A 44,473-nucleotide genomic window follows, 5' to 3' on the forward strand; every position below is an offset into this window, starting at 1 on the left:
AAAAAAAGTTGAATTATTGCAGTGGACTAGTATTAGGTGGCGGTGGGGCACATGGAGCTTACCAAATCGGTGTGTGGAAAGCATTGAAGGAAAAGAAACTTACGTTTGAGATTATTACCGGTACCTCGGTGGGGGCGCTGAATGGTGTATTGATTTTACAAAATGATCTGGACCAAGCCATTTCATTATGGAAAAAATTGACCACGAGCCAAGTGATGGAATTCCCAAAAAGAACAGAAGAAAACGATCTTAGAAAAAGATTTATCCAAGAAACGAGACAGATGGCTAGGTCAGCAATTGTAGAGGGTGGTACCTCGATCGCACCGTTAGAAAATTTATTACGGCGAATGCTTGAACCACAGAAAATATTAACCACACCGAAGCCTAAATTATTTACAGTAGCGACAAGATTGCCTGATTTTACGGAAGTTGTTACACCGATTCAGCAATTATCTGCGGAAGAAATCGCAGATTGGATACTTGCTTCCGCTGCCTTTTATCCTGCCATGGCTTATCGGAAAATCAGTGGATCAAAGTATATCGATGGCGGGTATCGAAATAATTTACCGATAGATGTTGCCATTCAGCATGGGGCGACGGAGTGCTTTGTGGTTGATATCAATGGCCCTGGTATAACTAAAAAAATCACACCACCACCTGGTTTCGTCCAATGGGAATGTGGCTCATTATGGTCCTTAGGTGGCTTTTTGATCTTTGATAGTCAGAGGAATCAGATGAATATCCAGTTAGGTTACTTAGAAACAAAGAAAGTTTTAGGTGATTTCCAAGGAAAATGGTATACATTCTTTACCGCCAAAGAGGCAGAAGGTAGTTGGCGTAAATTTTTGAACTATTTGATGAAAGACGTGCAAGTCGATTTATCCTTTTGGTCGGACCAAAAATTTTGGCGCGATTTGCGTAAGTTATACAAAGACAGGGTGGTCATTGAGACATGCGGACTGGCAATGCTCGAACTACTAGCAAAAAAAAGAGTTGTTTTACCGAATAAAGTGTATCATTTTAATGAAATGGTGGGGCGGATATGTAAAGAAAACATACTGACAAAGGATAGTCTCCGATCCATCGGACAATTAAATGCGGAAGAGTGGCAAAAATTTCAGGTATATCAAAAAAAAACAAAAGGTTGAACAAGCAAAGCAAGCCACACTTTTTCGACTGATAAGAAATAAAGAAACCGCTAAGCTGCAATCTTCACTTGACGCACAACCAATTGACACATTATTGATCTTGTATTTATATTATCTTAAGGAGGAACAACAATGGCACAAGAATTTTCCTATGAAATCATAGAAGAGATCGCTGTTTTATCAGAAAACAACAAAGGATGGCGCAAAGAACTGAATCTGGTTAGTTGGAACGGACGTCCACCAAAATTTGATCTACGCGATTGGGCACCAGACCATGAAAAGATGGGTAAGGGACTAACACTGACAAACGAAGAATTTGAAGCGCTCCAAAAAGCTATCGAAAATATGTAATGGAAGGGACCCTGTCGAATGAAAAGTATGACTGGTTTTGGCAAAGCCGTCCGTGAAACGGAGAAATACCAAATTGAAATAGAAATCAAAAGTGTAAATCAACGTTTTTTAGACATTCAGATACGTAGCCCAAAAGTATTGAATTTTATTGAAAATGAGCTTCGACAATTGATCAAACAATATCTAAGTCGCGGCCGAGTAGAGGTTTTTATCAACCTTGCCTATGTAGGGAAAAACCAAAAGCAGCTTTTTATTGACTGGGACTTGATTGATGAACTTGTTTCAAAACTTAAAGGCGGATTTGAGCAACGGTATGGCGATCAGGCCCATCTGGAAATCGGTCGGCTGCTCGAAAAATTGGCAATGAACGAGGATTTTGTAATGGTGGAAGAAAAAACAGAAGATGACCTGAATGAACTTTCTGGGTTGGTTATTGCTACGGCAAAAGAGGCGCTTGCTGAGATCGAAAAAAGTCGTCAATCGGAAGGACTGGCACTTACTAGTGTATTGCAACAAAATAGTGAAGAGTTCAAACAGACACTTGCAAATCTGACTCGCTTTTTCTCATTGTATGAACAGGAATACCAAGAAAAATATCAAAAGAAATTGGAAGAGTTTCTCGGAACAGTTGTTGATGAGCAAAGATTATTGACAGAATTAGCCATCTTATTGGAACGAGGCGATATCCATGAAGAACTCGATCGCTTAGTGATCCACATCCAAAAGCTCGATAGTTTAGTTGTGGCAACATATCCGGTTGGAAGAGAGTTAGACTTTTTGATCCAAGAAATGAATCGTGAAGTCAATACCATCGGTTCGAAATCAAATGTGATCGAAATCAAGACGCAAGTGGTCCAATTAAAGACAACACTAGAAAAAATACGTGAGCAGATCCAAAACATCGAATAGTAAAGGGGAATACAAAAATGAAATATTACGACATTACATTCCACGAATTAAGTGGGAAAACGATCATCAAGAGAAATATCCCATCCGAAAAGGAAGGTTTTGCTGCTTGGGAAGATGCTTGCAGCAAAGTAACCGAAAATGAATTACAACTTTTAGTGAATGACGGTACTTATGTGACGATGAATCGGAAATTTATCGTTCGGATCGATGCGGAAGAAGTCTCAGATCCAACGGAAAAAGCACTGTCCAGAAAAGATGAGATCATGGGCGTAGTGAATACACTATCGAATATGGGATTCTAGAAATACGAGATCATTTAATAATTGAATAATTGAATTGAGAGGTGGGGACAAAAGTGATTCTTATTTTTGTCCCACTCTCGTTTTTTCTTCTTTCTATGGAAAAATAGAGAAAAGAAGGCACGAATGATAATTGAAAAATAGAAAATAAGGTTAAAAGAACCTGAAAGATCCAGTGAATCATGAAGTAGTCCATTAGCGGTTTCTCATGCAAACGGTGCTTTTTTTTGCTATAATGAAAGATACCCTTGAAAGTTGTAGAAAAAAAGTGCAAAATAAACGTTAGTATAAAAAGACTAGTTGAAAGGACGTCGTCATGGCAGAGCGTGGATTATTAATCGTATTGTCTGGACCATCTGGTGTAGGAAAAGGCACAGTGCGAAAAGCAATTTTTGAGAGTGAGGATAATGATTTCCAGTATTCGATTTCAATGACTACACGTAAGATGCGTGCAGGAGAAGTTGAAGGAGTCGATTATTACTTTAGAACCAGAGAAGAATTTGAAGCAATGATCGAAGCAGGCGAAATGTTAGAGTATGCGGAATATGTGGGAAATTATTATGGAACACCACTGTCTTATGTGAATCAAACATTGGATGAGGGAAAAGATGTATTCTTAGAAATCGAAGTCCAAGGTGCCCAACAGGTCAAAGATAAAGTACCTGACGGTGTCTTTATTTTCTTAACACCGCCCGATTTAGCAGAATTGAAATCGCGAATCGTAGGTCGTGGAACAGATGCGGATGAAGTGATCGAAGAACGAATGAAAGTCGCAAGAGCAGAAATCGAAATGATGGCTCTTTATGACTACGCTGTGGTAAATGATGAAGTGCCCCTCGCAGTAGAACGAATCAAAGATATTATTGCAAGCGAACACTTTCGCGTCGAACGTGTTATCGGTAAATATAGAAAAATGTTAAAGGAGATGTAGTCTTATGATGTTAAAACCTTCAATCGACTCATTATTAGATCGTGTCAATTCAAAATATTCTCTAGTTATTTTGGCAAGCAAACGTGCACACGAATTAGATGCTCAAGTACAACCAACAATGGATTCTTTTGAATCTGTAAAAAGTGTGGGTCAAGCACTAGAAGAAATCGAAGCAGGAAATGTGATCAATGATCCACATCCTGAATTAAAACGTGAACGTTTAAGAATGGAAGACGAAGAACGCAAAGCACAAAAAGATCGTGAACAACAAGAATTAGAATCACGTATCCGTGAAGAACAAAATCTATAAAAGCTATTTTTTTAGAAACAAAGAATAACTAGCGAAAGCAGTTCGAACAACCAATTGCATAAGCCGAAATTTCCGAAATTTGATTCTCAAATTTTTGTGGAATTTCGGCTTATTTTTCTCATACCCTGAGTCAAAATCTAGCAAAAAAGGTGGAAATCCAGCATTTATTCGCTTTTCGTTTATACTACTGCCGTTAATTTTTTTTTAGGATTTGCTAGAAAGTAAGACAAACACAGAAATCTCTAGTAAAATAAGCAAGAGCCATTTTGTCTATTTTAGACAAAATCAAAAAAGGAGGAAGGAACCTATGACAATAACTGCTGAAGTTATCGTTGATGTACCAACGATGCAAACCGATCAACCATTCACTTATCAGGTTCCTTCTGAACTTGAAGAAGCTATCCAAATCGGTATGCGCGTGGAAGTGCCCTTTGGTAATGGGAACCGTCATGTCCAAGGTTTTGTGATGACGGTAAAAAAAATGGATAGGAACAACACGCAGGAATTAAAAAAAATCATCCAGATCCTAGACTTAGCGCCGGTTGTGAATGAAGAATTACTCTTACTCGCGGATTACATGAAGACAATTACGTATGCATTCAAGATCACTTGTTTGCAAACGATGCTTCCAAGTGTCATGAAAGCGGAGTATGAAAAGCAAATTTATCCGCTGGTCGCACAAAAAGACGTCTTGGATCTTTTTAATGGGCGAGAAGAGATTTCTTGGAAAGAAGCAACTGAACAAGGTATCTTGTCGCAATTGATCCGCTGGCGTCAAGAAAAACTGGTGGATATCAACTATGAAGTCCACACAAAAAACAAAGTGAAAACGATCCGAATGGTCCACTCTGATTTAACGAATGAACAAATTGACAGCGAATGGGGAAAATTGAGACAAAATGCGAAGAAACAAAAAGAATTGTTGCTTTGCTTGGCGGAACAAACACAACCAGAAACGGTTTCTTATTTCAAAGAAAGAGGGATCAGCACAGCTGTTTTGAACCAAGGAAACGAAAAGGGCTGGTTGCACTTTGAAGAAGTGGAGAGCTACCGTGATCCTTACAAACATCGTACCTTTGATCAGACAACTGCTTTAAAACTGAATGAGGAACAACAATATGCGGTGGATCGGATCATTGACGCAGGCAAAAGCACGAGTAGCCCAACTTTTCTGTTAGAAGGCATTACTGGGAGTGGTAAAACAGAAGTGTACTTGCAAGCAATTGCTGAAGTCTTGTCACAAAAGAAAACCGCAATCATGCTTGTGCCTGAGATCGCGTTGACCCCACAGATGGTCGAACGCTTCAAGGGACGGTTTGGTGAATCTGTTGCTGTTTTGCATAGCGGGCTTTCTCAAGGAGAGAAGTATGATGAATGGCGTAAGATTGAACGAAATGAAGCACAAGTCGTAGTAGGTGCCCGTTCGGCTATATTTGCTCCGTTAGAAAATATTGGATTGATCATTATCGATGAAGAACATGAATCCAGTTATAAGCAAGACGAGACTCCACGTTACCATGCGAGAGATCTAGCGATCTGGAGAGGAAATTACCATCATTGCCCAGTTGTGCTAGGAAGTGCAACGCCTTCTCTAGAATCACGTGCTCGTGCACAAAAAGGCGTATATGAATTGTTGCGGTTGAATCAACGCGCAAAATCATCTGCGCAATTACCATCGATCGAAATCGTCGATATGCGAAAAGAGATGCAAAAAAATCATGTTTCGACATTCTCTAGTCAATTACAAGAAAAAATACAAGATCGATTGGCTAAAAAAGAACAAACAGTGTTATTACTGAACCGTCGCGGTTACTCCTCCTTTGTGATGTGCCGAGATTGTGGGTTTGTCTTACCTTGTCCCAATTGTGATATTTCATTGACTTTGCATATGGACACTCATTCGATGCGTTGCCATTATTGTGGCCATGAAGAACCGATTCCGCACCGTTGTCCAAATTGTGGCGGCAATAAGATCCGTTACTATGGAACAGGAACGCAGAAAGTAGAAGAAGAACTACAAGAACTTTACCCTCACGCCCGTATTTTGCGAATGGATGTAGATACAACAAGGAAAAAAGGGGCACACGAACGAATTCTGCAAAAGTTCGGACAGAAGGAAGCAGACATTTTGTTGGGAACGCAGATGATTGCGAAAGGATTAGACTTTCCAGATGTGACGTTAGTTGGTGTACTCAATGCTGACACTTCACTCAATCTTCCAGATTTCCGTTCAAGTGAACACACTTTTCAGTTGTTGACACAGGTTTCTGGTCGAGCAGGCCGAGCAGAAAAAGCGGGTGAAGTGATTATCCAAACATTCAATCCGCAACATTATGCCATCGAGTTAGTAAAAGAACAAAATTATGAACGATTTTATCAGCAAGAAATGAATGTGCGGCACCGCAGCGGGTATCCACCTTACTACTTCACGGTGAAGATCACGACGAGCCACCAGGAAGAGCAAGTGGCAGCAAAAAAAATATTTGAGATCTTCAACCAGTTGAAACAGACATTAGGACCGAAAAGTTTATTACTAGGCCCAGTACCAAGCATGGTTTCCCGTGTGAAAAACCGCTATTACTATCAATTGATCATTAAGTACAAACACGAACCTAATTTGGAAAATGTGTTAAACCAAATTTTGAATCAAAGCCAAAAAGAACAACGCCAAGGATTATTTGTTGCAATCGATAATGAACCACTACATTTTATTTAAGAGAGGTACAGACATGCGCTATCCTATATTGATCCACCCCAACGATAAATTGAAACGAGTAGCTCAGCCAATCGATGTCATTACAGATGAAACGGTTGCACTATTAGATAATCTTTATGAAACGATGGTCGCCAATGATGGTATCGGCATTGCCGCGCCCCAAGTAGGGAAAAACAAACGAATTGCGGTTGTTGAAGTCGATGAAGGAGATAAGTTTGAGCTGATCAACCCGGAAATCATCGAAGCAAAAGGTGAAAGTATCGATGTGGAAGGCTGTTTAAGCATTCCACATGTATATGGAACAGTCAAACGCGCTGATGAAGTGACTGTACGCTATTATGATCGTGAAGGCGAAGAAATCGAAGTGACTGCTTTTGGTTACTTAGCACGCGCTTTTCAGCATGAGATCGATCATTTAGATGGTGTACTGTTCGTAGAGAAAATGATCGAACAAATACCAGAAGCAGAACTAGAAGACTATATGGAGGAGCATCTGAATGACTAAACTAGTATTTATGGGTACCCCTGCTTTTTCAGTACCGATCCTTGAAGGATTATTAGCAGAAGGATATGAAGTGGTAGCGGTAGTGACCCAACCAGACAGACCAGTGGGGCGAAAAAAAATAATCACGCCTTCCCCGGTCAAAGAAGCAGCTGTGAAACATGGACTACCTGTTCTTCAACCAGAAAAAATCTCCGGCTCAGCGGAAATGGAAGAAATCATTGCTTTGCGACCAGATGCCATCATTACTGCTGCATTTGGCCAATTCTTACCAGAAAAATTATTACAAGCACCTATATTTGGCGCTATCAATGTCCATGCATCATTATTGCCTAAATATCGAGGTGGAGCACCTGTACATTACTCGATTATAAATGGAGAGAAAGAAACAGGTGTCACGATCATGGAAATGATCAAAAAAATGGATGCTGGCGGCATCTACGTCCAAGAAAGTTTGCCAATCACAAAACAAGATGATGTCGGCACGATGTTTGAAAAACTTAGTGCTTTAGGGAAAACATTATTGTTAAAAACGTTGCCTGACATTTTAAACGGCACAATAAAGCCACAGCCTCAAGATGAAGCGAATGTAACTTTTTCACCAAACATTACGCGTGAACAAGAAGCCATTGACTGGAATAAAACAGCGGAAGAAGTGGATAATCAAGTACGAGGCATGCGTCCTTGGCCGGTTGCATTCACGACCTATGAAAGTACACGTTGGAAGCTTTTATCTGTGGAAGTGCTTGATGAGACAACAACTGAAGCACCTGGAACGATCATCCAAAAAGACAAAAAAAATCTTTGGATCGCTTGTGGTGGAGAAACAGTTTTGGCTATCAAGGAGTTACAGCCAGCAGGTAAAGGAAAACAAGCAATTGCTGAATTCTTGAATGGTAGCGGACAGCATATAGAGATTGGACAGCAGGTGAAATAATGGCAAAGATACCTAAAAAAATGAAAAAATCAGTACGTTACATGGCGCTGATAACACTTGAAAGAGTCAATAAAGGCGGCGCTTATTCCAATTTGTTGCTGAATGAAATGATCAAACAGAGCGACTTGAACTCGAAAGATATCGGCCTTTTTACAGAGCTGGTCTATGGGACTATCAGTCGCCAACGTTTATTAGAATTTTATGTTGCACCTTTTATTGCCAAAGCAAAGAAAGTGGATGATTGGGTCAAGACGTTGCTTTATTTATCTGTCTATCAATTGGAATTTTTAGATAAAGTACCTGCCCACGCCACTTTTAATGAGGCAGTAGAAATCGCTAAGACGAAAGGCAATCCTGGTACAGGAAAATTCGTTAATGGAGTCTTACGAAGCTACCAACGACAAGGAAAACCAGATGTTGAGGCAATCAAAGACCCCATTGAGCGTTTAGCGACAACGATCAGTTTGCCACTATGGCTGACGAAACGATTGATTGAACAAGTGGGTTATGAGGAAACAGAAAAATTGGGGCATTCTTTGTACCAGCCTAGTCATGCGAGTGGCCGTGTGGATACGAGAAGATATGCAAGGGATCAAGCTATCTTGACGTTACAAGCAGAAGATATCTCTGCTACAGCAAGTATCGTCAGCCCTTACGGAGTAGTCGCTGAAAAAGGACATCTAGCCTCCAGCTCGCTGTTTCACGATGGCGTCATGACGATCCAAGATGAGAGCTCTATGTTGGTTGCTCCAGCAATGCAAATCGAGCCCGAACATCATGTTTTAGATGCCTGTGCTGCACCTGGCGGGAAAACAACACATATTGCTACCTTTTTAGATCCGACTTGTGGCGGAGAAGTGACTGCTCTTGATGTCCACGAACATAAAGTAAAATTGATTGAGGAAAATGCTGAACGCTTAGGAGTATCATCTGCGGTGTATGCACAGACAATGGATGCGAGAGAAGTTAAAGAGCAGTTTTCTTCACAAGAATTTGATCGTATCTTAGTAGATGCTCCTTGTTCAGGCCTTGGTTTACTTAGAAGGAAACCCGATATCCGCTACAAAAAAAATGCCAAAGATCTAGCCAATCTTCCGAAAATCCAATTAGAGATTTTGGAAAGTTGTGCAACTGTGTTAAAATCTTCTGGAATATTGACATATAGTACATGCACCATCTTGAAAGAAGAAAACCAAGAAGTAATTGCCGCTTTTCTAGAACGGCATCCAGATTTTGAAAAGATTGATGTTTTAATTGATCCTGTGCTACAATCATCAGTCGAAGATAAAATGTTGACCTTATATCCACATCAATTCTATACAGATGGGTTTTTCATTTGTTGTTTGCGTAAAAAGTAATGAGGTGAAAGAATGCAGATTGAATATCAATCAGATGTAGGAAGACGACGTAATACGAATCAAGACTATGCTAGTGTATTCACGAATCAAGAAGGAATCAAACTAGCGATATTAGCTGACGGAATGGGCGGCCATCGTGCGGGAGATATTGCCAGTCAGATGGCTGTGCTGAACTTAGGAAATGCTTGGGAAGAACAAGACTTAACGGACGACGAAAAAATCGCTCAGTGGTTCATCCAAGCAATCCAAGAAGAAAATGCACTTATCTATCAAAGAGGACAAGAACAACCTGAGTACAATGGAATGGGAACCACTATAGTGGCTGCAGCTTTATCTGAAGAACGATTTACGATTGCACATGTTGGCGATAGCCGTGCGTATCTCATTCGTGACGGCAAGATCATTCAGCTGACAGAAGACCACTCTTTGGTGAATGAACTCGTAAAATCTGGGGAAATCAGCGAAGAAATGGCTGTCAATCACCCTCGAAAAAATATCTTGACTCGCTCGGTTGGTATGCCGGGAACGGTAGAAGTTGATGTTTCGACATATATTTGGCAATTGAAAGATCGTCTTTTATTGTGTTCAGATGGTTTGACCAATATGTTGTCGGAAGAAATGATCGAGACGATCGTTAATCAAGAAGGAACATTGTCTGATAAAGTGACAGAACTTATCAATCAAGCAAATGAAGCAGGCGGAGCAGATAATATCACCGTTCTTCTAATCGAATTTAAGGAGGACGCAGCATGATCGAACTAGGTAAAAAACTGAACGGTAGATATCAAATCACTGGAAATATCGGTAGTGGAGGCATGGCAAATGTCTTTTTAGCTCATGATTTGATCTTGGACCGTGATGTAGCAGTAAAAGTATTACGATTCGATTTTCAAAATGACCAAACAGCTATTCGTCGCTTTCAGCGTGAAGCACTAGCTGCGACTGAGTTGGTCCATCCGAATATCGTCAGCGTCTATGATGTAGGCGAAGAGGACGATATGCAGTATTTGGTGATGGAATATGTGAAGGGAATGGATCTAAAAAGATATATCCAGACACATTATCCTGTTCCATATGAAACAATAGTCAACATCATGCAGCAGATTTTATCAGCGATTTCTTTAGCACACAGTCATCAAATCATCCATCGAGATCTAAAGCCACAAAATGTATTGATCGATAATGAAGGTGTCGTGAAGATCACCGACTTTGGGATTGCGATTGCTTTATCTGAAACATCGATCACGCAAACGAATACGATGCTTGGATCGGTTCATTATTTATCTCCTGAACAAGCGAGAGGAAGTATGGCCACTAAGCAGTCAGATATTTACGCGTTAGGGATCATTCTCTATGAATTACTGACAGGTAGCGTTCCATTTGATGGTGAGTCAGCGGTAACGATCGCGTTGAAACATTTTCAAGATGAATTGCCATCAATCAAAGCTTTAGATCCTGCAATACCGCAAGCTTTAGAAAATGTGGTGTTGAAGGCGACGGCTAAAGAACCAGCAGATCGCTATAAGACAGCAGAAGAAATGTCAGATGATCTTGCGACAGCATTATCACCGGCACGTGCAAATGAACCAAAATGGCAACCACAAGTCATGGATAACGAAACGAAAATACTCACACCATTGACAGAAGATACACCAATGCCAGAGTCATTCAAATCCATGCCGCTGCCAAAAGAAAAAACAGAGGAGCAACCTTCTTTTCCAGAAGATGAAGCTCTTCCAGATGTAAAAACAAAAAAACGAAAAAAATGGTGGATCATTCTACTTGTGATTTTAGCTTTACTAGGGATCGGTACAAGTATTTTCTTTGCTTCAGGCGGACGAGGGGAAGTTGTCATTCCTGACGTCTCTGGATTATCAGAAGTTTCCGCAAGAGAAACATTGACGAAAGCCAAATTAGTAGCAGCTACCAAGACAGAAGAGATCGCTGATGACAAGATCGAAGAAGGCGACATAGTCAAAACAGATCCTGCAGCAGGAACAACGGTCAAACAAAACCGAGAAGTAACTCTTTACGTAAGTAGCGGGAAGAAAAAAATCAAATTAGATGATTATACCGGTATGAGCTACGATGAGGCAAAAGAAAAGCTGACAAAACTTGGTTTTTCTTCTAGTTCGATTGAAAAAGAAGAAGAATTCAGCGATGAAGTCGATAGTGGAGAGATTATTTCTCAAACACCAGATAAAGGCTCAGAAGTAGATCCAGAATCAGATACGATTTCGTTTAAGGTAAGTAAAGGGCCAGAAACAGTGTCGCTACGCAGTTATGTAGGCGAGCCTTATGAATCTGCCTTCAATTCACTTCTTGCAGCTGGATTTGATGCCAACAATATTGGTACTAGTTATGAGCCTAGTGATACTGTGCCAAGTGGGGCAATTATCAGTCAAACCCCAGAATCAGGTGAAGTCGTACCAGGCCAAACATATATTAGCTTTAGGATCAGCCAAGGGCCTGATACAAAGACGTTGAATGATATTTCAGGCTATACGAAAAGCGATGCACAAAGCTATTTAGCAGGGATTGGTGCAGAGTATATCGGACATGAAACGTATGAATATTCTCCTACAGTGGAAAAGGACAAAGTGATCCGGACTGTTCCTGGTGTAGGGGCGAAAGTCGCTAAGGGAACAATTGTCAATGTGGTATATTCAAAAGGACCTGATCCTGCATCTTCAAGTTCTAAAGAAGAATCATCTGAAAGTAGTTCAAGCAGCTCAAGTACAAGTAGTTCAAGTTCATCAACGGAAAACAGTACAAGTAGTAGTGAAAGTAGCGATAGTTAGAGCCATCTGCAAAAGTTAATAATTAACAATCTAGTTTTAGAGGCTGAGACATCTCCATATCTCAGCCTCGTTTTTAGCTATAAAGAAAGTAAAAACCCACAAGGAAAAAGTTGTCATCTTCACGTTGATGATAGCGAACTTCACGAACCAGCCCTCTTAGACAGTAAAAAATTTGAAAGAAATTTGAAAATTAATTTGTTCAGATTTTTGTTGCATACTTTAAAAACGAATAAACGGTGAGAACAGAAGCAACTTCTTCTTATTTCTCGGAGTTAAACACTTCTGTCCTAGCCTTTTTCTAATTTACAGAAGTTTATCAGAGGAACCTCACATGATTTTTCTTTCCTGTGGTAAAATAAGGAAAAATGGAGGTGGCATAACATCAAAGGACAAATCAGAAAAGCAATCAGCGGATTCTACTATGTCTATGCTGACGGTGAAACCTATCAAACAAGGGGAAGAGGGAATTTTCGTAATCGGAAGATCACCCCATTAGTTGGCGACCAAGTGATATTTGAAAGTGAAAACAAAACAGATGGGTATTTACTAGAAGTAATGCCTCGTAAAAATCAATTGGTGCGCCCCCCAGTAACCAATGTTGATCTAGGCATCATTGTCACTAGTTTAGTTGAACCTAATTTTTCTTATAATTTATTGGATCGTTTTTTAGTGTTGTTGGAATATGAGTCAATTGAGCCCGTCATTTATCTGACTAAAACAGACTTGTCGCCCAATGATCCTAAAATTGCTGAAATCAAGCGAGTCTACGAAAAAATCGGGTATCCGGTGATTGTGCCAAAACACCCAAATGACACAGCTGAATTGGTGCGTTATTTCCCAGAACGACTATCTGTTTTTATGGGACAATCTGGTGCCGGAAAATCAACATTGCTAAATCAGATTTCGCCAGAATTGAATTTGGAAACTGGTGAGATCTCTGACTCATTAGGTCGAGGAAAGCATACGACAAGGCATGTAGAACTTTTGCCTTTATATGATGGTCTCGTAGCGGATACACCAGGATTCAGTTCAATCGATTTTTTGACCATTGAAGCGACGGAACTACCGAAACAATTTCCTGAGTTTGTAGAAGTAGCGCCCCATTGTCGTTTTAGAGAATGTATGCATGCCAAAGAACCAGGGTGTGAAGTCAAGAAACGTGTAGAATCAGGCGAGATTGCGCAAACACGTTATGATGATTATTTGCAGTTCTTGCAAGAAGTAGAAAATCGTAAACCAATGTATTCAAAAAAAGAAGGTAAACGAAAATAGGAGGAAGTCTTGATGAAAATAGCACCATCTATCTTAAGCGCGGACTTTGCTAATTTACAAAGGGATATCGAATTAGTTGAAAAAGGAGGAGCAGATTATATCCATGTGGATGTCATGGACGGACAATTTGTTCCTAATATCACATTTGGACCGAATATCGTCCAAGCGATTCGTCCAATCACAAAATTGCCATTAGATGTCCATTTGATGATCGTTGATCCGGAAAATTATATCCCGGCATTTGCTAAAGCAGGTGCAGACATCATCACAGTGCATGTCGAAGCAACGCACCATATCCATCGTGCCTTGCAAATGACGAAGGACCTAGGAGTCAAAGCAGGAGTGGTCATCAATCCAGGAACACCTGTATCAATGATCAAACACGTTTTATCCATTGCAGACCAAGTTTTGGTTATGACGGTGAATCCAGGTTTTGGCGGACAAAGCTTTATTGAGGAAACGGTAGAAAAGATTTCGGAATTAGCCGAGTTACGCCAACAAAACGATTGGCATTATACCATTGAGGTTGATGGCGGGATCGTACCAGAAACGGCTCAGATCTGCCGAGATGCAGGTGCGGAGATTTTTGTTGCAGGTTCATATGTGTATAATTCTGAAAATCCAGTAGGACAGATTGAGCAATTAAAAGAGGCCTTGAAATAAGATGGACATCTTGTTGGTAGCAGGAGGATCACCTAAAGAGTGGCCAGCATTAAAAGAAAAATATGACCAGTATATTGGGATTGATCGAGGCGCTCTTTATCTTATCCAACATGATTTTCCTTTGGATCTTGCAATCGGCGATTTTGATTCGTTGGATCCTCAAGAAAAAGAGCATGTAAAGAAGGCGGCTGTAGAACTGATCCAAGCTCCTGCGGAAAAGGATGATACAGATACGCAATTAGGTTTGTCGAAAACGCTGATGCTTTACCCTGAGGCAACGATCACGCTGATTGGGGCAACTGGCGGTCGGATCGATCATTTGTTAGCCAATCTTTGGTTGCCTTTAGAGCCACGTTTCAAGTCCCATGCGCAACAATTGGTCATAAGCGACCGGCAAAATCATCTGACTTTTTATTTGCCAGGTGACCACAGCATTACACAACTTCCTGAAATGAAATATCTTGCATACTGTTGTTTGACACCTGTTACGCAGTTAGCAATCAGAAAGAGTAAGTATGAGTTGGAACCGACCGATGTTTCACAGCCGACTTCCTATGCCAGTAATGAATTTATCTCAGATACGGCTGAATTCTCCTTTTTAGAGGGAGTTGTAGCAGTTATTCAAAGTAGAGATTGAGGCTAGTTCAAGTCCCTGTGATTGGAAAAATGACAGGGTAAATTAATTGCTAAAAAAAAGCTTAAGAGAGGTGTCTTACCTTTTGTTTCGCCTCGATTAGTGATAAAATTGAGCGTAAGAGTCTAATTAATTCGAGGTGTCTTTGTGAAGAAGTTCAATCCTAATAAAAATATTATAATTACCTTAGTTATTGTTATCATTGTTGTAACGATAATAAGTGTGACCGCTGCCCAACGAGCGAATGAAGGAAAACCTAATTTCTTCCAGTCCGTCGTGAATGACAGTGTATCATTCGTTGATCGTGCAATCTCAGCGCCTGTAAGATGGGTTGAAAATGGGGTTGATTCTGTCCATAACCTGTTTACTACTTATTCTGAAAATGAGCGTCTTAAAGAAAAGATCGACAGTTATGACGAAATAGCGCTAAAAAACAAAAATTACCAAAAGGAAATCGAAGCACTGAAAAAAGAACTTGAATTGAATCAGACATTGGCTAGCTACGAAAAAGTAACAGCAAATGTCATTACACGTTCACCGGATACTTGGCAAGATATGCTGATCGTGGATAAGGGATCAAAAGATGGTATTGAAGTCGATATGGCGGTCATGTCCCAAAAAGGACTGATCGGTCGTGTGATCGAAGTGAACAATGCTTCTTCAAAAATTGAGTTGTTGACTTCATCCAATGAAAGCTCTAATCATTTTCCAGTACGTGTCTCTTCTTCTAGTGGCGAGGCGTTTGGGTTGTTGAAGAATTATGATGAAAAAACACAAGCTTTAGTAGTCACTCAGCTGACTGGCGATACAAATATCAAAGAAGGTGACGTAGTACAGACTTCTGGACTAGGCGGAAACTCACCAGCAGATCTGCCGATCGGTACAGTTGTCAAAACGAAACCGGACAGTTTTGGATTGGATCGAGAAGTATACGTTAAACCTTATGCCGGTATGTATGATATATCAGTGGTGACGATCGTACAAAGGCTAGTGGAGGAATAACCGATGCTAAAAAAAGAGACAATGAAATACTACCTACCTATCGTATTGTTCCTATTGATGTTGATTGATGGGCATTTGACACGAATGTTCGTTGAGTGGTCAAAAGGGGATTATATGGCTAGTGCGCATTTTCTGATTTTAGCTTTGTTGTTTTGTAGCCAAAAATTCCCGAAACGCTATCTACTGATCACGACGATCATCATAGGAGCCATATTTGATGCGTATTATATAGGGGTGATCGGGATATATGCAGTTGCTCTCCCTTTAATGGTATTTATCATGTATGGAATGAGTTCGGCGATCCACTTCAATATCTTTACAGAATTTTTTAGTACGATCATCTTTGTTACTAGCTATGAATTGTTTACTTTAGCTGTCCAATTGATCTTCAAATTAGTTTCTGTAAATAACACCTATTTTATCACGAGATACTTAGGGCCGACTTTATTGTTGAATATGATCATTTTTGCTATCTTTGTTTTTCCTTTTAAGAAATTATTCAGTGATGAATAATTTCTTTTTTTATACTTGTTTTTTGAAATATTCTGATATTTTTTTAAGATAACACTTGTAACTTACAGTTTTGTCATGTTAATAGTTTATTTTGAAATGTTTTTGTAACATAACTATTATCTCCTTGACATACTGCTATGGTACAATTTTGTTATCGTTAAGAAAGACTTAAATATATTTAGATATTTATTAAATTAAGCCAGTCGGAGGAATGAAGAGTGAAAAAAAGTTTAATATCAGCAGTAATGCTAAGTTCAATCGCTTTAACTGCCGTAGGATCACCGATCGCTGCCGCGGCGGACGATTTTGATTCACAGATACAACAACAAGATCAAAAAATTGCGGATTTACAAAATCAACAAGCAAGTGCACAATCACAAATCGAAGCATTAGAAGGACAAGTTTCTTCTATTAACGAAAAAGCACAAGATCTATTAACTAAACAAGACAAATTACGTAAAGAATCTTCTCAATTAGAAAAAGAAATTGCAGATTTACAAGAACGTATTGAAAAACGTGAAGCAACAATCCAAAAACAAGCACGTGAAACACAAGTTAAAAATACAAGTTCAAATTACATTGATGCTGTATTGAATGCTGATTCATTAGCTGATGCTGTTGGTCGTATCCAAGCGATGACATCTATCGTCCAAGCGAACCAAGAATTAGTAGACCAACAAAAACAAGATAAACAAGCTGTAGAAGATAAAAAAGCTGAAAATGAAGCAAAACAAAAAGAATTATCAGCAAATCAAGCTACTTTAGAATCACAAAAAGGTGATCTATTAGCTAAACAAGCTGATTTAAATGTATTGAAAACTTCATTAGCTGCTGAACAAGCAACTGCAGAAGATAAAAAAGCTGACTTGAACCGTAAGAAAGCAGAAGCTGAAGCAGAGCAAGCACGTATCCGTGAACAAGCTCGTTTAGCAGAACAAGCGCGTCAACAAGCTGCACAAGAAAAAGCTGAAAAAGAAGCACGTGAACAAGCTGCTGCACAAGCTGCACAATCACAAGTTGCATCTTCTGCTTCAACAACTGAAAATTCATCAACTGTTCAATCTTCAACAACTGAAAACTCATCATCATCTGCACAATCTTCAAGCTCAAGTGCAGTAGTGACTCCTGGGTCTTCATCAACAACTGAAGAATCAACAGTTCCAGAATCTTCAACTTCAACAACTGAAAATTCATCAACTGAATCTTCTACTACTGATTCATCAGTAACAGAAAGTACAACAGTTCCTGAATCTTCAACACAAGAAACAACACCAGCTACGCCATCAACACCGACAACATCTGGAAATGGTTCAACTGGCAATGGCGGTACAACAAACAACAATAATAACTCAGGTACTGTTGTTACACCTCCTACAACACCATCAACACCTTCTGGTAGTGTAAATGGTTCTGCTATCGTAGCAGAGGCTTACAAATACATCGGTGTTCCTTATGTTTGGGGCGGTAAAGATCCAAGCGGTTTTGACTGTTCTGGTTTCACAAGCTATGTTTACAAACAAGTAACTGGTCGTGACATCGGTGGTTGGACAGTTCCTCAAGAATCTGCTGGAGCTAAAATCTCAGTTTCTCAAGCAAAAGCTGGAGACTTACTATTCTGGGGGTCACCTGGTGGAACTTACCATGTAGCGATTGCTTTAGGTGGCGGACAATATATCCATGCACCTCAACCAGGTGAAAGTGTTAAAGTTGGCTCAGTTCAATGGTTTGCACCTGATTTTGCAGTAAGTATGTAAGAATTGATAAAGAGTTAGTCTATGAAAATAGATTAACTCTTTTTTTGTTGTGGATTTTATGCATCGAAAAGAGCATGAGATAAAGGTGCTGATTTATCACATGCTCTAAGTTTAAAACAACGATAGCAATAGAAGAAATCTCTTTGGAAAAATAAGTCATACTCTTAAAGATTACATCTGTTTTTTTAAGAGTGGGTTCTTATCTCTAGGGAGTTACTATTGCTAAGCTTGTTTGGAAGGGTCTTTATTTTGTAAACTCTTCTGATAGGTCCATAAATTCTTGGATATCTTCTAGGACCATATCGATTCCTGCTTGCCAGAAATCTGGTTTTGTTAGATCGACATCTAAATGTTTTTGTGCTAGTTCTTCCGTTGTCATAGAAGCAGTATCACGTAGCAAGTTGATGTACTCTTGTTCAAAACTTGTTCCTTTTTTATTTGCATAGGCATAGATACCTAAACTAAACAAGTAACCAAAAGTATAAGGAAAGTTGTAGAAAGGTACATCATCAATGAAGAAATGTAATTTAGCTGCCCAGAAATAAGGATGATAAGTAGCTAATGCATCTTGATAGCCTTCTTTTTGTGCTTCCACCATCATTTTTGTGATTTCATCTTCTGAAACTAATCCAGCTTGACGGGCAGTATAGAAGTGATTTTCAAAAATGAAGCGAGAATGGATATTCATGAACATAGCTAGGGCATTTTGCAATTTCGTATCAAGCAGATTGATTTTTTCTTCTTTTGTTTTCGCTGCTTTTAAAGTTGCGTCAGCTACGATCAATTCAGCAAATGTACTAGCTGTTTCAGCAACGTTCATTGCATAATCGCGATTCAACGTTGGTAGATCCCACATCACGCTGCTATGGAAAGCATGGCCTAATTCATGTGCCAGTGTTGAAACTTCATTGATTGAATTACTGTAAGTCATAAAGATTCTAGATTCTTGTGTTTCAGGAAGTTCCGTACAGTATCCTCCTGGGCGCTTGCCGGGACGATCCTCTGCTTCGATCCAGCTCTTTTCAAAAGCTGATTTAGCAAAAACGGCCATCTTAGGACTGAATTTTTCAAAGTTTTCAATGATGAATGCAGCTGCTTCGTCAAAAGAAAAAGTTTTTTCCTCTAGATCACCCAAAATGATTGGAGCATCTTGGTCTTGCCATTCCATTTTTTCTTTACCGAAAAGGTTCGCTTTTCTTGTTAGATAGTCCGCAAGTGGTTGTTTGTTCTTTTCAATTGTTGTCCACATCACATCAAGTGTTTCTTTTTTCAGACGATTGTACTCCAATGGTTTTTGTAAGTAATCCGTCATATCATGAAGTTTGTAAGTCGATAAGCGGAAACCGTCTAAATGGTTCAAAGTATCTGTTAGTAAGGGTGCTTTTTCCTGCCAAGCTTCTTCCCATGCGATGAATAATTTTTCGCGGACAAGAGGATCAGGATCACCCATCATTTTGTTAAAGGCTTGTCCAGCAGATAGTTGTGTTATCTTGCCATCTTCTTCAAATGGGATCACAACTGTTCCAACGATTGTATCGTAATGGCTGCTCCAAGAATTCAATCCGTCTAATGAGAGTGTATTGATGATTGTTTCTTCAGATTCAGAAAGTAAACGTTCGCCATCTCTTCTAATTTCGTTCATTCGAAAGGCAATAGGAGCAATTTCAGCTGATTGAAGCAATTCTTGCCAGTTATTGTCAGATATTTCTGCAAATTTATTCGATAAAATAGTTTCGGCAGATTGCCAACGAGGTAAAAATGAGTATAATTTTGCTGATAAAATTTTTGCTTTAGAATCTTTGACGTTTGCAGATAGTAAAGCGGTGATGTAGCTATTACATTGAGAAAAACCATTTGTCACAGTCTCTTGCAATTTTAATAGTGCCACTAATCCATTGTTAGAATTTGCGGAAAAATGCCATTGGCTGGTTTGTGTGTAAAATTCTTGAATCTGTGCTTCTAGTTGTTCCAATCGTGCGTTTAGTGCCTCGGAATTGCTGCCTCCAGAAAAAATCGAGTCTAAATCCCAGTTTAGTGAATAAGTCATGAAAAAACTCCCTTCGTTTTATAATACAATCATTAGTATATCATTATTTTACTGTTTAAGTCTTTAGAAAAAAATTGTTGTTTGTAAAGAAAAGAGCTATGATAAATGACAGAGGTGATTTATGAATTCAATCAAAAAGCAAATAAAGAATGGCAACTTTTATCTGATGATCGCACTGTTGATCGTGCTTGTCCTATTTTATAGCTCCTCACAGACTTATGGACAACAGTCACAAGTTTCAAGAATCGATGAATGGTTGCCAAATCAACCGTTTAAAGCTGCATGGAGTGGGATAAGCTTTACTTACGGTGGAAGTATCGTTAGCATCGATCATTTAGGGTACAGTAAATTTGTTGAGTTTTTCATTCGCAAGGGGGCACACTTTGGCACTTATTTTATTTTAGGTGGTAGTTTGTTTTTAGGCGTATATCCTAAATTGAAGTTATGGGGATTGACAGCTATTTTAGCTTGGCTTTCAGCAACCGGCTATGCAGGTCTAGATGAATTCCATCAAATGATTACTGGTGGACGCTCGCCAATGTTCCAAGATGTGATACTTGATTCTATGGGAGCCTTAACTGCAATTGTGATCTGTCTTGTTATTGGCTTTTTTAGGAAAAAATAAGCAGAACTTGTGTCTTAGGCTTTGAATTTGCAGGTAGAAAGACTAGAATAAGAGTACATGACTAGTAAGAAGGAGGAGTCAACATGTCAGGACATAGTAAATGGCATAATATCCAAGGAAGAAAGAATGCCCAAGATGCGAAGCGAGGAAAAATATTTCAAAAAATTTCTCGAGAAATTTATATGGCAGCTAAAGCAGGTGGACCTGACCCGGCGATGAATCCAGCTTTACGTTTAGTTGTGGACAAGGCGAAAGCCGCAAACATGCCGAATGACAATGTCGATCGGGCCATCAAAAAAGCAACAACTACCGCTGATGAAGCGAATTATGATGAAGTGACATATGAAGGCTATGGGCCGGGTGGCGTAGCGATTTTAGTCCATGCTTTGACGGATAATCGAAACCGAACAGCGACAAATGTGCGAGTAGCTTTCACCCGTAATGGTGGTTCATTGGGAGAAACAGGCTCTGTGGGCTATTTATTCGATCGTAAGGGGTATCTTGCTATTGAACGCGCCGGACTGACGATTGATGAAGATGCTATGTTAGAGAGGGTCTTGGAAGTTGGTGGAGAGGATTTGCAGATCTCACCAGAAGTTTTTGAGATCTATACAGCTCCTGATGATTTTGCCAGTGTACGAGATCAACTAGAAGAAACATTTACGCTTGCTCAGGCGGAACTAACAATGTTCCCTAAAACTACAGTTGTTTTGACTGAAGAACAACGTCAAAAGTTAGAGAATCTAGTCGAAAAATTAGAGGATGACGATGATGTGTCTGAGGTGTTTACTTCTGTTGAAGATGAATAAAAAGCGATGAAGCATTAGCTGTAATCAGTATTTCTTTGATAGTTAAAGGTTGGGATAGAAGTGTCTAACTCCGAAGGAGTTGCTTCTGCTCCCACCGCTTATTCGTTTTTAGAGAATGAGACAAAAGTGTTTCTTACTTTTGTCTCACGCTCTTTTTGTGGTTTTGAATCATAGTCATCTGTGGCAATGTCTATCAACGGCCGGATCTAGCGGGTTGAGCGTTGTGTTTTATTTGTGGGTATTTTGTAGCAATTTTACGAGCAGTTTTGACTTGGGCTACTCCATTCTGTAATTCTTTTGTTTTCTTATCCAGTATGTTGCTTGCTCCAGAGATATCTTCTTTCATTTGGTTTATTTCTTTTTTTAAGGTTTTGGCCACTTTTTCAAGATGTGGAATTGATTTGTCAGCTGTTTTAATTTCATCTGATAAGACTTTGATCATAAGTTGGTTTGAATGTAAATTTGCTTCTTTTAAATGAAGTTCCTTTGTTAAAGTGTTATAAGGGCCTTTAAATAATTTATGTAAAAAACTTTTTTCTCTTTTTGCTATTTTTTCTTTGATCGTTTGAATATCTTCTTTTGTAGTCGCTACTTTTCCCTGAAGTTTTTCCTTGTCGGTAATTTTTTCTTTTCTAGAATCCTGAGAACTTTCTAATTGTTTACTGATTTGATGTAGCTCATTTTCTTTTGTAGTAAGGTCATCTGAAATTTTAAATACTGCGGCCTTATAGCGTTCGATATCTGTTTTTTCATTTTTTATGTAATTTTTTATAGGTTCTCCAGCGATAAGTTCCTTAAGACTTTTGAGGTGGGTTACTTCACTCATCCCTTCCTTTCGCAAGTTTACTTCGTTTTGTTTCCTAGTGTTGTTTAACTCCGCCATAAATATATCCCTCCTATACAACATAGTTAAAGAGTAACATGGTTTGAATAGAGTGAGGTTCCATAAATTTCTGGCTGAAAAATTTTTTGTACCTATAACGTATTTAATAAGTAATCCGCTATAAAAATGAAAAGAGGCCGATTATTTTTCATCCAAAAAATAAAGTCAAAAAAAGCCACGTAACACAGATTCTGTGACGTGACTTTAGGAGCTGAAATTTATTTTTTTCTATTGTCAAACTGCTAAACTAAAAGCAAGTTGTCTAGAAGATCACGACAGGGGTGCCTTTTTCTACCATACCAAATAGTTGACTCATAACATTTGGCGGTGTGTTGATACAGCCGTGAGATCCGCGGGTTTTCCATAGCTCTCCACCATAGGCAGGTTGCCAATCGGAATCGTGGATCCCCACACCAGTCCAATCTACGGGCATCCAATAACTTACTGGACTAGCATAAGGTGTGCCATCGTCATTCGTTCCTTTTAGTGTGGCATTTTCTTCTTTATTCCAAACATAGAAGACCCCGGTTGGGGTAGGCGTGATTGGCTTACCGGAAACGACATCAGTTTCAAGAGCAACTTTTCCATCTTTGTAGTACCACATATGTTGGTTCTGTAAATCAACTTCGATATATGTGTTATCAACTAACTTATGGTCAGCCGTCGTACTTCCTTGAACAAGTGGCGAGCGAGTGAAATCCTTCCCAGCTAAAATTGCTTTTTCAAGAGCTTCAGTTTCAGCATCGGTTGTGATCGTCCAACTATAGCTTCCAGCTGGTACAGTCACTTCACCACGTTTTGTACTTTTGAACTTCGTATCATTGGTGCTTGTGTTATATTTTGTTCCTAAATCTGTTACATATTGTCTGACCTGAGTTGTATCAAGACCGATTTTCCCATCTGTATAAGTCAACCAACTAGCGATGTCAGTAGTTGGGATCTGGAACGTGTCACCGTTGATCGTATAGGTTCCTTTGACAGCAGCGATTTTATTCATCGTATTTAGCTGGTCCGACAAGCTTTGGTCTTTAGCTGTTACTTTTGGCTTTGTGTGGAAATCGGCTAAATTGATTTCATTTTTTCCAGTATTCACAGCATTTTTGACTTCTTTGACAGCAGCTTCTACATCGATTGTGTCACCGTTGACTTCCGGTTTGATCGTGAACGTATCGCCTGATTTTTCGATCGTCGCGTCCTGAGTAGGTTTGCGGTCTTTATTTAAGTTCGTCAATTCAGAAGTTAACTGTTCGATCGTTGCATCTAATTTTTGGTGATTTGTATCTAATGGATCGATTTCTTGATTGTCAGCAGCGGAGACATAAGTCATTCCCCAAGACCAAGCATTTTGTTTTTCCAAAAGAGGGGTCAACTCAGAAGAAAAGTCATCTTTGTAGCCGAGTTCTGATTTTGCAACTTCTTGCCAAACTTTGCCATTCTCTTCAATAGCAAGCTTTTTATTAGAATAAGAATCCTTCAATTTGTCATTTGCTTCGTCAACAGTAAGATTACTTACGTTGATCGAATTGATCTCAGTATTAGGCAAAAAATGTTTTGTATAATATGTACTGCGATAGGTATAAAAGCTGATCAATACGAGGATCACACCGAGAGCAGACAATAAGCCAATGTGCATTGATTTTTTACGATGAGAAGATCTTGTCATGGTGACAACTCCTTATTTTTTTAATTTAGGGTGTAACGAGCTAATCATAGCATATTTTACATGAAAAGACGAAGAGAAGAGATGATTTAGTGGAAATTTAATGAAGTATTGCTGTAAAAAAATAAGGTAGAATTTTTTGAAATTCTACCTTATTTCTATTATTTATTAAAATTATTCAGCGTCTAATTTTGAGAAAGCTTCGTCCAAGATTTCTTTTAATTGTTTAGCTGAAGCAGCCATGCGGTCTTGTTCGCTGTCGTTTAGAGGGATTTCGATAACTTTTTGGATACCTTGACGGTTGATAACGGCAGGAGCACCAATGTAGATATCGTTCAATCCATATTCACCGTTCATAAATACTGACAATGGAAGAACAGCATTTTCATCATCAAGGATAGCACGAGTGATACGAGCTAATGCTACTGCGATACCGTAGAAAGTAGCACCTTTCTTCTCAATGATTGTGTAAGCAGCATCACGTACTCCGAAGAATAAGTTAACCATTGCTTCTTCATCAACGTCTGGATTGTTTTTAACCCATTCATAAATTTGTAAACCAGCAACGTTGGCATGTGACCAAACTGGGAATTCAGAATCTCCGTGTTCACCTAAGATATAAGCATGGACGTTACGTGCATCAACGTCAACTAATTCAGCAAGTGCTTGACGGAAGCGAGCTGAGTCAAGCGAAGTACCAGAACCGATAACGCGTTCTTTAGGGAAACCTGAGAATTTCCAAGTTGAGTAAGTTAAAATATCTACTGGGTTAGCAGCAACTAAGAAAATACCATTGAAACCTGATTCAACGATTTGTGTTACTACGTCACGGTTGATTTTTAAGTTTTTGTTTACTAAATCTAAACGAGTTTCGCCTGGTTTTTGAGGCGCACCAGCTGTGATAACAACTAAGTCAGCATCGTGTGCATCTGCATAAGTTGCAGAGTAGATTTTTTTAGGTGAAGTAAATGCTAATGCGTGTGATAGATCAATTGCATCTCCTTCAGTTTTTGCTGTGTTGATATCTACGATACCAACTTCTTGTGCGATATTTTGAGTAACTAATGCAAATGCATAGCTAGAACCTACGGCACCGTCTCCGACAAGAATTACTTTTTGATGATCTTTTTTTTCTGCAGCTGCAGTCATTGTATATCAATCCTTCCATTGATTTTATCTTTTCCCATGACTATGCTAACATTTCTTAAGCTTGCTGTCACGCTATTTGGCTACAAAATATAACAGATAACACAGTTGTATTATATGTAAAAGCTTACATGTGCGTTATTTCACTATTTTCTAAAAGTAACGATTTCATTAAACTTTGAAGAATTTTTTAATTGTTTTATCATTTTTTAAAAATTCTCTTTTAGTTGAAACACGGTTATATGTGTTATACTATAGTAGAAAGTAAAAAATAGAAAATTGCGTCAAGGACTGGATTGCTTTATTTGCGCTCCAGCCTTTTGTGTTGCTTTTTAGATTAGGTGGAATGAACAATGAAAATGATCGTTGGGCTTGGAAACCCTGGAACGAAATATGAACAAACAAAACATAATATTGGCTTCATGGTCGTTGATCGTATGGCGAAAGAACATCAAGCAATGTTTAAAAAAAATACATTTGAAGCAGAGGTCGCTGAATTTTTCTACAATGGCGAAAAAATCCTTTTAGTCAAACCACAAACATTTATGAATGAGTCAGGACGTGCTGTAGGGCCGTTGATGACTTATTTTGGCATCTATCCAGAAGAGTTAGTCGTTGTGTACGATGATTTGGATCTTGCACTTGGAAAAATCAGATTGCGTCAAAAAGGAAGCGCTGGTGGCCATAATGGCATAAAAAGCATCATCTCGCATTTGAATACGAATATATTTGATCGGATCAAAGTTGGGATCGGTAGACCCGAAGGAAAGAAAACCGTGGTGCAACATGTGTTGAGTCCATTTAGTAAAGAGGCACAGCCTTTGATCGAAGCAAGCATTGACCAATCCGTTAAAGCGTTAGAATTCATGCTTGAAGGACATTCGTTTATCGATACGATGAATCAATTCAATTAAGGAAGGAGAAAAAGTAATGGATATCATCCAAATGATTGGGAAAGATCCACAAGTCAAAGAATGGATAAACCAATTAGAAGAGAAGACACCAAGACAACTAGTTACAGGATTAGCGGGCTCAGCAAAAACATTGTTATTCGCACGCGTATTCAAAAAAATAAAGAAGAATCTGATTGTCTTGATGCCTAATCTTTATTATGCAAATCAGTTGGCTGAAGATCTTCAGCATGTTTTGCCAGCAGAACAGATCCATTCATTTCCAGTAGATGAAGTACTGTCTGCAGAAATGGCGTTCTCCTCTCCAGAAGCACGAGGAGAACGAGTGGCTACTCTAAATGCGCTACAACAAAAGCAACCAGGTATTTACCTTTTGCCAGTAGCGGCTCTTCATAAACGATTACCTCAACCAAAAACTTGGCAACAAGCACAACTGAACTGGCAAGTCGGTGAAGAGATTGATCTCGCAAAACTTCCACAGCATTTTGCATTGATGGGCTATGAGCGGGTAGAAATGGTGGCAAAACCTGGAGAATACAGTATCCGTGGAAGCATTATCGACATCTATCCACTAACCATTGACTATCCTGTCCGCGTTGAACTGTTCGATGTCGAAATTGATTCCATGCGCTATTTTGAACCAGATACACAGCGATCGATCGAAAAAATAAACGAGATCTGGATCGCCCCTACGAGTGAACAAGTATATGGGCAAGAGGATTTGCTTCACGGAATCAATCAGGTTGAAACATTATTGGAAAAGAAATTAGCAACTACTTCTGAAAAAACAGATCGTGCTTTTTTAGAAGATTACTTTGGCCAATTGGTTTCACAGTGGCAAGCGGGAAATCCAACGGAAGAAGCTAAATTTTATGCAGATCTGCTTTATCAAACAGAAACGACGATCCTTGATTATTTCCCAACTAACAGCTTGTTGATCGTAGACGATTATCAACGAATCATGGAAACAAATCGTGAAATGGAACGTGAAGCTGCAGAATGGCAAACGCAAAAGATCAGTGAACTCCGTGTATTTTCTGAACAGGTACTAGTCAGTGATGTGCATAAACTTGTTCAAAAAGAAAAATTTATTACTACTTTTTTTGCACTTTTCCAAAAAGGAATGGGCAATTTACGTTTTCAAGCTATCCATAATTTCCAATATCGCACGATGCAACAATTTTTCGGACAGATGCCCTTATTAAAAACCGAAATGGATCGTTGGCGAAAACAGGGGCAAACGGTTGTTATCTTTATCCCGACAAAAGAGCGGATAAAAAAAGCAGAACAGATGCTTCGGGATGAGGAGATATTAATAGTAGAAACGGAACAAGACAAATTGATCCGCGGACAAGTTCAATTAGTAGAAGGTGCCTTACAAACTGGTTTTGAGTTGCCACAAGAAAAAATCGTTGCGATCACGGAAAAAGAGATTTTCCAAAAAACAACGAAAAAACAAACTCGGCGACAAACAGTAACCAATGCAGAACGCCTAAAAAGTTACAATGAACTTAAAGCTGGAGATTATGTCGTCCATGCGAATCATGGGATCGGTAAATATATCGGTATGGAAACGTTGGAAGTGGATGGGGTCCATCAAGATTACATGACGATTCTTTATCAAAATGACGACAAGCTCTTTATACCAGTCACACAATTGAACCTTATTCAAAAATATGTTGCTTCTGAATCGAAAGCACCACGTATCAATAAGTTAGGTGGAAGTGAATGGACGAAGACAAAACGAAAAGTGTCTTCTAAAATCGAAGATATCGCAGATGATCTGATCAAACTTTATGCAGCCAGAGAATCTGAAAAAGGGTATGCTTTTGGACCGGATGATGGGTACCAGAAAGAATTCGAGAATGCTTTTCCATATTCTGAAACAGATGACCAATTAAGAAGTGCAGCTGAGATCAAGCGTGATATGGAGAAAGAAAAACCGATGGATCGATTGCTTGTAGGGGATGTGGGCTATGGGAAAACCGAAGTTGCCTTACGGGCAGCTTTCAAGGCCATCAAGGAAAGTAAGCAAGTAGCCTTTCTAGTCCCTACTACGATTTTGGCACAGCAACATTATGAGACCATGCTTGAACGTTTTGAAGGATTTCCTGTCAACATTGGTTTATTAAGTCGATTTAGAACAAGGAAACAACAGAAAGAAACGATCGAACAATTACGCACAGGTCAGATCGATATTGTCGTTGGTACGCATCGAATTCTTTCGAAAGATATAGAATTTAGTGATTTAGGCCTATTGATTGTTGACGAAGAGCAACGTTTTGGTGTAAAACATAAAGAACGATTGAAACAATTGCGTGCGCAAGTGGATGTATTGACATTGACAGCAACACCGATTCCGCGAACATTGCATATGTCGATGTTGGGTGTTCGGGACTTGTCAGTGATCGAAACCCCACCAGCGAACCGTTATCCGATCCAAACCTATGTTATGGAGAAAAATCCCGGCGCAATCAGAGAAGCGATCCATCGAGAAATGGGAAGAGGCGGACAAGTTTTCTATCTATACAATCGTGTCGAAATGATCGAACGTAAAGTAGAAGAAATACAAGCATTGGTACCAGAAGCCCGCATTGGATTTGCTCACGGGCAGATGACAGAAGCACAATTAGAAAATACGCTGTTTGATTTTATCGAAGGACAGTATGATGTGCTAGTCACGACTACGATCATCGAAACAGGTGTTGATATCCCGAATGCCAACACATTATTTGTGGAAAATGCCGATTATATGGGTTTGTCTACGCTTTATCAGTTACGAGGACGTGTCGGACGTAGCAATCGTGTCGCCTATGCTTATTTCATGTATGAACAGCAAAAAATTCTTAATGAAGTGAGCGAAAAAAGGCTACAAGCAATCAAAGATTTTACGGAATTAGGTTCAGGCTTCAAAATCGCGATGCGTGATTTATCGATCCGAGGAGCAGGAAATCTTTTAGGTGCCCAACAACATGGCTTTATCGATGCTGTTGGTTTTGATATGTATTCCCAAATGTTGAGTGAGGCAGTTTCACGAAAACAAGGGAAAAATAGTCAAGTCGAAAAAACATCAGTTGAGATCGATCTTGGTGTCGATGCCTACTTACCAGAGGAATACGTCTCAGATCAACGACAAAAAATCGAGATCTATAAACGTATCAGAGAACTTGACTCACAAGAAATGCTTGATGAGCTGGAAGATGATTTGTCGGACCGTTTTGGTGAATATCCTGAAGAGGTCGCTCATTTATTGACGATCGGTCAGATCAAAATGGATGGCGATCGTGCTTTGATCGAAACGATTCGCAAACAAGAGCAAAAACTAGTCTTTACGTTAAGCAAGGTTGGAACAAAATGTTATACGGTGGAACAACTTTTTGAAGCACTGGCAGCAACAAAATTAAAGGCCAGTCTAGGTGTTGAAAAGGAAAAAATGGTGATCCGATTAACGATTCCCAAAGCGACAGATACTGCGAGCTGGATGCAAGAGATCCAACGTTTTGTGAAAGCATTACGTGAACAAAAATATGCTGTAGCATAGGAAGGAGCAGACGCTTTGGACCATAAAGAAATGCGTAAAGTGATGCAAGGCGCATTTGTACTCACGCTCGCTTCTTTTATAGCGAAAGTATTAAGTGCCTTGTACCGCATCCCACTGCAAAACTTAGTCGGCGATGAAGGATTTTATGTTTACCAACAAGTTTATCCTATTTATGGAATTACCATGACCTTAGCACTGGCTGGTCTTCCTCAGTTTATCTCTAAATATGTTGCAGAAAGAAAAGATCCATTACAGCGTAAAGCGGCATTGCAAAAACTATATCCTTTAGTTTTTTGGACCGGTGTTTTATTGTGGCTATTCACCTTTTCCTTTAGTCGGTGGATTGCTTTTATGATGGGGGATCTACAGTTGAAGCCGTTGATCCAGATCGTTTCCTTCACCTTTTTGCTGATGCCAGGACTTTCTTTTTATCGAGGGAATTTTCAAGGACGCTTCTTGATGGAACCCACTGCGGTTTCTCAAGTCATTGAACAGTTCGTTCGCGTGTCGATCATCGTTTGTAGTGCGCTTGCTTTCCGGATGTTAGGCTGGAATGTCTATCAAACGGGAACAGCAGCGATGAGCGGGGCGGTTCTTGGTGGGCTTTGTGCCTATGGTGTTTTACACTATTATGAACAAAAAATACATGGTGGTGTATTAAGCTTTCGACATTTTTCTATCTTTAATCGGCCACCAAAACCACTGATACGCCGCTTTTTTATCGAAGGCGGATTGGTGTCGATTTATAGTGGTCTATTGATCTTCTTTCAGTTGATCGATTCGTTTTTTGTCAAAAATGCACTGGAAGTCTATGGATTGACTGAACAAAGCGCGAAAATCACTAAAGGAGTGTATGATCGAGGGCAGCCTTTGGTCCAATTAGGTCTAGTTATTGCAACTGCATTAAGTGCCACATTTTTACCAGCATTAACACGTTATCTAATGAACTCCGTTCCCAGTCAATTTCTAAAGACAGCGAAAATCTATTTACGGCTGACTACGGCGTTAGCTTTAGCTGCTTCAGTAGGTTTGGCGATGTTGCTTCCCTACATCAACTATGCACTCTTCAAAGATTATGCTGGAAATGCTGCCCTTGTGTTGTTTGTATTTTCGATTGCACTAACAGCAGTTATTCAATCGTATCAAAGCATTGCTCAAAGCAAAAATTCTTTCCGACCTTCATTGAAGGGAGCGGGCTGGGGGCTTCTAGCAAAAGCATTAGCTACGCCTTTATTGACAGGACGTTTGGGAACAGTGGGCGCTAGTCTATCTACGCTACTAGGGTTAGCTGTAACATTGTGGTATTTTGTCCACACTGAAAAAGCAGACATCAATAGCTTTTGGAAAGAACGTAAATTCGGTAAAAAATTGATCCAGTGTTTAATCTGGATGATCCTATCCTTATTTTTATACTATGGTCTATTGATGCTGTTTTTTGGCCCGATCCAACACCGCTCAACGGCTTTCTTAGTCAGTCTAGTCGGTGTGATCATTGGTGCATTTGTTTTTGTGAATGCGGTGATCTGGACGCGACTGTTTACGGTCAGAGAATGGCTGATGTTGCCTTTTGGTAAAAAAATATTAAGGATAAACAAACAATTTAAAAAGTGAGGAAAAACCATGCGATTAGATAAATTTCTTAAAATCTCTCGAATCATCAAACGTCGCTCAGTAGCAAAAGAAGTGGCAGATAAAGGGAGAATCCAAATCAATGGCAAGCTAGCGAAGTCTTCTAGTGATGTCAAAGTCGGAGATATAATGAAGATCCAATTTGGGAACAAAACAATGGAAGTAAAAGTGGTAGAATTACACGAATCAACGAAAAAAGAAGATGCACAGAAGATGTATGAACTATTAACTGAGACCCGCACGAAAAACAGTGAAGAAATTGATTAGACAAGCCATCTTGATGTTGGTATAATGAGAAGGACAATCAAAAAAAGATTGGAGCGAAGTGAAGTGACGAAAAAAAGCAACAAAATTGCTGCTTTAGACACAGAGTATGCAAAGAAAAAGTATGCTGAATTTCAACAACAACAACGCCAATTGATTTTTCGAAGACGTAGGTTAGCAGCCATTTTCATCGGCGCTTTGGTCATTTTCGCAGTGTTAGGATTTCAAATTTTTCGTGATATGCAAAGAATGGATCGATTAAACGATTTAAGAGTTGAAGCGAATACGGAGATGAGTCAAGTCAATACGGATGTTGATCAACTCAAAGAAGACGTTTCATTATTAAAAGATGATGACTATGTGGCGAAACTTGCGAGAAGTAAATTCTTTTATTCCAAAGAAGGCGAAAAAGTTTACCCAATATTAGAACCGGCTACCGATAGTTCAACGGCTGAAACAAATCAATCAACTAGTTCAACAACTGCAAAATAAGCAGTATTATAAATAGGTTAATAATTAGGAGGAACATTTTTTTTATGTCAATCGAGGTAGGAGCAAAACTGCAAGGAAAAGTATCAGGAATCACAAATTTTGGGGCATTTATTGATTTAGGAGCTGGTAAAACGGGTTTAGTTCATATCAGTGAAGTATCAAATGGGTATATCAAAGATATTCACGACGTTTTAAGTGTTGGAGATGAAGTAACAGTCAAAGTTATTTCTGTAAATGATGATGGTAAGATTGGGCTATCTATCCGTAAAGCGCAAGAGCAACCAGCTGAATCGAATGAAGAACAACGTCCAAAACGATATCAAAAAGATACACGAGATACACGTGACACACGAGATAATCGTGGCCGTGCAACACAGAAAAAACCTTTTTCTCGCAGTCAATCTTCTAACAATCACAAAGAAGATTTTGATTCATTAATGAGTTCATTTTTAAAAGACAGTGATGATCGATTGACTTCCTTGAAACGTAACACTGAAGGCAAACGTGGTGGTCGCGGCGGACGTCGCAGCTAAAACAAATGAAAATGAAGGGGCAGGCAATTGTTTCAGACTATTGTCCGCTCTTTTTTTCTTTTGCCGCCATTATCGAAAAAGTGTAAGTGAAAGGAAGTGATGGATGTGTCGATCAAAAACCAAGTATCAGCAGAGATGCAACGAATGTTTATCGAACAAGGTAAAGTAAAAGGGTATCTAGCCAAAGAAAATCATGTACTGTTGGCGATTTCTGGGGGAGTTGATTCCATGGTGTTGCTTGATTTGATGCTTGCAGCTAAAAAAGAAGTAGCCTTTTCTTTGGGGGTGGTGCACATCAACCACCAATTAAGACCAGAATCTGCAGATGAAGCAACCTACTTAAAAGCCTATTGTCAGGAACGAAAGATCCCGTTTATCCTTGAAGCATGGAAAGAACCGGCAACAAAGGGCATCGAAGCTGCTGCAAGAGCCTTTCGTTATCACACGTTTGCAAAAATCATGCACACAGATGGTTATCAAGTAGTGATGACTGCGCATCATGGAAACGATCAAATGGAAACGATTTTAATGAAGATAGTGCGTGGGGGACAGTTAGGAACTTTTGCAGGAATCAAAGAAAGTCAGCGTTTTTCGAATGGACAGCTGATCCGCCCACTTCTAAGCTTTGGTAAAGAGCAATTGTATGAATATGCCGCAGAACAAAAGCTTGTTTATTTTGAGGATCAGACCAATCAGGAACTGAATGTCCAAAGAAATCGGATTAGGCATTTAGTGATTCCCCAACTAAAACAAGAAAATCCACAAGTTTTGGCACATTTCCAACGTTTTGCGCAACAAATTACTTGGGCAGATCAATTAATCAAGAAACAAATGAAAAAAGTGATCGAAGAACAGGTCAAAGAAACACATGATGGATTTGTTTTTCCATGGAGAGTAGTACAAGAGATGTCCCTAGAAGAGCGGTACTATTTTTTGTATACGCTATTCGATTGGGCGAACAGAAAAACAAATCTCTTTATCAATGAACAACAAATCGACCAACTATTAGAGCAAGTTGATCGACCGAAAGGACAATGGCAACTAACTCTTGATCGTTCATGGGTATTCCAACGGGTCTATGAAGAAATCGCTTTGGTAAGAAAGAACGATGTGGAGAATGAACCTGTGGAAATAATCGATCGATTTATCGAAATAGAACCACATAAGCAGATCATGTTAAATGAGAAGGCGTGGGTAGGTCTATTCACGTCTGATGAAGTGGCAGAATTTAGATGTATCGACGATTGGGGAGAATTTTCTCATGATGTCTGGCTGGAACCTCAGCAAACCTTGTTCATCGGAAAAAGACAAGCGGGCGATCGCATACAGCTAAATGAAAAACTGACAAAGAAAGTGTCTAGGTATTTTATTGACAAGAAAATACCTGATCTGCAAAGAAAAGATGCGTGGGTGGTTAAAGATGAGCAAAAAAAAATAATTAGTTTGCTTCCTTTTACCCATTCTCATTTGAGTATTGGTGTAGAAACTGATAAAATACACTACATACTTCTTTACAAATATCAAAAAGAAGCAACTGGAAGGAGAACCTGATGTTAGAAAAGGATATTGAGAAAGTTTTGATTACAAAAGAAGAGATACAAGTTCGTTGTGAAGAACTAGGCAAAGAATTGACAGAAACTTATAAGGATTCAAATCCATTAGTAGTTGGTGTCTTAAAAGGTGCAGTCCCATTCATGGCAGATATCATACGTTCAATCGATGCGTATTTAGAATTAGATTTCATGGATGTTTCAAGTTATGGTAATGCCACTGTTTCATCTGGTGAAGTTAAGATTGTGAAGGACTTAGATACAAATGTTGAAGGCCGCGATCTGTTGATTGTTGAAGATATCATTGATAGCGGACGAACACTTGCTTATCTAGTCGATCTTTTTAAATATCGTAAAGCAAACTCAGTGAAAATCGTGACATTGCTTGATAAACCAGAAGGAAGAGTCGTAGATATTGAAGCAGACTACGTTGGATTCAATGTACCAAACGAATTTGTGGTAGGATATGGCTTGGATTATGCAGAAGCTTATCGCAATCTACCTTATATCGGGGTATTGAAACCAAGCGTTTATCAATCAAATTAATGCTGTATCTGTTGTGATTTGTGTTACAATAGAATGGTCAGGATTGATAAAAAAAATGCTAATTTAAAATAACGCATAGGGAGGGCAACTATGAACAAAAAGAACAATGGCATGATGAAAAATGCCTTGTATTATGTCCTCGTAATCTTAGCGATGGTAATGGTCGTATACTTTATTTTTGGTAATAATGGCCAACGATCGTCAGATATCGAGTACTCAAAATTCACAGAACAATTACAAGCAGGTAAAATCAAGAACTTTGAAGTGCAACCTGCAAATGGTGTATATAAAATCACTGGTGAATACAAAGAGCAACAGAAAGTCGCTAATAGCGGCGGTCTATCTATCTTAGGTTCAACAGATACTACAACTACCCATTTTACAACGATCATTTTACCGAATGATACAACACTGAGTCAGGTAACTGATTTAGCGAAAGAAAAGAATGTCGCGACGACAGTCAAAGAAGAGTCAAGTAGTGGCGTATGGGTCTCCTTGTTGCTTAGCTTCTTGCCGATTGTGATCATCATTTTCTTCTTCTATATGATGATGGGCCAACAAGGCGGCGGTGGCGGCGGCGGTGGCCGTGTCATGAACTTTGGTAAATCAAAAGCCAAAGAAGCAGACAAAAAAGCCAACCGTGTACGTTTTTCTGATGTCGCAGGTGCGGAAGAAGAAAAACAAGAACTTGTCGAAGTCGTTGAGTTCTTAAAAGATCCACGACGATTCGTTGAGCTAGGTGCGCGTATTCCAGCAGGTGTTCTTTTAGAAGGACCTCCAGGGACTGGTAAAACATTACTTGCCAAGGCAGTAGCCGGAGAAGCCGGTGTACCATTTTATTCTATTTCTGGTTCAGACTTCGTTGAAATGTTTGTCGGTGTCGGTGCAAGCCGTGTACGTGATTTATTTGAAACAGCGAAGAAAAATGCTCCGGCCATCATCTTTATCGATGAAATCGATGCTGTAGGTCGTCAACGTGGTGCAGGTATGGGTGGCGGACATGATGAACGCGAACAAACCTTGAACCAATTGCTTGTTGAAATGGATGGATTTGATGGGAATGAAGGAGTTATCGTCATTGCCGCAACCAACCGTTCTGATGTATTAGACCCAGCATTGTTGCGGCCAGGACGTTTTGACCGTCAAATTTTAGTCGGTCGTCCAGATGTGAAAGGTCGTGAAGCGATTTTACGTGTTCACGCAAGAAATAAACCTTTAGCAGATGATGTTGATCTAAAAGTTGTTGCACAACAAACACCAGGATTTGCTGGTGCTGATTTAGAAAACGTCTTGAACGAAGCTGCTTTAGTGGCGGCACGTCGTAATAAGAAAAAAATCGATGCTTCAGATGTCGATGAAGCAGAAGATCGCGTGATTGCAGGTCCAGCTAAGAAAGACCGCGTAATCAGCAAAAAAGAACGCGAAATGGTGGCATACCATGAAGCAGGTCACACTATCGTTGGGTTAGTCTTAAGTCGTGCACGTGTCGTTCATAAAGTAACGATCATTCCACGTGGGCGTGCAGGCGGTTATATGATCGCATTGCCAAAAGAAGACCAATTCTTGATGACAAAAGAAGACATGTTTGAACAAATCGTTGGCTTGTTAGGTGGACGAACAGCAGAAGAAATCATCTTCAATGTTCAATCGACAGGCGCTTCAAATGACTTTGAACAAGCAACAGCGTTAGCAAGAAGTATGGTCACTGAATATGGGATGAGCGATCGCTTAGGTCCAGTTCAATATGAAGGAAACCATCAAGTGTTTGTAGGTCGTGATTACGGTCAAACAAAAGCTTACTCTGAACAAGTTGCATTTGAGATCGATCAAGAAGTACGCAAGATTTTGATGGAAGCACATCAAAAAGCGCATGAAATCATCGAAGCACACCGTGCGCAACACAAATTGATTGCTGAAAAACTTCTAGAATTCGAAACATTGGATGCGAAAGCAATCAAATCTTTATTTGAAAGAGGCGTAATGCCAGAAGGTTCAGAATCGGATAACTATCCAAGCGAAAAAGAAGCACAAACTTTTGAAGAAGCAAAACGCGCTTTAGAAGAAAAAGATGCTGAAAAACAAGCGGAAGAAAAAGAAAATTTTGAACATGATAAAGAAGAATTGAACGAAGAAGCTAAAGAAGAACATGATGCTACTTTACCAAACGATTCTGACGATCATAACAAATAATACGAAAGAGCTGTGACGAAAGTCATAGCTCTTTTTTTTAATTAAAATAGCAGTTAGAAGTCCCTGCTTCTGTGAACAGGCTAAAATCTTCCCAACAAGTTAAGCAGCGATTTCCAACTATTCTTTTTTGAAACTAGCTATTTTTGTCATACATTTCTTTCTGATGCTTTTATGAAAGCAGATTTGATTAATCATAGGTTAAGTTCAATTCCATCAGTTGAAAAAAATGAGCGTAACTAGTATGATTCACTATGAGTTTAAAATCGGGAAATGAGGTACATAAAATGGAAGATTATTTAGTTAAAGCTTTAGCACATAATGGATTTGTGCGAGCATATGCTGTTCAAGCAACCAATACTGTAGCGGAAGCACAAAGACGTCATGATACATGGCATACTTCTTCTGCCGCATTAGGTCGGACATTAGTGGGCGGTTTGCTACTAGGCGCAACTGTAAAGGGCGATGATAAGTTGACGATCCGCATTCAAGGGGACGGACCAGCGAAGGGCATCGTAGTCGATGCGAACGGAAAAGGGGAAGTAAAAGGCTACATTCAAAATCCGCATTTAAGTTTGCCTTTAAATGAAGTAGGGAAAATCGATGTACGTGGCGCAGTAGGAACACAAGGGATGTTCAGTGTCACGAAAGATTTGGGACTGAAAGAACCTTTTTCTGGTCAAACACCTATCGTTTCCGGAGAAATAGCAGAAGACTTTACTTATTATTTAGCTATTTCAGAACAAATTCCTTCTGCTGTCGGTTTGAGTGTTCTAGTCAACACAGATGATAGTATCAAAACGGCTGGTGGCTTCATGATCCAGATCATGCCTGGTGCAGATGAAGAAACCATCACTCAAATCGAAGAACAATTAAAAAAAACACCGAGAATCTCTACATTGCTAGATGAGGGATTAACGCCAGAAGAAATCTTAAAAGGGTTGCTAGGGACAGAAGAGTTGATTATCTTAGAAAAGCTACCTGTTCAATTCAAGTGTGATTGCTCTAAAGAAAAATTTGGTGAAGCAATCATTGCGTTAGGGGCAGATGAAATTCAAGCGATGATCAACGAAGACCATGGCGCAGAAGCAGTTTGTTCGTTCTGTAACAATAAGTATGAATACAGTGAGGATGAATTAACAGCACTCAAAGAAGAAGCATTAGGAGGAAACTAAGTGGAACATACATGGAAAATAGGTAATGTGGAAATTCCCAATCGTGTAGTCGTTGCACCGATGGCTGGAATCACCAACTCCGCTTTTCGAGTAACTGTAAAAGAATTCGGCGCTGGGTTAGTTGTCTGCGAGATGATCAGCGATCAAGGCATCCATTTTAGGAATAAGAAAACCTTAGAGATGCTGCATATAGAAGAAGGGGAGCATCCTTTAAGTTTACAGATATTCGGCGGAAATAAAGATACATTAGTCGAAGCAGCACAATTCGTTCAAGAAAATACCGCTGCTGATATCATCGATATCAACATGGGCTGCCCAGTTAACAAAGTCATCAAAGCGGAAGCAGGCGCGAAGTGGTTGTTAGATCCAGATAAAGTTTATGAAATGGTCCATGCGGTTTCTTCTGCTGTCGATATACCTGTAACTGTAAAAATGCGAATCGGTTGGGATGAACAACATGTATTTGCTGTTCAAAATGCATTAGCTGCTGAGTCAGCTGGTGCAAGTGCGATCGCAATGCATGGACGTACACGGGTACAAATGTATGAAGGGAAAGCAGATTGGGAAGTCTTGAAAGAAGTCAAAAGCCAGTTGACGATCCCTTTTATGGGGAATGGAGATGTCAAAACACCTGAAGATGCAAAAAGAATGCTGGAATATGTGGGGGCAGATGGGGTAATGATCGGCCGTGCCGCATTAGGGAACCCTTGGATGATCCATCGTACCCAGCACTATTTAGAGACAGGTGAATTGATTCCGGAACCAACGCCTCGTGAAAAAATCGAGACAGCAAAACTCCATTTGAAACGTTTAGTTGATCTAAAAGGGGAAGTTATTGCTTGCCGTGAATTTCGGACACATGCTTCTTATTATTTGAAGGGAGTCTCTCGAGCGGCGAAAGTCAAAGTTGCAATCAACCACTCTGAAAAACAAACAGAAATCAATGATTTATTGGATGGCTTTTTAGAGAGAACAGAAAAAATATCTGTGAGTTGATGACATGTTTTTCTGAGTTTTTCGTTAATTTTCAAGCCGAAAATTTAAGTTCGGCTTGCTTTTTTTGTGTTTCATTGGCATTATAGGGAAGAGAATAACATGAGAATGGAGGAACTTTTGTGACACAGGAACAACAACATCAAGTAGAAGATTTAAATGATCAAATGCTTGTTCGTCGTCAAAAAATGGAGCAATTGAGAGAAAATGGGATTGATCCTTTCGGCAAGCGATTTGAACGTACACACAATTCAGCAGAACTACATGAACTATTTGATCCAAGAACAAAAGAAGAATTAGCAGAGATGGGATTAACTGCTAGCGTAGCAGGGCGTATGATGACAAGACGCGGCAAAGGTAAAGCAGGTTTTGCACATTTACAAGATCGTGAAGGTCAAATCCAAATCTATGTACGGAAAGACCAAGTAGGAGACGCAGCTTACGATGTATTCAAACACGCTGATCTAGGTGACTTTTTTGGTGTGACGGGTGAAATCATGAAGACGGACACTGGAGAAGTTTCCATCAAAGCTTCAGAGATCGTCATTTTATCAAAAGCACTACGTCCGTTACCAGACAAATACCATGGATTGACGAACATCGAACAACGTTACCGCCAACGTTATTTAGATTTGATCAGTAATCGTGAAAGTTTTGACCGCTTCATGAAACGCAGTCAAATCATCAGTGAGATCCGTCGCTACTTAGATGGCAATGGATATATAGAAGTAGAAACTCCTGTATTGCATAATGAAGCCGGTGGTGCTGCAGCACGTCCATTTATTACACATCATAATGCATTGGATATTGACTTGTACCTACGTATTGCACTAGAACTTCATTTGAAACGTCTAATTGTCGGTGGTATGGAAAAAGTCTATGAAATCAGTCGTGTATTCCGTAATGAAGGAATCGATACAACGCACAATCCAGAATTTACGATGCTAGAAGCTTATACAGCTTATACAGATTTCCAAGATGTGATGAACTTGACAGAAGGTATTATTCGTAATGCAGCTCAGAAAGTACTTGGTACAGCTAAGATCACCTATGACGGGCAAGATGTCGATTTAGAGAGTGACTTTAAACGTATCCACATGGTAGATGCGATCAAAGAAAAAACTGGTGTCGACTTCTGGAAAGAAATGACGCTGGAAGAAGCATTAGCTATTGCTAAAGAACATGATGTAGAAGTAACAGAAGCAATGGGTGTTGGTCATGTCATCAATGAGTTTTTCGAGACTTTCGTTGAAGAAACATTGACACAACCTACTTTTGTTTATGGTCATCCAGTAGAAGTTTCTCCGTTAGCGAAGAAAAATCCAGAAGACCCACGTTTTACAGATCGTTTTGAATTATTTATAGTTGGGCGAGAATTTGCGAATGCCTTTACTGAATTAAATGACCCAATCGATCAAAGAGAACGTTTTGAAGCACAAGAAAAAGAACGTGAATTAGGAAATGACGAAGCACATGGTGTAGATGAGGACTTCTTAGAAGCGTTAGAATATGGTATGCCACCTACTGGCGGTCTGGGAATCGGAATCGACCGTCTAGTGATGCTTTTGACAGATGCTCAATCGATTCGAGACGTTTTATTATTCCCAACAATGCGTTAACAATAAGATAAGATAGGAGGAGAGACCTGATTGGTTTCCTCCTTCTTTTTTTGTAGGTAAGAGGAATAAAAAGTATAAGATATTTATTTGCATTTTTACGCTTAAATATGAATAGTCGTAAAAAGATTTTTGGAATAGGCTTTATAAAATAAAGAACAGTGGAAAAAATTTGAATAAAAAGGAAATTCCAACTTTCAGATCGTAAATAATAACGAATGATATTATAAGTGAAGCGGATAGCAATCGAAAGATATCACCTTAAATACGAACGATTGATAGAAAGGAATGATGATTGATCGTTTGTTGAAAAAAAACTTGAAAAAATACAAGAAAGTCGTTGACCGATACGGGTTTAGTTGGTATATTATTATTTGTTCAAAAGTTAGCGAGAATAACTTCTGAAAATAACTTAAAAAAGTTCTTGACGTGTGGGTGACCACATGATAAGATAACTAAGTCGTTTGAAAAGAACCTATTGAAAAGCTTGATCTAATCAAGAAAGATTTCAAAAAAAGTTCTTGACAAATAACAAAAAATGAGTTACGATATACGAGTTGCTGAAGGATTTCTAAAAACGAAATCGAAAATAACTTTTAAAAAAACAGTTGACATTCACTTGTCGTTCTGGTATGATATAAAAGTTGCTACGGCAATTCAAGTAGACCTTTGAAAACTGAACAAAGTAAGACAAACCAAATGTGTAGGGCGTCTTGATTGATTCAAGACAACAAACATTTTTAACAAGCAAGCAATATGCTAGCAAACAAATTGAGCTTAACAATCGCAAGATTGTTCTAACTTTTATTATGAGAGTTTGATCCTGGCTCAGGACGAACGCTGGCGGCGTGCCTAATACATGCAAGTCGTACGCTTCTTTTTCCACCGGAGCTTGCTCCACCGGAAAAAGAAGAGTGGCGAACGGGTGAGTAACACGTGGGTAACCTGCCCATCAGAAGGGGATAACACTTGGAAACAGGTGCTAATACCGTATAACAATCGAAACCGCATGGTTTTGATTTGAAAGGCGCTTTCGGGTGTCGCTGATGGATGGACCCGCGGTGCATTAGCTAGTTGGTGAGGTAACGGCTCACCAAGGCCACGATGCATAGCCGACCTGAGAGGGTGATCGGCCACATTGGGACTGAGACACGGCCCAAACTCCTACGGGAGGCAGCAGTAGGGAATCTTCGGCAATGGACGAAAGTCTGACCGAGCAACGCCGCGTGAGTGAAGAAGGTTTTCGGATCGTAAAACTCTGTTGTTAGAGAAGAACAAGGATGAGAGTAACTGTTCATCCCTTGACGGTATCTAACCAGAAAGCCACGGCTAACTACGTGCCAGCAGCCGCGGTAATACGTAGGTGGCAAGCGTTGTCCGGATTTATTGGGCGTAAAGCGAGCGCAGGCGGTTTCTTAAGTCTGATGTGAAAGCCCCCGGCTCAACCGGGGAGGGTCATTGGAAACTGGGAGACTTGAGTGCAGAAGAGGAGAGTGGAATTCCATGTGTAGCGGTGAAATGCGTAGATATATGGAGGAACACCAGTGGCGAAGGCGGCTCTCTGGTCTGTAACTGACGCTGAGGCTCGAAAGCGTGGGGAGCAAACAGGATTAGATACCCTGGTAGTCCACGCCGTAAACGATGAGTGCTAAGTGTTGGAGGGTTTCCGCCCTTCAGTGCTGCAGCTAACGCATTAAGCACTCCGCCTGGGGAGTACGACCGCAAGGTTGAAACTCAAAGGAATTGACGGGGGCCCGCACAAGCGGTGGAGCATGTGGTTTAATTCGAAGCAACGCGAAGAACCTTACCAGGTCTTGACATCCTTTGACCACTCTAGAGATAGAGCTTCCCCTTCGGGGGCAAAGTGACAGGTGGTGCATGGTTGTCGTCAGCTCGTGTCGTGAGATGTTGGGTTAAGTCCCGCAACGAGCGCAACCCTTATTGTTAGTTGCCATCATTCAGTTGGGCACTCTAGCAAGACTGCCGGTGACAAACCGGAGGAAGGTGGGGATGACGTCAAATCATCATGCCCCTTATGACCTGGGCTACACACGTGCTACAATGGGAAGTACAACGAGTCGCGAAGTCGCGAGGCTAAGCTAATCTCTTAAAGCTTCTCTCAGTTCGGATTGTAGGCTGCAACTCGCCTACATGAAGCCGGAATCGCTAGTAATCGCGGATCAGCACGCCGCGGTGAATACGTTCCCGGGCCTTGTACACACCGCCCGTCACACCACGAGAGTTTGTAACACCCGAAGTCGGTGAGGTAACCTTTTGGAGCCAGCCGCCTAAGGTGGGATAGATGATTGGGGTGAAGTCGTAACAAGGTAGCCGTATCGGAAGGTGCGGCTGGATCACCTCCTTTCTAAGGAATATTACGGAGACTACACTGGTTGTTTTATACTTTGTTCAGTTTTGAGAGGTTTACTCAATAATTGAAGAGTCAGGTTATGACTTCGACATTAGAGGATACTCTCAAGAGAATACTTTGTTCATTGAAAACTGGATATTTGAAGTAAATTAAGTAATACAAACCGAGAACACCGCGTTGAATTTGAAGGCTAAACATTTGTTTAGCTGGATAGAGTTTTTTAATAAGTTCAATTGCTTATTTTCTTGATCGGACTTCTATCGCTAGAAGAAAGATCAAAACCCAACCGCAAGGTTGATAAGGTTAAGTGAATAAGGGCGCACGGTGGATGCCTTGGCACTAGGAGCCGATGAAGGACGGGACTAACACCGATATGCTTTGGGGAGCTGTACGTAAGCTATGATCCAGAGATTTCCGAATGGGGAAACCCAACATCTTTTATAGGATGTTACGTTTGCGTGAATACATAGCGCATTCGAGGTAGACGCAGAGAACTGAAACATCTAAGTACCTGCAGGAAGAGAAAGAAAATTCGATTCCCTGAGTAGCGGCGAGCGAAACGGGAAAAGCCCAAACCAATGAGCTTGCTCATTGGGGTTGTAGGACTCCGATATGGTAGTTCTTTCAGATAATCGAATGACTTGGAAAAGTCAGTCAAAGAGGGTAAAAACCCCGTAGATGAAATTTGGAAGGTATCTAGGAGGATCCTGAGTACGGCGGAACACGAGGAATTCCGTCGGAATCCGGGAGGACCATCTCCCAAGGCTAAATACTCCCTAGTGACCGATAGTGAACCAGTACCGTGAGGGAAAGGTGAAAAGCACCCCGGAAGGGGAGTGAAATAGAACCTGAAACCGTGTGCCTACAACAAGTCAAAGCCCGTTAATGGGTGATGGCGTGCCTTTTGTAGAATGAACCGGCGAGTTACGATTGCATGCGAGGTTAAGTCGAAGAGACGGAGCCGCAGCGAAAGCGAGTCTGAATAGGGCGTTTGAGTATGTAGTCGTAGACCCGAAACCATGTGATCTACCCATGTCCAGGTTGAAGGTGCGGTAAAACGCACTGGAGGACCGAACCCACGTACGTTGAAAAGTGCGGGGATGAGGTGTGGGTAGCGGAGAAATTCCAAACGAACTTGGAGATAGCTGGTTCTCTCCGAAATAGCTTTAGGGCTAGCCTCGGATTTGAGAATGATGGAGGTAGAGCACTGTTTGGACTAGGGGCCCATCTCGGGTTACCGAATTCAGATAAACTCCGAATGCCATTCATTCATATCCGGGAGTCAGACTGTGAGTGATAAGATCCATAGTCGAAAGGGAAACAGCCCAGACCACCAGCTAAGGTCCCAAAATATATGTTAAGTGGAAAAGGATGTGGGGTTGCACAGACAACTAG

Annotated in this window: 35 protein-coding genes, 2 rRNA genes and 1 pseudogene (2 of these 38 running past the window's edge); 34 read left to right on the plus strand and 4 right to left on the minus strand. The window is 40.0% G+C overall.

Going from position 1 to position 44,473, the window contains the following annotated elements; translation table 11 throughout:
- The 18 genes and pseudogenes from IGI47_RS02240 to IGI47_RS02325 form a co-directional block, all read left to right on the plus strand.
- Window positions 1-524 (plus strand): annotated as a pseudogene (locus IGI47_RS02240) (patatin-like phospholipase family protein) (its annotated part extends 34 nt beyond the left edge of the window); the annotation flags it as partial.
- Window positions 525-1,280: 756 nt separating this feature from the next.
- On the plus strand, window positions 1,281-1,499 hold the full coding sequence (locus IGI47_RS02245) for a YdbC family protein (RefSeq protein WP_016177758.1): 219 nt from the start codon (window positions 1,281-1,283) through the stop codon (window positions 1,497-1,499).
- 18 nt (window positions 1,500-1,517) lie between these two features.
- Window positions 1,518-2,408, plus strand: coding sequence for a YicC/YloC family endoribonuclease (locus IGI47_RS02250; protein ID WP_311930514.1), 891 nt, complete (start codon window positions 1,518-1,520; stop codon window positions 2,406-2,408).
- A gap of 17 nt (window positions 2,409-2,425) precedes the next feature.
- Entirely contained in the window at window positions 2,426-2,710 is a 285-nt protein-coding gene (locus IGI47_RS02255; protein ID WP_005875141.1) for a hypothetical protein, read from the plus strand.
- Between the two features lie 313 nt (window positions 2,711-3,023).
- The gene (gmk, locus tag IGI47_RS02260; RefSeq protein ID WP_005875142.1) at window positions 3,024-3,638 is read left to right on the plus strand and encodes a guanylate kinase; all 615 of its coding nucleotides are present in this window, start codon (window positions 3,024-3,026) and stop codon (window positions 3,636-3,638) included.
- A 4-nt stretch (window positions 3,639-3,642) separates the two neighbouring features.
- Entirely contained in the window at window positions 3,643-3,948 is a 306-nt protein-coding gene (gene rpoZ, locus IGI47_RS02265; protein WP_005875143.1) for a DNA-directed RNA polymerase subunit omega, read from the plus strand.
- A 307-nt stretch (window positions 3,949-4,255) separates the two neighbouring features.
- Window positions 4,256-6,664 carry a primosomal protein N' gene (gene priA, locus IGI47_RS02270; protein ID WP_311930513.1) on the plus strand — a complete coding sequence of 803 codons (2,409 nt, stop codon included), beginning with the start codon at window positions 4,256-4,258 and terminating at the stop codon, window positions 6,662-6,664.
- A 13-nt stretch (window positions 6,665-6,677) separates the two neighbouring features.
- Complete coding sequence (gene def, locus IGI47_RS02275) at window positions 6,678-7,169, plus strand: peptide deformylase (protein ID WP_005875145.1); 492 nt, start codon at window positions 6,678-6,680, stop codon at window positions 7,167-7,169.
- Complete coding sequence (gene fmt / locus IGI47_RS02280; protein WP_311930511.1) at window positions 7,162-8,103, plus strand: methionyl-tRNA formyltransferase; 942 nt, start codon at window positions 7,162-7,164, stop codon at window positions 8,101-8,103. The genes def and fmt overlap by 8 nt, the downstream gene beginning before the upstream one ends.
- On the plus strand, window positions 8,103-9,461 hold the full coding sequence (gene rsmB, locus IGI47_RS02285; protein WP_438783210.1) for a 16S rRNA (cytosine(967)-C(5))-methyltransferase RsmB: 1,359 nt from the start codon (window positions 8,103-8,105) through the stop codon (window positions 9,459-9,461). Before fmt ends, rsmB begins: the two co-directional genes overlap by 1 nt.
- Before the next feature lie 12 nt (window positions 9,462-9,473).
- Window positions 9,474-10,214 (plus strand): Stp1/IreP family PP2C-type Ser/Thr phosphatase, encoded by a 741-nt coding sequence (locus IGI47_RS02290; RefSeq protein WP_005875151.1) that lies wholly within the window; start codon window positions 9,474-9,476, stop codon window positions 10,212-10,214.
- Entirely contained in the window at window positions 10,211-12,262 is a 2,052-nt protein-coding gene (gene pknB / locus IGI47_RS02295) for a Stk1 family PASTA domain-containing Ser/Thr kinase (protein ID WP_438783211.1), read from the plus strand. Before IGI47_RS02290 ends, pknB begins: the two co-directional genes overlap by 4 nt.
- 381 nt (window positions 12,263-12,643) lie before the next feature.
- Window positions 12,644-13,534, plus strand: a complete 891-nt coding sequence (gene rsgA / locus IGI47_RS02300) for a ribosome small subunit-dependent GTPase A (RefSeq protein WP_438784437.1) — start codon at window positions 12,644-12,646, stop codon at window positions 13,532-13,534.
- A gap of 12 nt (window positions 13,535-13,546) precedes the next feature.
- Window positions 13,547-14,197: a ribulose-phosphate 3-epimerase gene (gene rpe / locus IGI47_RS02305; protein ID WP_311930508.1), complete on the plus strand. Its 651-nt coding sequence runs from the start codon at window positions 13,547-13,549 to the stop codon at window positions 14,195-14,197.
- 1 nt (window position 14,198) lies between these two features.
- Window positions 14,199-14,834 (plus strand): thiamine diphosphokinase, encoded by a 636-nt coding sequence (locus IGI47_RS02310; RefSeq protein WP_311930507.1) that lies wholly within the window; start codon window positions 14,199-14,201, stop codon window positions 14,832-14,834.
- Window positions 14,835-14,978: 144 nt separating this feature from the next.
- Window positions 14,979-15,833: a rod shape-determining protein MreC gene (gene mreC / locus IGI47_RS02315; RefSeq protein ID WP_438783212.1), complete on the plus strand. Its 855-nt coding sequence runs from the start codon at window positions 14,979-14,981 to the stop codon at window positions 15,831-15,833.
- 3 nt (window positions 15,834-15,836) lie between these two features.
- Entirely contained in the window at window positions 15,837-16,346 is a 510-nt protein-coding gene (mreD, locus tag IGI47_RS02320; RefSeq protein WP_005875162.1) for a rod shape-determining protein MreD, read from the plus strand.
- A 218-nt stretch (window positions 16,347-16,564) separates the two neighbouring features.
- A complete protein-coding gene (locus IGI47_RS02325) occupies window positions 16,565-18,100 on the plus strand; it encodes a C40 family peptidase (protein ID WP_311930505.1) in 1,536 nt (511 codons plus the stop codon).
- Window positions 18,101-18,344: 244 nt separating this feature from the next.
- Here IGI47_RS02325 and IGI47_RS02330 read toward each other — a convergent pair whose 3' ends face one another.
- Window positions 18,345-20,147 carry a M3 family oligoendopeptidase gene (locus IGI47_RS02330; RefSeq protein WP_438783215.1) on the minus strand — a complete coding sequence of 601 codons (1,803 nt, stop codon included), beginning with the start codon at window positions 20,145-20,147 and terminating at the stop codon, window positions 18,345-18,347.
- 121 nt (window positions 20,148-20,268) lie between these two features.
- Here IGI47_RS02330 and IGI47_RS02335 point away from each other — a divergent pair, with 121 nt between their 5' ends.
- Together IGI47_RS02335 and IGI47_RS02340 are read left to right on the plus strand one after the other, a co-directional pair.
- Window positions 20,269-20,772 carry a VanZ family protein gene (locus tag IGI47_RS02335; protein WP_311930503.1) on the plus strand — a complete coding sequence of 168 codons (504 nt, stop codon included), beginning with the start codon at window positions 20,269-20,271 and terminating at the stop codon, window positions 20,770-20,772.
- Window positions 20,773-20,855: 83 nt separating this feature from the next.
- Window positions 20,856-21,581 carry a YebC/PmpR family DNA-binding transcriptional regulator gene (locus tag IGI47_RS02340; RefSeq protein WP_438783216.1) on the plus strand — a complete coding sequence of 242 codons (726 nt, stop codon included), beginning with the start codon at window positions 20,856-20,858 and terminating at the stop codon, window positions 21,579-21,581.
- Window positions 21,582-21,774: 193 nt separating this feature from the next.
- Here IGI47_RS02340 and IGI47_RS02345 read toward each other — a convergent pair whose 3' ends face one another.
- The 3 genes from IGI47_RS02345 to IGI47_RS02355 all read right to left on the minus strand — a co-directional run bounded on the left by IGI47_RS02345 (window position 21,775) and on the right by IGI47_RS02355 (window position 25,273).
- Window positions 21,775-22,464, minus strand: coding sequence for a hypothetical protein (locus tag IGI47_RS02345; protein WP_311930501.1), 690 nt, complete (start codon window positions 22,462-22,464; stop codon window positions 21,775-21,777).
- A 262-nt stretch (window positions 22,465-22,726) separates the two neighbouring features.
- Complete coding sequence (locus tag IGI47_RS02350) at window positions 22,727-24,127, minus strand: L,D-transpeptidase family protein (protein ID WP_438783217.1); 1,401 nt, start codon at window positions 24,125-24,127, stop codon at window positions 22,727-22,729.
- 171 nt (window positions 24,128-24,298) lie between these two features.
- Window positions 24,299-25,273: an L-lactate dehydrogenase gene (locus IGI47_RS02355; RefSeq protein ID WP_438783218.1), complete on the minus strand. Its 975-nt coding sequence runs from the start codon at window positions 25,271-25,273 to the stop codon at window positions 24,299-24,301.
- A gap of 350 nt (window positions 25,274-25,623) precedes the next feature.
- Here IGI47_RS02355 and pth point away from each other — a divergent pair, with 350 nt between their 5' ends.
- The 14 genes from pth to IGI47_RS02425 all read left to right on the plus strand — a co-directional run.
- Window positions 25,624-26,184 carry an aminoacyl-tRNA hydrolase gene (gene pth, locus IGI47_RS02360; RefSeq protein ID WP_311930499.1) on the plus strand — a complete coding sequence of 187 codons (561 nt, stop codon included), beginning with the start codon at window positions 25,624-25,626 and terminating at the stop codon, window positions 26,182-26,184.
- A gap of 16 nt (window positions 26,185-26,200) precedes the next feature.
- Window positions 26,201-29,722, plus strand: coding sequence for a transcription-repair coupling factor (gene mfd, locus IGI47_RS02365; RefSeq protein WP_438783220.1), 3,522 nt, complete (start codon window positions 26,201-26,203; stop codon window positions 29,720-29,722).
- A 15-nt stretch (window positions 29,723-29,737) separates the two neighbouring features.
- Window positions 29,738-31,333: a putative polysaccharide biosynthesis protein gene (locus IGI47_RS02370; RefSeq protein WP_438783221.1), complete on the plus strand. Its 1,596-nt coding sequence runs from the start codon at window positions 29,738-29,740 to the stop codon at window positions 31,331-31,333.
- Window positions 31,334-31,342: 9 nt separating this feature from the next.
- Window positions 31,343-31,618 carry an RNA-binding S4 domain-containing protein gene (locus IGI47_RS02375; protein WP_081135067.1) on the plus strand — a complete coding sequence of 92 codons (276 nt, stop codon included), beginning with the start codon at window positions 31,343-31,345 and terminating at the stop codon, window positions 31,616-31,618.
- Between the two features lie 63 nt (window positions 31,619-31,681).
- Complete coding sequence (locus tag IGI47_RS02380) at window positions 31,682-32,107, plus strand: FtsB family cell division protein (RefSeq protein ID WP_016177743.1); 426 nt, start codon at window positions 31,682-31,684, stop codon at window positions 32,105-32,107.
- A 44-nt stretch (window positions 32,108-32,151) separates the two neighbouring features.
- On the plus strand, window positions 32,152-32,640 hold the full coding sequence (locus IGI47_RS02385) for a S1 domain-containing RNA-binding protein (RefSeq protein ID WP_311930496.1): 489 nt from the start codon (window positions 32,152-32,154) through the stop codon (window positions 32,638-32,640).
- Between the two features lie 99 nt (window positions 32,641-32,739).
- On the plus strand, window positions 32,740-34,191 hold the full coding sequence (gene tilS / locus IGI47_RS02390; protein WP_311930624.1) for a tRNA lysidine(34) synthetase TilS: 1,452 nt from the start codon (window positions 32,740-32,742) through the stop codon (window positions 34,189-34,191).
- Window positions 34,191-34,736 carry a hypoxanthine phosphoribosyltransferase gene (gene hpt, locus IGI47_RS02395; protein WP_005875186.1) on the plus strand — a complete coding sequence of 182 codons (546 nt, stop codon included), beginning with the start codon at window positions 34,191-34,193 and terminating at the stop codon, window positions 34,734-34,736. The genes tilS and hpt overlap by 1 nt, the downstream gene beginning before the upstream one ends.
- 90 nt (window positions 34,737-34,826) lie before the next feature.
- Window positions 34,827-36,926 (plus strand): ATP-dependent zinc metalloprotease FtsH, encoded by a 2,100-nt coding sequence (gene ftsH, locus IGI47_RS02400; RefSeq protein ID WP_005875188.1) that lies wholly within the window; start codon window positions 34,827-34,829, stop codon window positions 36,924-36,926.
- Between the two features lie 284 nt (window positions 36,927-37,210).
- Window positions 37,211-38,098 carry an Hsp33 family molecular chaperone HslO gene (gene hslO, locus IGI47_RS02405; RefSeq protein ID WP_438783224.1) on the plus strand — a complete coding sequence of 296 codons (888 nt, stop codon included), beginning with the start codon at window positions 37,211-37,213 and terminating at the stop codon, window positions 38,096-38,098.
- Window positions 38,099-39,094, plus strand: a complete 996-nt coding sequence (gene dusB, locus IGI47_RS02410) for a tRNA dihydrouridine synthase DusB (RefSeq protein WP_311930494.1) — start codon at window positions 38,099-38,101, stop codon at window positions 39,092-39,094.
- Between the two features lie 119 nt (window positions 39,095-39,213).
- Entirely contained in the window at window positions 39,214-40,710 is a 1,497-nt protein-coding gene (gene lysS / locus IGI47_RS02415) for a lysine--tRNA ligase (RefSeq protein WP_311930493.1), read from the plus strand.
- Between the two features lie 802 nt (window positions 40,711-41,512).
- Window positions 41,513-43,072, plus strand: a 16S ribosomal RNA gene (locus tag IGI47_RS02420).
- A gap of 307 nt (window positions 43,073-43,379) precedes the next feature.
- Window positions 43,380-44,473, plus strand: a 23S ribosomal RNA gene (locus IGI47_RS02425); it runs 1,820 nt beyond the window's last position.
- The 16S and 23S rRNA genes sit together here, the layout of an rRNA operon.

Source organism: Enterococcus sp. AZ191, assembly GCF_051713845.1.
Lineage (GTDB): Bacteria > Bacillota > Bacilli > Lactobacillales > Enterococcaceae > Enterococcus_B > Enterococcus_B durans.

Excerpts from the sequence above, each read along its gene's own strand:
- IGI47_RS02245 (WP_016177758.1), top strand. The coding sequence starts at position 1,281 with ATGGCACAAGAATTTTCCTATGAAATCATAGAAGAGATCGCTGTTTTA.
- IGI47_RS02250 (WP_311930514.1), top strand. The coding sequence starts at position 1,518 with ATGAAAAGTATGACTGGTTTTGGCAAAGCCGTCCGTGAAACGGAGAAA.
- IGI47_RS02255 (WP_005875141.1), top strand. The coding sequence starts at position 2,426 with ATGAAATATTACGACATTACATTCCACGAATTAAGTGGGAAAACGATC.
- gmk (WP_005875142.1), top strand. The coding sequence starts at position 3,024 with ATGGCAGAGCGTGGATTATTAATCGTATTGTCTGGACCATCTGGTGTA.
- rpoZ (WP_005875143.1), top strand. The coding sequence starts at position 3,643 with ATGATGTTAAAACCTTCAATCGACTCATTATTAGATCGTGTCAATTCA.
- priA (WP_311930513.1), top strand. The coding sequence starts at position 4,256 with ATGACAATAACTGCTGAAGTTATCGTTGATGTACCAACGATGCAAACC.
- def (WP_005875145.1), top strand. The coding sequence starts at position 6,678 with ATGCGCTATCCTATATTGATCCACCCCAACGATAAATTGAAACGAGTA.
- fmt (WP_311930511.1), top strand. The coding sequence starts at position 7,162 with ATGACTAAACTAGTATTTATGGGTACCCCTGCTTTTTCAGTACCGATC.
- rsmB (WP_438783210.1), top strand. The coding sequence starts at position 8,103 with ATGGCAAAGATACCTAAAAAAATGAAAAAATCAGTACGTTACATGGCG.
- IGI47_RS02290 (WP_005875151.1), top strand. The coding sequence starts at position 9,474 with ATGCAGATTGAATATCAATCAGATGTAGGAAGACGACGTAATACGAAT.
- pknB (WP_438783211.1), top strand. The coding sequence starts at position 10,211 with ATGATCGAACTAGGTAAAAAACTGAACGGTAGATATCAAATCACTGGA.
- rpe (WP_311930508.1), top strand. The coding sequence starts at position 13,547 with ATGAAAATAGCACCATCTATCTTAAGCGCGGACTTTGCTAATTTACAA.
- IGI47_RS02310 (WP_311930507.1), top strand. The coding sequence starts at position 14,199 with ATGGACATCTTGTTGGTAGCAGGAGGATCACCTAAAGAGTGGCCAGCA.
- mreD (WP_005875162.1), top strand. The coding sequence starts at position 15,837 with ATGCTAAAAAAAGAGACAATGAAATACTACCTACCTATCGTATTGTTC.
- IGI47_RS02330 (WP_438783215.1), bottom strand. The coding sequence starts at position 20,147 with ATGACTTATTCACTAAACTGGGATTTAGACTCGATTTTTTCTGGAGGC.
- IGI47_RS02335 (WP_311930503.1), top strand. The coding sequence starts at position 20,269 with ATGAATTCAATCAAAAAGCAAATAAAGAATGGCAACTTTTATCTGATG.
- IGI47_RS02340 (WP_438783216.1), top strand. The coding sequence starts at position 20,856 with ATGTCAGGACATAGTAAATGGCATAATATCCAAGGAAGAAAGAATGCC.
- IGI47_RS02345 (WP_311930501.1), bottom strand. The coding sequence starts at position 22,464 with ATGGCGGAGTTAAACAACACTAGGAAACAAAACGAAGTAAACTTGCGA.
- IGI47_RS02350 (WP_438783217.1), bottom strand. The coding sequence starts at position 24,127 with ATGACAAGATCTTCTCATCGTAAAAAATCAATGCACATTGGCTTATTG.
- IGI47_RS02355 (WP_438783218.1), bottom strand. The coding sequence starts at position 25,273 with ATGACTGCAGCTGCAGAAAAAAAAGATCATCAAAAAGTAATTCTTGTC.
- pth (WP_311930499.1), top strand. The coding sequence starts at position 25,624 with ATGAAAATGATCGTTGGGCTTGGAAACCCTGGAACGAAATATGAACAA.
- mfd (WP_438783220.1), top strand. The coding sequence starts at position 26,201 with ATGGATATCATCCAAATGATTGGGAAAGATCCACAAGTCAAAGAATGG.
- IGI47_RS02375 (WP_081135067.1), top strand. The coding sequence starts at position 31,343 with ATGCGATTAGATAAATTTCTTAAAATCTCTCGAATCATCAAACGTCGC.
- IGI47_RS02385 (WP_311930496.1), top strand. The coding sequence starts at position 32,152 with ATGTCAATCGAGGTAGGAGCAAAACTGCAAGGAAAAGTATCAGGAATC.
- tilS (WP_311930624.1), top strand. The coding sequence starts at position 32,740 with ATGGATGTGTCGATCAAAAACCAAGTATCAGCAGAGATGCAACGAATG.
- hpt (WP_005875186.1), top strand. The coding sequence starts at position 34,191 with ATGTTAGAAAAGGATATTGAGAAAGTTTTGATTACAAAAGAAGAGATA.
- ftsH (WP_005875188.1), top strand. The coding sequence starts at position 34,827 with ATGAACAAAAAGAACAATGGCATGATGAAAAATGCCTTGTATTATGTC.
- hslO (WP_438783224.1), top strand. The coding sequence starts at position 37,211 with ATGGAAGATTATTTAGTTAAAGCTTTAGCACATAATGGATTTGTGCGA.